The sequence below is a fragment of the Exiguobacterium sp. s57 genome (assembly GCF_018617685.1).
In the GTDB taxonomy this organism is placed as follows: domain Bacteria; phylum Bacillota; class Bacilli; order Exiguobacteriales; family Exiguobacteriaceae; genus Exiguobacterium; species Exiguobacterium marinum.
The window spans coordinates 115343-173013 of record NZ_JACSKR010000004.1; the positions used below are offsets into that span (position 1 = coordinate 115343).

At 47.3% G+C, this 57671-nt stretch carries 58 protein-coding genes (2 of these 58 running past the window's edge); 34 read left to right on the forward strand and 24 right to left on the reverse strand.

Going from position 1 to position 57671, the window contains the following annotated elements; all coding sequences use genetic code 11:
• On the forward strand, positions 1–1186 hold the 3' portion of the coding sequence (locus KNO98_RS10750) for an HD-GYP domain-containing protein (protein WP_214700851.1). Its footprint begins 293 nt before the window's first position; only the last 1186 of its 1479 coding nucleotides appear in the window; the start codon falls outside the window, past its left edge; the stop codon is at positions 1184–1186.
• 298 nt (positions 1187–1484) lie between these two features.
• Positions 1485–2186 carry a CBS domain-containing protein gene (locus tag KNO98_RS10755; protein ID WP_214700853.1) on the forward strand — a complete coding sequence of 234 codons (702 nt, stop codon included), beginning with the start codon at positions 1485–1487 and terminating at the stop codon, positions 2184–2186.
• Here KNO98_RS10755 and KNO98_RS10760 read toward each other — a convergent pair.
• Both KNO98_RS10760 and KNO98_RS10765 read right to left on the reverse strand, forming a co-directional pair.
• Complete coding sequence (locus tag KNO98_RS10760) at positions 2166–2504, reverse strand: antibiotic biosynthesis monooxygenase (protein WP_214700854.1); 339 nt, start codon at positions 2502–2504, stop codon at positions 2166–2168. The two genes, KNO98_RS10755 and KNO98_RS10760, sit on opposite strands and share 21 nt — an antisense overlap.
• Positions 2505–2580: 76 nt before the next feature.
• Positions 2581–3420 (reverse strand): M15 family metallopeptidase, encoded by an 840-nt coding sequence (locus KNO98_RS10765; RefSeq protein ID WP_214700855.1) that lies wholly within the window; start codon positions 3418–3420, stop codon positions 2581–2583.
• 174 nt (positions 3421–3594) lie between these two features.
• Between KNO98_RS10765 and KNO98_RS10770 the strand changes: the two genes are divergently transcribed.
• Complete coding sequence (locus KNO98_RS10770; protein ID WP_026824640.1) at positions 3595–3813, forward strand: hypothetical protein; 219 nt, start codon at positions 3595–3597, stop codon at positions 3811–3813.
• Between the two features lie 55 nt (positions 3814–3868).
• Entirely contained in the window at positions 3869–4336 is a 468-nt protein-coding gene (locus KNO98_RS10775; RefSeq protein ID WP_026824639.1) for a hypothetical protein, read from the forward strand.
• A 17-nt stretch (positions 4337–4353) separates the two neighbouring features.
• On the opposite strand, the gene KNO98_RS10780 is transcribed toward KNO98_RS10775, so the two are convergent.
• The gene (locus KNO98_RS10780) at positions 4354–5457 is read right to left on the reverse strand and encodes a glycerol dehydrogenase (protein ID WP_026824638.1); all 1104 of its coding nucleotides are present in this window, start codon (positions 5455–5457) and stop codon (positions 4354–4356) included.
• 375 nt (positions 5458–5832) lie between these two features.
• Here KNO98_RS10780 and KNO98_RS10785 point away from each other — a divergent pair, with 375 nt between their 5' ends.
• The 5 genes from KNO98_RS10785 (at position 5833) to KNO98_RS10805 (ending at position 9622) form a co-directional block, all read left to right on the forward strand.
• Positions 5833–6492, forward strand: a complete 660-nt coding sequence (locus KNO98_RS10785; protein ID WP_214700856.1) for a type 1 glutamine amidotransferase domain-containing protein — start codon at positions 5833–5835, stop codon at positions 6490–6492.
• A gap of 110 nt (positions 6493–6602) precedes the next feature.
• Complete coding sequence (locus KNO98_RS10790) at positions 6603–7028, forward strand: DMT family transporter (protein ID WP_214700857.1); 426 nt, start codon at positions 6603–6605, stop codon at positions 7026–7028.
• 14 nt (positions 7029–7042) lie between these two features.
• On the forward strand, positions 7043–7717 hold the full coding sequence (locus tag KNO98_RS10795; RefSeq protein WP_214700858.1) for a Crp/Fnr family transcriptional regulator: 675 nt from the start codon (positions 7043–7045) through the stop codon (positions 7715–7717).
• Positions 7718–7728: 11 nt separating this feature from the next.
• A complete protein-coding gene (locus tag KNO98_RS10800; protein ID WP_026824634.1) occupies positions 7729–8202 on the forward strand; it encodes a DMT family transporter in 474 nt (157 codons plus the stop codon).
• Positions 8203–8293: 91 nt separating this feature from the next.
• Positions 8294–9622, forward strand: a complete 1329-nt coding sequence (locus tag KNO98_RS10805) for a hemolysin family protein (protein ID WP_034770728.1) — start codon at positions 8294–8296, stop codon at positions 9620–9622.
• Positions 9623–9632: 10 nt separating this feature from the next.
• Here the strand turns inward: KNO98_RS10805 and KNO98_RS10810 are convergent, their stop codons facing one another.
• A complete protein-coding gene (locus tag KNO98_RS10810; RefSeq protein ID WP_051545925.1) occupies positions 9633–10817 on the reverse strand; it encodes an amidohydrolase in 1185 nt (394 codons plus the stop codon).
• A 128-nt stretch (positions 10818–10945) separates the two neighbouring features.
• Between KNO98_RS10810 and KNO98_RS10815 the strand changes: the two genes are divergently transcribed.
• Both KNO98_RS10815 and htpX read left to right on the forward strand, forming a co-directional pair.
• Positions 10946–11494 (forward strand): LemA family protein, encoded by a 549-nt coding sequence (locus tag KNO98_RS10815; protein WP_015880351.1) that lies wholly within the window; start codon positions 10946–10948, stop codon positions 11492–11494.
• An 18-nt stretch (positions 11495–11512) separates the two neighbouring features.
• Positions 11513–12400 (forward strand): zinc metalloprotease HtpX, encoded by an 888-nt coding sequence (gene htpX, locus KNO98_RS10820; protein WP_214700860.1) that lies wholly within the window; start codon positions 11513–11515, stop codon positions 12398–12400.
• 285 nt (positions 12401–12685) lie between these two features.
• Here the strand turns inward: htpX and nagE are convergent, their stop codons facing one another.
• Genes nagE through KNO98_RS10835 form a run of 3 tightly spaced genes read right to left on the reverse strand, consistent with a single transcriptional unit; the run spans position 12686 to position 15530 of the window.
• Positions 12686–14176, reverse strand: coding sequence for an N-acetylglucosamine-specific PTS transporter subunit IIBC (gene nagE, locus KNO98_RS10825; protein WP_214700861.1), 1491 nt, complete (start codon positions 14174–14176; stop codon positions 12686–12688).
• A gap of 2 nt (positions 14177–14178) precedes the next feature.
• The gene (locus KNO98_RS10830; RefSeq protein WP_251129486.1) at positions 14179–15021 is read right to left on the reverse strand and encodes a PRD domain-containing protein; all 843 of its coding nucleotides are present in this window, start codon (positions 15019–15021) and stop codon (positions 14179–14181) included.
• 20 nt (positions 15022–15041) lie between these two features.
• Positions 15042–15530, reverse strand: coding sequence for a PTS sugar transporter subunit IIA (locus KNO98_RS10835; RefSeq protein WP_051545924.1), 489 nt, complete (start codon positions 15528–15530; stop codon positions 15042–15044).
• Positions 15531–15987: 457 nt separating this feature from the next.
• Between KNO98_RS10835 and KNO98_RS10840 the strand changes: the two genes are divergently transcribed.
• Together KNO98_RS10840 and KNO98_RS10845 are read left to right on the forward strand one after the other, a co-directional pair.
• Positions 15988–17904, forward strand: a complete 1917-nt coding sequence (locus KNO98_RS10840) for an endonuclease MutS2 (RefSeq protein ID WP_214700863.1) — start codon at positions 15988–15990, stop codon at positions 17902–17904.
• A gap of 63 nt (positions 17905–17967) precedes the next feature.
• Positions 17968–18675 carry a hypothetical protein gene (locus tag KNO98_RS10845; RefSeq protein WP_026824625.1) on the forward strand — a complete coding sequence of 236 codons (708 nt, stop codon included), beginning with the start codon at positions 17968–17970 and terminating at the stop codon, positions 18673–18675.
• 33 nt (positions 18676–18708) lie between these two features.
• Here KNO98_RS10845 and KNO98_RS10850 read toward each other — a convergent pair whose 3' ends face one another.
• Complete coding sequence (locus tag KNO98_RS10850) at positions 18709–19260, reverse strand: hypothetical protein (protein WP_214700864.1); 552 nt, start codon at positions 19258–19260, stop codon at positions 18709–18711.
• A 144-nt stretch (positions 19261–19404) separates the two neighbouring features.
• Here KNO98_RS10850 and KNO98_RS10855 point away from each other — a divergent pair, with 144 nt between their 5' ends.
• The 3 genes from KNO98_RS10855 to KNO98_RS10865 are packed head-to-tail and all read left to right on the forward strand — an operon-like array spanning position 19405 to position 22051.
• Positions 19405–20055 (forward strand): response regulator transcription factor, encoded by a 651-nt coding sequence (locus KNO98_RS10855; protein WP_214700866.1) that lies wholly within the window; start codon positions 19405–19407, stop codon positions 20053–20055.
• Positions 20052–21320, forward strand: a complete 1269-nt coding sequence (locus KNO98_RS10860) for a HAMP domain-containing sensor histidine kinase (protein WP_214700867.1) — start codon at positions 20052–20054, stop codon at positions 21318–21320. The genes KNO98_RS10855 and KNO98_RS10860 overlap by 4 nt, the downstream gene beginning before the upstream one ends.
• Positions 21311–22051, forward strand: a complete 741-nt coding sequence (locus KNO98_RS10865) for an AAA family ATPase (RefSeq protein ID WP_214700994.1) — start codon at positions 21311–21313, stop codon at positions 22049–22051. Before KNO98_RS10860 ends, KNO98_RS10865 begins: the two co-directional genes overlap by 10 nt.
• A gap of 111 nt (positions 22052–22162) precedes the next feature.
• On the opposite strand, the gene KNO98_RS10870 is transcribed toward KNO98_RS10865, so the two are convergent.
• Positions 22163–22600, reverse strand: coding sequence for a hypothetical protein (locus tag KNO98_RS10870; RefSeq protein WP_214700869.1), 438 nt, complete (start codon positions 22598–22600; stop codon positions 22163–22165).
• A 126-nt stretch (positions 22601–22726) separates the two neighbouring features.
• Positions 22727–24514 carry a type I phosphomannose isomerase catalytic subunit gene (locus tag KNO98_RS10875; protein WP_214700871.1) on the reverse strand — a complete coding sequence of 596 codons (1788 nt, stop codon included), beginning with the start codon at positions 24512–24514 and terminating at the stop codon, positions 22727–22729.
• Positions 24515–24647: 133 nt separating this feature from the next.
• On the opposite strand from KNO98_RS10875, the gene KNO98_RS10880 reads away from it, so the two are divergent.
• From KNO98_RS10880 to KNO98_RS10915, 8 genes are all read left to right on the forward strand, one after another.
• Positions 24648–24944, forward strand: a complete 297-nt coding sequence (locus tag KNO98_RS10880) for a PTS sugar transporter subunit IIB (protein WP_026824620.1) — start codon at positions 24648–24650, stop codon at positions 24942–24944.
• 5 nt (positions 24945–24949) lie between these two features.
• Positions 24950–25294, forward strand: a complete 345-nt coding sequence (locus tag KNO98_RS10885) for a PTS sugar transporter subunit IIA (RefSeq protein ID WP_026824619.1) — start codon at positions 24950–24952, stop codon at positions 25292–25294.
• A gap of 23 nt (positions 25295–25317) precedes the next feature.
• Positions 25318–26625 carry a PTS cellobiose transporter subunit IIC gene (gene celB, locus KNO98_RS10890; protein ID WP_026824618.1) on the forward strand — a complete coding sequence of 436 codons (1308 nt, stop codon included), beginning with the start codon at positions 25318–25320 and terminating at the stop codon, positions 26623–26625.
• Between the two features lie 38 nt (positions 26626–26663).
• Entirely contained in the window at positions 26664–28088 is a 1425-nt protein-coding gene (locus KNO98_RS10895) for a glycoside hydrolase family 1 protein (protein ID WP_026824617.1), read from the forward strand.
• Positions 28089–28167: 79 nt separating this feature from the next.
• Positions 28168–28896, forward strand: coding sequence for a GntR family transcriptional regulator (locus KNO98_RS10900; protein WP_214700872.1), 729 nt, complete (start codon positions 28168–28170; stop codon positions 28894–28896).
• 134 nt (positions 28897–29030) lie between these two features.
• Positions 29031–29165 carry an ATP-binding cassette domain-containing protein gene (locus KNO98_RS10905; RefSeq protein ID WP_214700873.1) on the forward strand — a complete coding sequence of 45 codons (135 nt, stop codon included), beginning with the start codon at positions 29031–29033 and terminating at the stop codon, positions 29163–29165.
• The gene (locus KNO98_RS10910) at positions 29162–29773 is read left to right on the forward strand and encodes an SAM-dependent methyltransferase (RefSeq protein WP_214700874.1); all 612 of its coding nucleotides are present in this window, start codon (positions 29162–29164) and stop codon (positions 29771–29773) included. The genes KNO98_RS10905 and KNO98_RS10910 overlap by 4 nt, the downstream gene beginning before the upstream one ends.
• 16 nt (positions 29774–29789) lie before the next feature.
• Complete coding sequence (locus tag KNO98_RS10915; protein WP_214700875.1) at positions 29790–30452, forward strand: NAD(P)H-dependent oxidoreductase; 663 nt, start codon at positions 29790–29792, stop codon at positions 30450–30452.
• A gap of 38 nt (positions 30453–30490) precedes the next feature.
• Here the strand turns inward: KNO98_RS10915 and KNO98_RS10920 are convergent, their stop codons facing one another.
• Both KNO98_RS10920 and KNO98_RS10925 read right to left on the reverse strand, forming a co-directional pair.
• A complete protein-coding gene (locus KNO98_RS10920; RefSeq protein WP_214700876.1) occupies positions 30491–31126 on the reverse strand; it encodes a nitroreductase family protein in 636 nt (211 codons plus the stop codon).
• Positions 31123–31569, reverse strand: coding sequence for a MarR family winged helix-turn-helix transcriptional regulator (locus tag KNO98_RS10925; RefSeq protein WP_026824611.1), 447 nt, complete (start codon positions 31567–31569; stop codon positions 31123–31125). Before KNO98_RS10925 ends, KNO98_RS10920 begins: the two co-directional genes overlap by 4 nt.
• 181 nt (positions 31570–31750) lie before the next feature.
• On the opposite strand from KNO98_RS10925, the gene KNO98_RS10930 reads away from it, so the two are divergent.
• The 3 genes from KNO98_RS10930 (at position 31751) to aceA (ending at position 35571) form a co-directional block, all read left to right on the forward strand.
• On the forward strand, positions 31751–33934 hold the full coding sequence (locus KNO98_RS10930) for a malate synthase G (protein ID WP_214700878.1): 2184 nt from the start codon (positions 31751–31753) through the stop codon (positions 33932–33934).
• Positions 33931–34227, forward strand: a complete 297-nt coding sequence (locus KNO98_RS10935) for a hypothetical protein (RefSeq protein ID WP_214700880.1) — start codon at positions 33931–33933, stop codon at positions 34225–34227. The genes KNO98_RS10930 and KNO98_RS10935 overlap by 4 nt, the downstream gene beginning before the upstream one ends.
• 75 nt (positions 34228–34302) lie before the next feature.
• The gene (gene aceA / locus KNO98_RS10940; RefSeq protein ID WP_214700882.1) at positions 34303–35571 is read left to right on the forward strand and encodes an isocitrate lyase; all 1269 of its coding nucleotides are present in this window, start codon (positions 34303–34305) and stop codon (positions 35569–35571) included.
• Between the two features lie 52 nt (positions 35572–35623).
• Here aceA and KNO98_RS10945 read toward each other — a convergent pair whose 3' ends face one another.
• The gene (locus KNO98_RS10945; RefSeq protein WP_214700884.1) at positions 35624–36820 is read right to left on the reverse strand and encodes a LysM peptidoglycan-binding domain-containing protein; all 1197 of its coding nucleotides are present in this window, start codon (positions 36818–36820) and stop codon (positions 35624–35626) included.
• A gap of 264 nt (positions 36821–37084) precedes the next feature.
• On the opposite strand from KNO98_RS10945, the gene KNO98_RS10950 reads away from it, so the two are divergent.
• Complete coding sequence (locus KNO98_RS10950; RefSeq protein WP_214700885.1) at positions 37085–37834, forward strand: FixH family protein; 750 nt, start codon at positions 37085–37087, stop codon at positions 37832–37834.
• Positions 37835–37865: 31 nt separating this feature from the next.
• On the opposite strand, the gene KNO98_RS10955 is transcribed toward KNO98_RS10950, so the two are convergent.
• The 5 genes from KNO98_RS10955 to KNO98_RS10975 form a co-directional block, all read right to left on the reverse strand.
• Positions 37866–39491, reverse strand: a complete 1626-nt coding sequence (locus tag KNO98_RS10955; protein WP_026824605.1) for an ABC-F family ATP-binding cassette domain-containing protein — start codon at positions 39489–39491, stop codon at positions 37866–37868.
• A 134-nt stretch (positions 39492–39625) separates the two neighbouring features.
• On the reverse strand, positions 39626–40075 hold the full coding sequence (locus KNO98_RS10960; protein ID WP_026824604.1) for an SACOL1771 family peroxiredoxin: 450 nt from the start codon (positions 40073–40075) through the stop codon (positions 39626–39628).
• A gap of 51 nt (positions 40076–40126) precedes the next feature.
• Positions 40127–41365, reverse strand: a complete 1239-nt coding sequence (gene pepT, locus KNO98_RS10965; RefSeq protein ID WP_214700886.1) for a peptidase T — start codon at positions 41363–41365, stop codon at positions 40127–40129.
• 102 nt (positions 41366–41467) lie between these two features.
• The gene (locus KNO98_RS10970) at positions 41468–42142 is read right to left on the reverse strand and encodes an LrgB family protein (protein ID WP_026824602.1); all 675 of its coding nucleotides are present in this window, start codon (positions 42140–42142) and stop codon (positions 41468–41470) included.
• The gene (locus KNO98_RS10975; protein ID WP_214700887.1) at positions 42139–42492 is read right to left on the reverse strand and encodes a CidA/LrgA family protein; all 354 of its coding nucleotides are present in this window, start codon (positions 42490–42492) and stop codon (positions 42139–42141) included. The genes KNO98_RS10970 and KNO98_RS10975 overlap by 4 nt, the downstream gene beginning before the upstream one ends.
• Positions 42493–42611: 119 nt before the next feature.
• Here KNO98_RS10975 and KNO98_RS10980 point away from each other — a divergent pair, with 119 nt between their 5' ends.
• A complete protein-coding gene (locus tag KNO98_RS10980; protein ID WP_214700888.1) occupies positions 42612–43097 on the forward strand; it encodes a P-loop nucleotide/nucleoside kinase family protein in 486 nt (161 codons plus the stop codon).
• A 40-nt stretch (positions 43098–43137) separates the two neighbouring features.
• Here KNO98_RS10980 and KNO98_RS10985 read toward each other — a convergent pair whose 3' ends face one another.
• A complete protein-coding gene (locus tag KNO98_RS10985; RefSeq protein WP_214700890.1) occupies positions 43138–46278 on the reverse strand; it encodes an efflux RND transporter permease subunit in 3141 nt (1046 codons plus the stop codon).
• Between the two features lie 27 nt (positions 46279–46305).
• On the reverse strand, positions 46306–46872 hold the full coding sequence (locus tag KNO98_RS10990) for a TetR/AcrR family transcriptional regulator (protein WP_214700892.1): 567 nt from the start codon (positions 46870–46872) through the stop codon (positions 46306–46308).
• Positions 46873–47098: 226 nt separating this feature from the next.
• Here KNO98_RS10990 and KNO98_RS10995 point away from each other — a divergent pair, with 226 nt between their 5' ends.
• From KNO98_RS10995 to KNO98_RS11005, 3 genes are all read left to right on the forward strand, one after another.
• Complete coding sequence (locus KNO98_RS10995; protein ID WP_214700893.1) at positions 47099–48160, forward strand: Fe(3+) ABC transporter substrate-binding protein; 1062 nt, start codon at positions 47099–47101, stop codon at positions 48158–48160.
• 133 nt (positions 48161–48293) lie between these two features.
• Positions 48294–49931 carry an ABC transporter permease gene (locus tag KNO98_RS11000; protein ID WP_026824596.1) on the forward strand — a complete coding sequence of 546 codons (1638 nt, stop codon included), beginning with the start codon at positions 48294–48296 and terminating at the stop codon, positions 49929–49931.
• Positions 49931–50638 carry an ABC transporter ATP-binding protein gene (locus KNO98_RS11005; RefSeq protein ID WP_026824595.1) on the forward strand — a complete coding sequence of 236 codons (708 nt, stop codon included), beginning with the start codon at positions 49931–49933 and terminating at the stop codon, positions 50636–50638. The genes KNO98_RS11000 and KNO98_RS11005 overlap by 1 nt, the downstream gene beginning before the upstream one ends.
• A gap of 47 nt (positions 50639–50685) precedes the next feature.
• Here KNO98_RS11005 and KNO98_RS11010 read toward each other — a convergent pair whose 3' ends face one another.
• From KNO98_RS11010 to KNO98_RS11020, 3 genes are all read right to left on the reverse strand, one after another.
• Positions 50686–51585: a class F sortase gene (locus tag KNO98_RS11010; protein ID WP_214700894.1), complete on the reverse strand. Its 900-nt coding sequence runs from the start codon at positions 51583–51585 to the stop codon at positions 50686–50688.
• Positions 51586–51604: 19 nt separating this feature from the next.
• Entirely contained in the window at positions 51605–52945 is a 1341-nt protein-coding gene (locus KNO98_RS11015; protein ID WP_026824593.1) for a globin family protein, read from the reverse strand.
• 85 nt (positions 52946–53030) lie between these two features.
• Positions 53031–53810 (reverse strand): helix-turn-helix domain-containing protein, encoded by a 780-nt coding sequence (locus tag KNO98_RS11020; RefSeq protein ID WP_214700895.1) that lies wholly within the window; start codon positions 53808–53810, stop codon positions 53031–53033.
• 124 nt (positions 53811–53934) lie between these two features.
• On the opposite strand from KNO98_RS11020, the gene KNO98_RS11025 reads away from it, so the two are divergent.
• Together KNO98_RS11025 and KNO98_RS11030 are read left to right on the forward strand one after the other, a co-directional pair.
• Positions 53935–55584, forward strand: a complete 1650-nt coding sequence (locus KNO98_RS11025; RefSeq protein ID WP_214700896.1) for a glycoside hydrolase family 13 protein — start codon at positions 53935–53937, stop codon at positions 55582–55584.
• A gap of 103 nt (positions 55585–55687) precedes the next feature.
• Positions 55688–56194, forward strand: a complete 507-nt coding sequence (locus KNO98_RS11030; protein WP_214700897.1) for a flavodoxin domain-containing protein — start codon at positions 55688–55690, stop codon at positions 56192–56194.
• Here the strand turns inward: KNO98_RS11030 and KNO98_RS11035 are convergent.
• Positions 56158–57671 carry the 3' portion of a glycoside hydrolase family 55 protein gene (locus KNO98_RS11035; protein ID WP_214700898.1) on the reverse strand. 85 nt of this gene lie beyond the right edge of the window, so only the last 1514 of its 1599 coding nucleotides appear in the window; the start codon falls outside the window, past its right edge; its stop codon occupies positions 56158–56160. The genes KNO98_RS11030 and KNO98_RS11035 overlap by 37 nt on opposite strands.

The window sequence follows — 57671 nt, forward strand, 5'->3', positions numbered from 1 at the left end:
ACAGCGGATTCTCGGTCCTCATTTGTTTGGACTATCCATCCCGGCTATCGGCGTAACGACTGTTTGCATCTATAATGATTGGATTAATTTACCCTATCGTTTGATTGGTTTAGCCGCAATCGGTGCCGTGATGATTGCCGTGCTCCATGCGTTGATTGAATATTTTTTAACGGTTCGGTCAGTCGAGCCATTACTTGTGTATATGAAAGAGAGACACTATGAGTTGTATCGCCAACCGGTCCAAACAACATATCAGTCGTTCAGTGTGCGAACAAAATTATTGATTAGCATGCTCATTACGGGTGTCTTTCCCATCCTATTATTTATGTTGGCTTCAAGTGTACAACTTTCGACATCGACACGGATAGATACGTACTGGAATTGGGCATTCATTATTCTCATAATCATCATTGGAATTGCAGTTTTGTGCAGTTTCTTGTTGTATGACAATATCAAACGCCCCATCGGATTTTTGACATCAGGTATCGAACAAATGGAGTCGGGACAACTTCAAAAAATCGAGAATCCGTACTTAGATGAGTTCGCCCGATTGATTGGTGGATTCAATCAAATGGTAGAGACAGTAAATAAGCGGGAACAGGAAAACGCGCAACTTTTAGATAGTCTCTTCATTTTATTTGCGGCAACACTCGATGCACGTGACCCTTACACAGCAGGACACTCGGAGCGTGTAGCGATGTACTCGGTCGAGCTTGCCCGTGCACTTAGTTTGTCGAGTACCCAAATCGATTTACTCAATAAGTCGGCACTTCTTCATGATATCGGGAAAATCGGGATTCGCGATGATGTATTGTTGAAGGAAGGGAAATTGACAGACGAAGAGTTTTCAATAATTCAGGAACATCCGATAATCGGGATTCATATTTTGAGTCAAATTCATTTACCCACATCACTTCAGCCAATTTTGGCCGGCGTTCGGTCACATCATGAGCGAATCGACGGGAAAGGGTATCCGGATCGCTTAAGCGAAGAGAATATTCCGCTGTTTGGAAGAATCATGGCCATTGCCGATGCGTATGACGCGATGACGTCAGACCGCCCATATCGTTCAGGCATGCCGATTGAAAAGGCGCTCTCAATTTTAGAGAGTGGGCGTGGAACGCAATGGGACGCAGAATTTGTAGATCTGTTCGTACAGCTTCGTAGGGAAGCCATCTCGGCATAAAAAAGGAGCAGCACCTTATGTGCCGCTCCTTTATAGTATGGTTTGAAAGGCGTATACCCCGAATACAGCACCAAAGGCGACGGCAAACGGGATTATCCAATTGCGACGGGGATCCCTCCCGTCACCCCGCCGGAAACGTGGGTGGTGGTGAAACTTTAGGTGTTGATGGTACAGAAGTAGCCATGACAGATCACCTCAATAATCAAGATAATCTTAAAGTCATTCGGAGTGAATCGACGGTTTCCTGCTCAAATGATGAAAAAGAGGGTATACATGTATCGTTAAGGAGGTTGATTACATGAGTCGTGCTGAAGACTTTTTAGCGTCTTACCACCGTATTGAAGACTACTTGAGTCGAGAAATGGGAAATGGTAAGCATTTTAGTTTTAGCAATATGGTGAATCGTCTTGCGAAACAAAATCCAATCATCGACCGCTATAAAGAAGATTTACATCAAATGAGTCAACTGCGAAATGCCATCGTCCATGAGCGGCGGGAACCTGATTTTATTATCGCAGAGCCACATGAGTCGCTCGTTGAATTGATTTTAGAAGTGGAGCGGGAGCTGCTTCATCCCCGTCTCGTCATTCCTTTATTTGCGAAATCGGTGGTGACGTTTCAGTCCGAAGATTTTTTGACGGAAGTGCTCCGAGAAATTCGTGATAAGAATTACTCACAGTTCCCTGTATATCACGCCAACGGCTCTTGGCGTGGTTTGTTGACGAAAAAAGGAGTGACCAGTTGGCTAGCCGAAACCATCGACGGAACCAACTTATCACTCAAAGGAGTTCGCGTGAAACATGTGCTTCATCACGACCCGCATATGCATCGGTATCGATTCATTCAAAAAGACACGACGGTCATCGAGGCGCAACACAGCTTCACTCAAATGAAAGAAGGTGCGCGCTACGACGCACTTCTTATTACGAAGACGGGTAGTCCGGATGAACCGCTACTCGGCATCATTCGTCCTCAAGACTTATTGAACGCTCTCCGTTGATGCGAGATGCTCGATGGCGACATCATATTGAGTCACAGTATTGCCGAGGACGATTGGTTTTACTTCCGACGTCCCGTCATCTCGTTTCTTATGGGCGTGCTTGTAGGCATTGCTGTCGCGCCAGTTCTCAAAGCTTGCCGCATCACGCCATGTGGTCATGATGACGACATGATCCATCGCCACATCGGACGTATCCGTCAACACTTGCATCCGGACAAAGCCATCCATCGCTTCGATTCCTTTTGTCGTTTCGAAGCGTGCTTTGACCGCATCGGCTTTTCCTTTTTCAACATCTAGTTTGTTCATCACAATCCACATCACACATTTCCCCCTATACGAATAAGATGACTCCATTATAACTTGAATGGGGAAATGCTTGAAAAAGGATGCTCACTCAACGTTTGTTCCACCATTCTTCAAACGTCCAGTTCTTCTGCTTCATCATCGTCGCTTCATTGACCCCGACATAACGCAAATGCCAAGGCTCGTAATTGTATCCGGTAATTTTTTCTTTTCCTTTCGGATAGCGGACAATGAATCCATATCGATGGGCGTTTTGAATCATCCACTTTCCTTCAGGCGATTGGTCAAAGGAAGCATATAACCCTAGACGCATCCGTTGACTCGTCATATCAACCGCTAGACCGGTTTGATGTTCACTGTGACCGGGACGTGCCACATATTTTGAAGCGTATGCGACTCCGCGGGTATTGATATAATAGGCATAGAGCGATTTTTGGGTCGAGTAAGATCGGTAGGCGCTAAGGGCGTATAACGTATGACCTTGCTTTCGACCTGCGTAATACAGTTTCGCTAGCGCGTAAGCGGCTTCCGCTGTCATCAATGTACGTTCGCTTCCTTTTTGATAAACAGTTGGGACGGTTAAGGTGACAAGTTGTGGGGAACGATAAGTGGACGGGAGACCATATTTTTTGTTGACGAGTCGTAAACGATCGGCAGAAGGCATTTTAGGTATACCGGCTCTTAAGTTGGCAGATGGAGTGAAGTATTTCGTATTTCCGATGTAGACGTTCGACCAGCTTCGGTTATAAGTGGTGTAACGAACAGGGACATTCGTTCGTAACGTCTTTAGTACGGGAGAAGATTGCATCGCCCGACCGTATAAATAGGTTGTTTTGATTGTATAGCCTGGTTGTGGGGACGATGATGCCGCTGTCACCGGCGACGTCTGAAACAGGAGCAGACAAATGATCAAAATACGCAGGGACTTCATGGCGAAACGCCTCCTCATGAGTTAGATGATGTTCCTTTTCCCGTTTTCTTGATGGACTGAGCATCTTTTATCCATCTTTAGGTCGGATAAGGATACAGCTTGGGTCCGATGAAACGAGGTACCAAATCAGATACAATAAACATAACGAATGAAATCGTAGAAAGGAGTGAGCGAATGGAAGTCTTATTTGGATTACCACTGTTATTGCTCGTCCTGTTCTTTGCCTTTTTATACTTTAATATTAAAGGGCTATCGAATATGTGGAAGGACTACAATCGAACGAAATCGATGATTCCGTTAGGTTTTTTCATCATCGGAATTATCGGGATTTTCACAGGAGTTTGGACGTGGCTTGTCATCTTGATTTATTATGCCATCCGACCGAAAGACTAAACACTGTATGCAGACGCATACGGTGTTTTTGCTATACTAAGGACGAGGTGTTGAGATGGAAAAGTTAATAAAGGCATGGTTTATCGTGACGTTGATCACGTTTGGAATCTTTAAGCTCGGCGAAGTGATGACGACCCCTTATTCGGAGACACCGAGTGAAGGGAACCTGTACTGGATTGCTCTCTTGATCGGATGGCCGTTTCTTTTATTGTTCATCTGGGTCACCATCCGTTTGACGCATCGAGTCGTCGCATCCGTCCGACCGATTGGAAAGATTGGGTTAGCAATCGGAAGTTTCATCATGGCCGCCATCGCTTGGATGACGAATCACTCTCAGGCGGTGTCTCTTCGAGAAGGGATTCGTTTGTCAGCCAATGAGTCGTACGCAGAAGGATGGAATCAATTCACAAATATCATTTACATGAACCAGCTGACGTTCTTTTTTCTGACAGTCGGCTGTATGGGAGTCGGAATTCTCTTATCATTCTTCCTAAACAAAAAACAGCGAGAAGAAGCCGTGTGAGCTTCCTCTCGCTGTTTTCATAAACGCTCTTGATAAAGACGGGCGTAGCGATCAGCCGCGATGATCGCGTCTGCAACTTCTTCAGGCGTGACATCGAAACCGCTATGAATCGTTTCGCCTTCTGCCGTGGCGGCCTTCCCGACTTTCAAGATATCTTCTCGAGAGGCATCCTTTAATTTAATATCTTCGAGTGTGACCGGTAAGTCGAGCGCCATATAAAAGGCAACATATTGCTCGAATTCTTCTTGAGGACGCCCTTCGAGTGCGAGTTGTACGAGTGTTCCGAAAGCAACTTTTTCACCGTGCGTCAAATGGTGGATGTCTCCTTCTAACGCGGTGAATCCATTGTGAATAGCGTGGGCCGCAGCCAAGCCACCGCTTTCAAAGCCGAGACCGCTTAATAGTGTATTGGCTTCAACGATGGCTTCGAGCGCAGGCGTCACAACTTTTGCCTTGACGGCCTCATACGCCTGAATGCCGTACGTGAACAGAACTTCTTCACATCGTTCAGCAATCGCTTCCGCTGCAAGCGTCGGGACACCACCGGCCATCGTCTTGCCTCCAAATGTAAGGACGCTTCGCACTTCGACCCACGTAGCCAATGCATCGGCAATACCTGACGCTAAGAAGCGAGGCGGCGCCTGTGCGATCAATTCGGTATCCACTAAAACGAGATCTGGATTCTTTTTATAAAAACGATAGCTTTCGAAATTACCTTCATCTGTATAAATGACCGACAATGCGCTTGTCGGCGCATCTGTAGAGGCGATGGTCGGTACAATGACGATGCGGGCATCCAATTCATCTGCGACCGCTTTTGCCGTATCGAGCGTCTTGCCGCCACCAAGGCCGATAACGAACGCTGTACCGTTCTCTTTAGCGTCTGTGGCGATGCGAGTAATCTCATGCTTTGATGCTTCTCCGACAAAATCTGCTTTTGTCGCCTTGATATCACTCGACTGCAGAGACTGTGTCACGCGTTCGCCTACTAAATCCCACACGATATCATCCGCTATGAGTAAAGCGTTTGAACCGAAGTGAGTGACAAACTCTCCGATGCGATCGATCGTTTGTTTCCCTTGCACATACTTAGCCGGACTGATGAAAATACGTTCTGACATAGTGAACTTCATCCTTTCCTATCAGTTTTAGTGTAAGTGCTTACAACGTCATCATACTACAGTTTGTGAAGGAATGTCCGTGAAGATTAGATGAAAATCTGCAACTGACCGAGCACAAGCAACAGGATGATGATGGCGACGACAATGAGAAACCCCCAATCATTTATTCGTTTCGTCATAGCGGATGTCTCCTTCATAGGGCGAAATAGCAACTCACCTTCAGTATAGAAGATTAAAGGAAAAAGGCAGGATGAATAAATCACCAGGTTAAAAAAAGAACTACCTTATGACATCGAAGCAGCTCACCGGGTTTAACAGATGATGAATCGGGAACATTAGAGTCGTATGTTGATTTTTTTGAAGGAGGAATTGAGTATGTCGAAACATGTACTGATTGTCACAACGTCAGCGAATCAATTATCAAATGGTCATGCAACGGGACTTTGGCTTGAAGAGTTTGCCGTTCCTTACTTATTGTTTGAAAAAGAAGGATATAAAGTGACGGTCGCAAGTATCGAAGGTGGAGACGTGCCAATCGATGCGAATAGTTTAGAGGATGGCTTGTCAGAAGATATATTAAATACGCGTGAATTGCTCAAAGATACGGCTCCCCTCGATCAAGTGGCAGACGAACCATACGATGCCGTTTATTTACCAGGAGGTCACGGGACGGTCGTTGATTTCCCAGGAAATGAAATGTTACAACGCGTTGTCCGCAACGTATACGAAAATGGCAATATTGTCGGGGCGGTTTGCCACGGACCCATTGGATTGGTCAATGTGAAGCTCAGCAACGATGAGCCGCTCGTTAAAGACAAACAAGTGACAGGATTCACTGACGCTGAAGAAAAAGAAATGCAACTTGATTCTGCTGTTCCGTTCTTACTCGAGACGGGATTACGTAATGAAGGTGGACAGTTCAAGGGAGCTGACAATTGGGCGGTGAACGTGGTTGTTGACGATCGACTCGTTACTGGTCAAAACCCTCAATCTTCTGAAGCGGTCGGGAAAGAGCTTGTCAAATTACTCGGATAATATATCAAGCAACTTCGATGATTCGAAGTTGCTTTTTTTAATATTGGACATATGTCCTATTCAAGTCATCTTTCTTTTCGTAAAGTCATACGGAGAGAAAGGGGGATGACATGGGAATTCTATTCGCTATATTATCTGGGACATTTATCGCCCTACAAGGAATCTTCAACGCGAAATTGGGAGATGCGGTAGGGGCGTGGATGTCTGTCACGATCGTCCACTTTGTCGGACTTCTGTTAGCGCTCGCCATCTATTTTTTTAATCGAGACGCAGATTTAACTGCCTTTAAACGCGTACCTTGGTATTATAGTTTGGGTGGACTATTCGGTGTATTCGTTGTATTCGGCGAATTGACGGCGATTCAACAGTTAGGTGTGACGTGGGCAATATGTGTATTGCTTGTGGCACAATTAGTAGGAGCCTTTATCATCGATTTGAACGGTTGGTTTGGTGTCAAACGGAAGCCGGTCAACACGGGACAGGTCATGGGACTCGTCTTGATGATCGTTGGCATCGGGATTTATACATTTGCGTAAGGAGTTCAATTTTAATGATGAATATTATGGATGCACTGACACGATTGCAGTGGAATCATCTTTTTTCGACCGAAACGCTCGAGGCATCGTCGGTGGTCACGTATGCATCCGGAACGATGCTCTGTTCAAACGATCAACAGATTGAATCCTTGTTCGTCGTACTCGAAGGACGCGTCAAAATTTATACGCTCAGTGAAGAAGGGAAGTTGCGTCTGCTACGTTTGAAGGCTGCCCCGACGCTCATTGGAGATATCGAGTATGCGAGTGGACGTAACGTCTTGCATACGGTTGAAGCGGTCGGTCCGGTGACGTGTTTGCGAATCCCGTTTGAGACACTTCGACGTCATAACCGAACGGTCGAATTCACGGAACATCTGTTACAAGGTGTGTCGGAAAAGCTATTCATCGAGGCGAACGCCTCATCCAACCACCTCATGTCGACACTAGAAGAACGATTGGCCGGTTATTTGATTTCTCTTAGTGAATCCGAGAACGAACTGTTTCAAGCCGAGATGAGTCAATTGAAGCGCAAAGAAGTTGCGGAATGGCTTGGGACGAGCTATCGTCACTTGAACCGGACGCTACAAGCATTTGTCGATGAGGGATTAGTGAAACGAACGAGAAAAGAAGTCATCATTTTAAATAGTAAGCGATTGAAAGAACGTGCGAACGGCATGTTTTATGAGTGAGGAGAGGTCATATGCTATTTGGTATTATCTGTTCGGCTGTAGCTGGGGCATTTATTAGTGTACAGGCGGCGGTCAACGCGAAAATGAATACAAATTTAGGGGCGTGGGCCACCACGGTATTAGTCTTTATCGTCGGTCTGGTCGGATCCATCATCCCATTGTTATTATTTGGAGGAAATCTTGCCGGATTACGTGAGCTATCTCCAATCTATTGGCTCGGTGGATTGCTTGGGGTCGGTGTCGTTTATTGTGTCATGCGAAGTATCCAGTTACTTGGACCAACGTTGTCGGTGTCGCTCATTCTCGTGTCACAACTCATTTGGGCGTTACTCGTCGATTTGTATGGAGCCTTCGGGATGCCTCAAATCACGTTATCGGCTGGACAAATTGTAGGTCTCACCATCCTTCTTGTCGGGGTCATTCTCTTTAAACAGTCTCAGACAGCGGCCATCGCCAAACAAGCGGTCAACGAAGCTACTTCATGAGGAGTGGCTATTTTTTTGAGTAAAACGGGTACAGTTTGGTAACGATTTTTTGATAAAATGAAGCGGTATGGTTTAAAAATTAACTGAGGTGATGAAAAAAGTGGATTCTTCCATAGTGATTGATTTGTTGATTGTTTTGTTTTTGATTGTGTTGAACGGGATTTTTGCGATGACAGAAATTGCGCTCATCTCATCGAAACCTGCAAAACTTGAGGTTGAAGCAAATCGAGGGAAACGAAGTGCAAAGATTGCACTCCATTATTCGAAAGACCCGACAGATTTGTTGTCGACCGTTCAAGTCGGAATCACATTAATTGGGATTATTAACGGGGCCTACGGGGGTGCGCGCTTCTCGGCACCACTCGCCTCTGCGTTTGAACAAGCCGGAATGAGTGCACAGTATGCCGGAACGATTGCTTATGTGGTCGTTGTAACGATTATTACGTATCTGTCCTTAATCATCGGTGAATTGGTGCCAAAGCGAATTGCGCTTGTGTCTCCTGAAAAAGTCACGATGGCAATCATCCCTTCACTTGATTTATTCAGTAAAGTGATGAAGCCATTCATTTGGATTTTATCGAAATCGACACTCTTTTTGTTCAAGCTGCTTGGCTTGAAAGCAGAACAAACGAGCGGTGAGACAGAGCTTGAGATTAAACAGCTTCTCTTTGAGGGGGCACAGCAAGGCCAGTTCGCCCATGAAGAAGTTCAGCAAGTCGAACGCGTCTTTGCGTTTCACGATCAATTGATTTATGAACTCATGCAACCTCGGACGACGCTTGAGTGGGTCGATTTAGAAGATGATATGGATGATATCAAGAAGTCGATCTATGAAAGTAAACATAACAAGTTACCGGTCGGTCGCGACTCGCTCGACGATTTTGTCGGATATATCGATGTCCGTGACATTTTGACGTTACCGACATTACGTGAGCCATCACAGATTTTGAAGCGCATCAAACAACCGCTCATCGTTCCGAAACAACGAGAGGCGAGCCAAGTACTTCAGATGATGCAGAAAAATGGTGTCGAGATTGCCTTCGTCTTAGATGAATACGGTGGATTCCTTGGCATGGTCACCTTGTTCGATATTTTGGAAGAAATCGTCGGAGAAGTCATGATTGAAGAGGATACACCGGAAGTGGTACGTCGCGAAGATGGGTCATATTTAGCGGACGGTTTGCTTGGAATCGAAGATTTGAAACGAACGTTTGAGATTCGGGATAACCGATTCGACGAAGGGCGCAACTCGTATCACACACTTGCCGGACTCGTCATTTATGCACTCGGCGATTTCCCGAAACGGGGCGATGTGGTCGAAGCGTATGGACTTCGCTTTGAAGTCGTAGATATGGACGGAAAGCGTGTCGACCAAGTGCTTGTCTCAGAACTACAAGAACCAATCACAGAAGAGGACTGATGCGGTCGCATCAGTCCTCTTTTTCATGTGTCATCCATGTGCGTTGTAAAGCGCCTAACAAGACGTGAGCCGTGTGCAACATCGCCCGTTCATCCACATCGAAGCGAGGATGATGATGAGGGAAGATTGCTGAGAGCCCGGGATTCCCTGCCCCTGTGAAGAAAAAGCTACCGGGGACATGCTCGACATAGTAAGCGAAGTCTTCCCCGACCATGAGCGGGGACATTTCGATGACACCGTCTGCCCCGACGACATCCATCGCGCTCAAGCGGACGAGTTCTGTTTCGGTCACATGATTCACGACAGCAGGATACCCTTTTATATACTCCAATTCGTAATCGGCATCACTCGCCTCACAGACAGAACGGATGATTCGTTCCATATCGGAGATGATTTTTTCTTGCGTCTCCCGAGTGAATGTCCGCACGGTACCAGATAACTTCGCTTCTTCGGCAATGACGTTGAACGCTTGCCCGGAGTGGAGCGTCCCGATAGTCAACACGGCAGGTTCGAGTGGGTCGATACGTCGACTGACAACTTGTTGGAGATGATTTGCTACGTTCACGGAGACCATGAGGGCATCGACCGTATGTTGTGGAATTGCACCGTGCCCACCTGTTCCTTTAATCGTCAATTCAAATCGATCGGCAGCGGCCATGACAGGACCTGTTTTGACACCAACTGTTCCAAAAGGGAGCGGTGTCCAAATGTGCGCACCATAAATATAGTCCACATTGTTGAGGCATCCGTCTTCAATCATCGGTTTGGCACCACCTGGAGATAATTCTTCGGCAAATTGGTGAATCAATACGACGTCTCCAGGAAGTGACACCTCGGTTAATACTTTCGCGAGGACGAGAAGTGTCGCTGTATGGGCATCGTGTCCACAAGCATGCATGACGCCATTTACTTTTGAACGATATGGAACGTCTTTCACATCTTGAATGGGAAGAGCATCAAAGTCAGCGCGTAACGCGATGGTCGGACCGTCACCGCCTTTGATTCGACCGACGACACCGTTTCCGCCAACATGTTCACGTACTTCGATCCCAAGTTCACGGAGATACGAGGCGATCTTTTTTGGTGTTTCGACTTCTTGAAAAGACAGTTCCGGATATTGATGAAAATGACGTCGCAGGGACACCATTTCTTCAAATAACTCCGTCAAGCGTATTTCAGCATTCGTGACAGTCATTGCGTACACTCCTTTGTGATCAACGCATCAAGAATTGCAACCATTTGCAGATTTTTTTGAAAGTTAAGCTTATCTTATATGAGTAAAGGGAATTAATACAGGAGAAACTGAAGAAATGAGGTGCCAACATGGGGTGGATTATTGCGATTGTAGCAGTTGTCGTGCTCGTACTCATCTATTTTTCGATGTACAACGGGCTCGTCAAATATCGAAATTGGGTCGACGAGGCGTGGGCTCAAATCGATGTGCAATTAAAACGGCGTTATGACTTGATTCCAAATTTGGTCGAAACGGTGAAGGGCTATGCAAAACACGAGCAAGAAACGCTTGCGAAGGTCGTTGAGCTGAGAAACCAGCTCGGAGAAAAGTCGAATCGCCAAGACCAGATGGCGGTGAACGATCAGCTGAGCGGGGCGCTGAAAAACTTGTTTGCGCTTCGTGAGGCGTACCCGGACTTGAAAGCGAATGAGAACTTCAAGATGTTGCAGGAAGAATTGACACAGACGGAAAACAAGGTCGCATACTCCCGTCAACTTTATAACAATACGGTCATGAAATATAACACAAAAATCGAATCGGTACCGACGAATATCATCGCGTCCGTCCATCATTTTGAAAAGCGCGATATGCTCGAGGCACGTGCTGAAGAGCGCGAAAACGTTCGCGTCTCATTTTAATGAATCGAGGTGGCACGTATGCTCCTCTATGAACAAATTCGAAAAAATAAAGTGAAGACGGTGTTCATCGTGACAGGGTTCGTTTTATTCGTCCTTCTCGTCGGAGCAGCCATCTCCTACGTCAATTATGGGGATGCGATTCCAGGGTTGATCTTCACACCCGTCTTTTCCTTGTTTTATGTCGGTATCGTCATCATGTCGAGCACGAACATCGTCATGAGAATGAACCGGGCGCAAGAAGTGACTTCGGTAGAAGAGCATCGCTTTTTATGGCATACGGTCGAAAACATGGCGATGGTCGCGCGAGTACCGATGCCTCGCATCTTTATCATCAACGATTCGTCACCGAACGCATTTGCGACCGGACTGAAACCAGAAAAGGCGGCCGTCGCCGTCACGACCGGGCTGTTGGATCAACTGTCGCGTGAAGAAGTGGAAGGTGTGATTGCGCATGAGGTCGCACACATTAAAAATTATGACGTGCGACTCTCGACGGTCACGCTCGCACTCGTGTCAGTGATCGCCATCATGAGTGATATCGGGTCACGCATGTTATTTTTCCGGAGTATCAGTGGAGGACGACGTGACCAAAATCAAAACCCGATTTTCCTCATCATCGGACTCGTTTTGTTGGTGTTGGCTCCGCTTATTGCGATGCTCATCAATATGGCGATTTCACGTAATCGTGAATTCCTGGCAGATGCGAGTGGTGCGGAACTGACCCGTAACCCGGATGCGCTCGCCTCGGCACTTGAGAAAATTGCCAATGTGGACACACCGGTCGAACAAGCGTCGAGTGCCTCGGCACCGCTTTACTTCTCCGATCCACTTAAGAAAAAAGTGAGCGGTTTGTTTTCGACGCACCCCGACCCGGTCGAGCGCATTTCTCGACTTCGTCAAATGTGATGAGAGCCTGTCCGATTGCGGCAGGCTCTTTGTGTTACACTGAACTGGGAAAATAAGGGGGTGGATGAGTTGAGTAAAAAGATATACATAGGTTTAGGAGTTGCTTTACTAGTCGTATTGTTTTTATTAGGACTGGGACCATATGTTGTGCATACAGTACTTAAGGTTTTCACATGGCTTACACAATACATCTTGCCATGGATTTTCCTCTACTATTTCATTCAATTCTATAAACAATATGCACTAAAACAAGAAAAGCCACCTGAATGAGGTGGCTTTCGACGTTTATCCGGCGCGGTGGCTACGAATTTTTTCAATCTCATCGAGGACGAACTGGACGTTTGTACCGACGATGACTTGAATATGGTTTGGACTGACGACTTTAATTCCCGGGATACCGGCTTTTTTGATTTGATCTTGGTTGACCGTATCCATGTCTTTGACATCGACGCGTAGGCGAGTGATGCAAGACTCGATGCCCGTGACGTTGCGGTCACCGCCAAGACCGTCGTAAATCATATTTGCCATCGCGGAGTATTCGCTACCTGAAGCTGATGCAACCGGCGCGACTTTCGTTTCGCCGTCTGCTGTCTCACTTGCAACCGCGTCAACGACTTCATCTGACTCGCGACCTGGTGTTGCCAAGTTGAGCTTCACAATCATGAAGCGGAAGATTGCGTAGTAGATGACTGCAAACACGAGACCTTGAACGAGTAACATGTACGGTTGGTTCGCGAGCGGTAGGCGTGAACTCAACACGAAGTCAACCAATCCTGCGCTGAATCCGAACCCGGCTGTCCATTGGAACGTTGCCGCGATGAAAAGCGAGATTCCTGTAAGGACTGCGTGTACAAGGTAAAGAACAGGTGCGAGGAACATGAATGAGAACTCGAGTGGTTCAGTCACACCAGTAAAGAATGAAGCGAATGCGGCTGCGAGAAGAAGCGAGGCCGCTTGTTTCTTACGCTTTGTCTTCGCTGTGTGGTACATCGCAAGTGCTGCGGCCGGAAGACCGAACATCATGATTGGGAAGTAACCCGCTTGATACATCCCCGTCACACCTTTTTCACCTTCACCTGACCAGAACTTTCCGATGTCGTTAATGTCGGCAACATCGAACCAGAAGACCGAGTTGAGGGCGTGGTGGAGACCCGTTGGAATTAAGAGACGGTTAAAGAAGCCGTAGAGTCCGGCACCGAATGCACCAAGTTTTGAAATCGATTCCCCGAATCCGACGAGACCTGTATAGACGAACGGCCAGATGAAGTAAAGCGCGACCGAGACAAGAATCATCGAGAAGGCTGTCATGATTGGAACGAGACGCTTTCCACTAAAGAAGGCGAGAGCATCAGGTAGTTTGACTTGACTGAAGCGGTTATACATGGAAGCGGCGACGAGACCGGATAGAATCCCGACGAAAGCATTCCCGATTTTACCGAATGCCGGGTTGACGGCTTCTACGTCAATTCCTTGGAACAACGCAACCGTTCCCGCAGAGAGAAGCGTGGTGACAGTCAAGAAGGCAACGAGTCCGCTAAGTGCTGCTGAACCGTCACGGTTTTTGGCCATCCCGAGGGCGACCCCGACTGCGAAAAGAATTGGAATGTTATCGATAATGGCGGCACCCGCTTTAATTAAAAATGCAGCGGCAATGTTTTCAGATCCCCAGCCGACTGGGTCAATCCAATAACCAATCCCCATGAGAATGGCGGCAGCCGGAAGTACGGCGACCGGTAACATGAGAGAACGTCCGAGACGTTGGAAAAAGTTCATCATTGTTAATGTCCTCCTTTTTGATGGTGTTGATCTTGTAGACGTTGGATGTGAAGCGTAATATAACCAAGTTCTGACTCGGGCAAGACGACGCCATATGTCTCTTCCATTTTTTTCGCGACATCAGATGCACACGCATAAGCAGACGTAAATTTCGTCTGAATCATGCGGAGCATGTCTTCATCAATCGTGTGATGATCGTAATGGTTGACCCGATCCATGACGAACCGTAAATGGGTTAATAATCGTTGGTAGGATAAGTCATCTTCTTCAATGGATACATCGAGTCGTCTTGAAATCGATTGAATCATGTCGCGGACAATCGTTGTCTGTTTGACCGTCTTGCGTAAATCACCTCCTTTCACTTTCATCGTATGGATATGAAGCGCGATGAACGCGGCTTCGTCTTTCGGCATTTTCACGTTGAGCTTTTCAGCGATATGTTCAATCGCCCACAGTCCAATCTCGTACTCATTCCGATAGAGGATTTTAATCTCATTCAACAGTTTGTTGCGTAATAAGATGCCATCCATCTCCCGTTCGATGGCGAACGAAATGTGGTCGGTCAAGACGATGTGGATATGTTCGTTGAACGATGTCTCGAGACGCTTCTCTGCATAGGAGATAATATCCTCGGAAACGGTGAAGTGCTCAACCGGGATCCGGCTCAATAACTGTTGGAACTTGTCATTCTCTGGCATGATGAACAACTTTTCGATTTTATGTGGATTGACGATGTCGTTCTTCGTTTTTTTAAACGCGACGCCTGGACCAATCGCAATCTTTTCTTCACCTTCGTCCGAGACGATGACCGCATTGTTGTTTAGAATCTTTTTGATTTTAATCATGTGTCCTCCTTGTTCCGGAGTCACGCTTCCACTCGGGCGACAACCGTCTTGCCTGGGACGGCTTCCTTCGTGAATGTGAAGGCGTAATGATGAGCAAGCGCGCCCCCATTCGTCACGACCATTGGCGTGACCGTGTCCTTACCGGCTTGATGGATTTGTGCTAAGTCCGCTGTCAGTAACAGCTGTCCCGTCTTAACGTGGTCGCCCACATCTACTTGAAGATCAAACGGTCGACCTTCGAGTTCGACGGTATCGAGACCGACGTGAATCAAAATCTCAGCCCCATCCTCGGTCCGAATGCCGATGGCGTGCTTTGTCGGAGCGATTTGTATGATTTCGCCGTCAGCCGGTGAGACGACGGCGCCATCCGTTGGTGTGATGGCAATACCGTCGCCCATCATTTTTTCGCTGAAGACCGAGTCCGCTACTTGTTCGAGTGGAATGACGTCTCCTTCCATTGGTGAGTGCAGTGTGGGTTTGTGTCGATTCATTAACTTATTCCATAGCATATCTACTACATCCTTTCTGGAAACAAAACGCCGAAAAACAAAACAGGCATGGAGTATAGACGGGTGGCATGCACCGTACGTCTTACCCCATGCCTGATCGAATCAGTCACATGTGATCGCTATTCGTTTCTTCACGTTCAACATAACATGTGTGGATTTAAGACACAAGACTTTTTTGAAAGCGTTCTCTAAAATTTTACAAGGCAGAGAATCTGTTATATAGTAAGAGCGAATCTAAGTGAGAAAGGTGTTGCATGTTGATGAGTGAGGTTGTATCTGCCTAACGAACTGAAAAATGTCGGATGACACGTCTATTTGTCATGCCGTCATGTTCCGTTACAGATACCGCCCATCAAAAACTGCCAGACACCGGTCTGTCTTTTTGCGTTGGTCGTCATCGACCGACGCTTTTTTGTTTGCGTGGTATCTCGATTCTATCATTTGAGGAGAGAGACACATGAACGAACAAACATTTGAAAAATTACAATACAACGAATTGATGACGAGAGTAGAGCGCTTCTGCATCAGCGGATTCGGGAGAAGGTTACTCAGACAACAACGTCCGACGAGCCACATCGCGACGGTGAAGAAACGTCTGCAGGAAACATCCGAAGCCCGAGCGATTTTAGATGCGACGTCACACGTCCCATTTATCGGCGTGTCTGACATGGAGACGATTATGGGGAAACTGCAACGAGGCATCCAACTCGAAGCAACAGAACTTGAAGCGGTCGCCGAGTTTTTACGGGGAGCGCGCAAACTGAAACGATTCATGCTCGAACATGAATTTTTTGCACCGCTTCTTTCGGCTTATGCTGTCGGGATGGGCGAATGGCGGACGCTAGAAGAGGACATCACACAAGCGATTCGAGCTGGTCAGGTCGTCGACGAGGCGTCGAAAGAGTTGAAGCGGATTCGCAAGCAAGTCGACATTTTGGAAGGACGAATCGAGGAACGATTGAACAAATTCTTAAAGAGCGCTGCCAATCGCGAGATGATTCAAGACGGATTTGTCACGAAAAAACAGGACCGCTTCACGATCCCAATCAAAGCTTCATACAAGCACAAAGTAGCGGGTACGATTGTAGACACATCGAATCGCGGGACGACGGTCTTTATCGAACCGGAAGCCATATCAAAATTGAACGCCGAGCTCGTCGTCAAGCGTACGGAAGAAGCGGTGGAAGTGTATCAAGTGTTGGCGACATTGACGGGAGCAGTGACTGAAGTCCTTCCTGAAATTGAATCGACACTCGATGTCATCGCCCAGTACGATATGGTTTTCGCCAAAGGGAAGTATAGTCAATCGATTGATGGCGTGACACCACACGTGAATGCGACTGGTCGAATTCAATTGAAACAAGTACGTCATCCACTCTTAGAAAGTGCCGTTCCACTCGATTTTGCCATCGGTACGGACTATCGCGGCTTAATTATCACCGGACCGAACGCCGGCGGAAAGACGGTCGTATTGAAAACGATTGGACTTCTCAGTCTCATGACCATGACAGGATTGCATATCCCGGCACACACCGACACGGTCATCTCTACATTCGATGAGGTGTTCGTCGATATCGGAGATAATCAAGATTTGGAGTCGGCACTCAGTACGTTCTCGGCGCACATGCACAATGTGGCGAATATTATGCAAACCGCTGGAAAACGGTCACTCTTGTTATTCGACGAAATCGGAAGCGGTACGGAACCGAACGAAGGAGCCGCTCTTGCAATTGCCATCTTAGAAGCGGCATATAAACGAGGGGCGATTGTCGTGGCTTCGACCCATTACGGAGAAATCAAATCGTATTCTGAATCCCACCCAGATTTCATGAACGCTGCGATGCAGTTTGACCCGGAAACGCTCGAACCGAAATATCGATTGCTCATGGGGCAGTCTGGTGACAGCAACGCCCTCTTTATCGCCCGCAAGATGAAGTTGCCGGAAGCGATTTTGAAACAGGCATCTCGTTACATGAACGAGAAAACGTATGACACTACGAAAGTTGATGATGCTAAAATCACACGCGAAACCGAAGCGGCACCGCTTGAAGAGGCGGAACGCTTTGAAAAAGGTGACCGTGTCCGGTTGTTAGAGACGAATCAAGTCGGGCTTGTCCACGCGTTCGATGCATCTCGTCGGCATGTCCGGGTGTTCGTGAATGACGATTACGTAGAGTTACCGAGTCGTCGTGTCCGGTTAGAAGCACGAGCAACGGAACTTTATCCGGCTGACTATGATTTGGAAACACTATTCACGACGTATCAGGAACGAAAGGAAGCGCACGACTTCGAACGAGGATCGAAAAAAGCGCTACGGCGAGTGGAGAAAGAGATTCGGGAAAGAAAGAAACAAGAGCGATCTAACCGAAAATGAATGTGACATACAGCGAAAGGGTAAAAGCACATAGGGAGAAGTCTTAATGCGGGAGGGGCTTATGTGTTCGAGTTAAGTTTTTGGTTTGCACTCGGTTTTGCGATGATTCACTTTTTTTCAGGAAAGCTCATTCATGTGCGTGAAGTGCCGAGGAGCCGTTTTTTATCAGTGGCGGGCGGGATTGCCGTTGCTTATGTATTCCTTCATCTATTGCCAGAGTTAAATGAGTACCAACGTGAACTAGAAGGGGAGATTGGAAACAACGTCTTCGCCTCCCTCGAGAACCATATCTTGATCATCAGTATGTTAGGACTGGCTGTCTTTTACGGGCTCGAGCGATTCGCAACGGCCAACAAACGTAAACAAAAACCGTATGTGTTTTGGATTCACATAGGTTCATTCACGCTCTATACGTTTAGCATCGGATATGTGCTCGCAGAAAGTGAATTTCAGTCAAATGGGACGATGTTTCTTTACTTCATAGCGCTTGGCATTCACTTTGTTACGGTCGATCAAGGATTGCGTCAGCATCATCAACAACTTTATGATCGACAGGGACGCGTCTTGTTAGCGCTTGCTGTACTTGTAGGGTGGGCGGTCGGTTCGTTTGGAGAAGTGAATGGACTCGGTCTATCTATCGTTGTCGCCTTTTTGGCAGGTGGCGTCATCTTGAACGTCATGAAAGAAGAGTTACCTGCTGAGCGAGAGAGTAGTTTTGGTGCATTTTTGATTGGTCTATTAGGATATGCGTTTTTATTACTCGTCATATAAAAAGGCAGCCACCGCGTGTGGCTGCCTTTTGACTTACAAGCTGTTGCTTTGATTCTCTACATTGCTATCGTTCTCTGTTGAAGCGTCGTCATGATGTGGTCCGTGACCATGGCCATGGCGACCACCTTCTCGTCCACCGCGCATACCGCGAGCATCTTCTAAATCATCGTAACTCGTCACGTCAGCAAAGCGCTCTTCGTGATCTGCAAGGATTTGATCGGCCTCTTCTTGAGTCAATTTCCCGTCTTCCACAGCGGTCGTAAGTTTTTCTTCGTGTGACGTCATGATCGCGTCGATGAATGCATCAATTGAAATGCCTTTTTCTTCTGCGAGCTCATGAATCGACTGTCTATTTTCACGGGCTGCATCCACTTCTTCTTCTGTCAATCCGAGCGCCTCGATAAGCGCTGTATGACCCGCTTCTCGGTCACCAGCCATGCCAGGACCTCTTTCTCCACGCTCGCATTGTGTCGATTCCGTCGTTGTCGATTCATCTGTCGTCGTGTCATTCGTCGCGGCATATACGCCAGTGCCTGAGACAGCCAATAGACCGGCCAAGGCGATTGCTAATTTTGTTGATTTCATGTATATCTCCTCCTTTTGATACTTCAAGTGTAGAACTTGAGAGAACTGAAGTTGTGAGAGAGTTGCAAGATTTCTGCAAATTGTCTTTGGGAAACGGTGGGGCACTCCATGTGTACGATATAATGGATGTGGAGGCGATAGAAGATGAACGTACTCGTAGTGGAAGATGAACAAAAACTTGCGGACGGCATGTCTCGCTTTTTAGTATATGCAGGGTTTAATGTGACAGTGGCGATGACCCTCAGCGAAGCGAAGCAACAGCTACATCAACAATTTGATGCGATCTTATTGGACGTTCGCTTACCGGACGGGGAAGGGTGGACGTTAATCCCGACATTAAAAGCGCAACAGCCATCGCCTGCCATCATCTTGACGACAGCACGTGGCGAGGCGGATGATCGCGTATTCGGATTAGAACTTGGGGCGGACGATTATTTGGTCAAACCCATCGTTTTGAAAGAATTGGAGATTCGCCTGAAGCGTCTCGTGAAACAGGCCGATTTGATTCGGTTCGGTGCGCTCACCATCGACATCAAATCGAGGATGGTACAAGAGAACGGAAGAACGCTCCGGCTGACGAACAAAGAATATGAACTGCTCTTGTATTTATGGAAGCACGTCGGCGAGGCATTGGACCGGAATCGCCTACTCGACGATGTATGGGATTATGCGTTCGTCGGAGATACACGTACGGTCGACACCCATATTAAACAATTACGTGATAAATCACCTACACTAAAAGAACAGCTGAAGACCGTCCATCGGGTCGGTTATCGATTAGAGGGACTGTCATGAATCGCTTAATGAAGAAATTATTGTGGACAGCTATCTTGCCCCTTGCTGTGATGGCGCTTTTAACATTTGGTCTCACGTCACTTTTAATCGGACGGTTCGCAGAAGAGGAGACGTATACACAATTGGAGCGCGAGGCGGCGATCGTGTATGAAGCCATCCAAGAAGGACGAGGAATTCCAGGTCAATTAGACGTACTCCTATTTCAGGACGGGCAACGTATCGAGCTAGAACGTGGTGGACGGATGCATCGCATGATGCCGATCAGCCTCGACCCGGATGACTTAACAGTTCAGGACGAGGTGAGTGTGAACGGGACTCGTTTCTTGACGTATTTGCAAGAAGAAGGGAACGTTCAAATTGTGACGTACAGTCCTGTGCCATTCTCAAATCCGCAGTTTCAGCAAATCTATCTTATCTTAGCGGGTGGATTTATTTTGGCACTGATGGTTGCCATCGGTGTCACGTTTTGGATGAGTCGACGGCTCACGCAACCGCTCGTCGAGTTGAAGCAAGCGACCGCATCGATTATGGAAGGACAACATCACATTACTCTTCCGAATGTGACGAACGATGAGATTGGGGATTTGACCGTCACGATCGGACAAATGAACGCCTCCCTTCAAGAAAAAGAGGCACTTCAAAAATCGTTCATCTCTGGAGTGACCCATGATGTGCGTACACCGCTCGCTATTGTCCGGAATGAGGCGGAAATGTTGGAGCTCGGTGTCGTTAATGAGATGGAGGTGGCTATTACGGGCAAAAGCATTACGGAGGAAGTAGACCGAATCGACCGGCTCGTCAATCAGATGCTCGAATACTCAAAGTTGTCCTCTGGGACGATTCCACTTGAAATGGAATCGCTTCAACTAGATGACTTAGTTCGCCGATTAACGTCACGCATGTCCGAGTGGTTCCGACAAAAAGACGTGACGCTCGATCTGCAACTCGAAACGGTATCGATTCAAGCCGATCGATTGGCGATGGAACGGGTTCTCTCGAACTTTTTAAGAAATGCGTATGAAGCGAGCCCTATCGGCGGACGTATCACAATCAAACTGACACCTAATCGACTAGAAGTGACAGACGAAGGGAACGGGATTGACCCTGCCGTCCAACCTTCGATTTGGGATATGTATGTGAAAGGAGACCGCTCAAACGGACATGGTCTAGGTCTCGCTATCACGAAATTACTTCTTGAAGCACAAGGACTTTCTTATGGGGTCGAGTCAGAGAAGGGGGCGACGTTTTGGATCGAATGGACATGACTTTATTTTTACGTGGGGTACGGTTAGAGAAGGAACGCATCCATTCGACGGGCTATCCGTACTCATTACCCATCTTTCAGACACTCGATGAACTGACGTTTCATCATCCGGTCACATTTCTTGTCGGAGAAAATGGAAGCGGGAAGTCGACATTGATTGAAGGGATGGCCGTAGCGGCAGGATTCAACCCGGAAGGTGGGGCACCATCCTTCCAATTCGAAACGGAGTCGACACATAGCTCATTGTATGAGGCGTTACGTCCGATTCGAGGACCATATCGTCCGAAGGATGGCTTTTTCTTACGTGCCGAGACAGCATACCAGCTATCGAGTTATGTGGATGAGATGGCGAAATCAGGGCGTGACCCTGAACGGTTTTATGAGTCATACGGCGGACGTTCCCTTCATGAGCAGTCGCACGGGGAAGCGTTCCTCTCCCTCATGTTGCATCGATTCCGTGGCGATGGCCTCTATATTTTGGATGAGCCCGAGGCCGCATTGTCACCGATGCGGCAACTGACGATGCTTGCTCGGATGCATGAACTTGTACAATCCGGCAGTCAATTTATCATCGCCAGTCACTCGCCCATCTTGATGTCGTATCCGGGTGCGATGATCTTACAAGTGGAGACGGGACTTTCCCCGACGCCGTTTGACGACCTCGAGCATGTACGGGTCATGCGCGACTATTTACAAGCGCCGGAGCGGATGCAGCGGATTTTATTCGACTAAAAAACGGCCTCGGCCGTTTTTTTCATGCTTTCGTAATCTTTCGCAATAAGATGATCGCGAGACTAACGCCTCCGGCAATCAACATATACGTAACAATATCCATCCACGTGCTCATTCGTCGTCTCCTTCCGCAAATAAAGCGAGTTCTCCTTGAGGCATCGCGACCAATAGATAGTCGTCTCCGCCAAGTGGTCTCGCGTCCCCTGCTTGCCAGCACTCAAAGTGCTCTTGGTATCCGTTGATGAAGAGAAGAGAGCCGGATTCAAATTCCAGTTCGAGATGCGGGTGATCGTCTCCGAGCCGTACGTGATGGATGCGCTCTCGTCTTAAGCGCATGAGCTGTTCGAGTTGTTCACCTTCGTCAAACGTGTTTTGTGTGGCGTGTACATGCCACGGTCCCTCGATAGAGATCCAAGATTCCAGTCCTTGGCGACTGAAATAGAGGAGATGATGGTTCGGGCCGGAACCGAAGTCGATTCCGACAAAGGAAGAGGCGATAAAGAGGTGATGCAAAATAGATGTCGCTTTTTCGTACTCTGTGGTAGACACACCGGCACCTCACTTTAACAAGTTACTATGATTATCATTTCACGTTACCATGCTAAAGTAAATGAATCTAACTCAGTCTAGGAAAGAAAGTGTAATTTCGGTTTGTTTCTCGTTTTTCAAATCTTATTACGCGTCGACAAAGGCAGCGCCGATCACGCCCGCATCTCCTGACAATTGAGTGAGGCATAGACGCGTTTTTCCACTAGCATGTGGATACATTTTATTCGAGACTGCTTGTTGTAATTCGTTCCAGAAGAATGAGGACGACATCATGACACCACCACCCAATACAATCACATCCGGATCGACGGTATGAATGATGTTGGCTAGTCCACTGGCGAGTTCTTCGACAAAGTGATGGCGGTCTTCGGCATCCAATAATAGCGAAGGCACATTTGTGTATCCTTTATCGTTAGCTCGCTTTATGAGTGCTGTACCACTCGCTAGTGATTCGAGAGACCCTTTGTTGAGAACAGGGTGAGAAGGACCGTCCAAGCGGATGATCATATTCCCGATTTCACCTGCACTTCCGTTTGCCCCTCGAATGATTTGATGTTTATACACGTAACCGCCACCAATTCCCGTGCTGACTGTTACATAAAAAACGGAATCGCACCCTTTTCCAGCTCCGAATTTCGCTTCTGCGAGTGCAGCAGCGTTCGCATCGTTTTCAAGCGAGACAGAAAGATTTAAGCGTTGTTTTAAAGGTTCAATGATTTTTTGATTATGCCAATTCGGAAGGTTCGGAGGAGTTAAAAACATCCCTCTCTTTAAATCGAGAGGCCCGGGTGCCACGATGCCGACATGCTGGATGTCGAACTCGACACCGAATTGATGGATCGCCATCTCAATAGATTGTAGTGTCTCCTCGAAAGGTAATTGCGGTTGTGTTCTAAACGTGTATTGTTTTAATACATCTCCCTTTAATGACACAGCGGCAATCCGAGTGTTGGTTCCTCCTAAGTCGATACCGATTCGAATGGTTTGTTTCTCATCGGAAGGAACACCAGCTACAAGACAAGTCGCTTCTCCCTCAATCAAGAATGACTCATTGGCAGGAAGGAGGAGTGTGCCGCCGGTATGGACTTCCATATCGTCAATAATTAATGTTCCTTGAACGACAGATAGTAACCGAAACGTGTCAGTAGTGATCCTTTCTTTCGCGGCAACATTCCATTTTTCAACAAAGAAAAACAAATTTTTCGTCAAACTTGTTCGAAAATGATCCAGTTGACGCATTGGTTCGCTGTATTCAAGATGAGGGACGAAAGAAGCGGTTGTCCCCTTTTCCACATGAAGTTCACGAGGACAACCGGTCGTCAAATCCAGCCGATTGTAATCGTATAGACGATAGGTTGTGTCTGAACTTTGTTGAATTTCGAGTACGCATACTCCTCTTGTCAATGCATGGATTGTTCCAGCCGGGACATAGAAAAAATCACCGGGACGAATCGATTTTCGTATCAAACCGTTTTCCAAATCTCCTGTTTCAAGCGCTTTATTGAATTCTTCCGAGGTGGTATAGGAGTGACCGTAAATGAGTGTCGCATCTGCCGGAGCATCTAAAATGTACCAACATTCATTTTTTCCATAAGGTTCATTTTCAAGTCGGTTCGCTAATGAATCATCTGGATGAACTTGTACAGACAAATCGTCGTTTGCGTCAATCCATTTAATCAGTAGAGGAAACTCGTCCGAGCTAATTTGAAACAACTCTGGATGTTGTTGATAGAGCTCACGTAAAGACAGACCGAAGTAAGGTTCAGACGCAACAGAAGTTCCTCCTTTTTCTAATGCAGAAGCTGTCCAGGCTTCACCAATCGAATGTTCATTGAATTCAAAACCAAATTGCTTCAGACGTTCTCCACCCCAAAGTCGATGTTGATAGTGTGGCTGTAAAAGAATAGTGCTCATATCCGTCCTCCTTCGAAATTAATATACACTTATAAATTTAAAAACTAAATAAAGTTTAAATCAAGTATAGACATGGAATTAATCATGTGTATAATAAAAGTTGTAAACGATTTCAAATAAGGAGTGAAGACGCATGAAGAAAATCTTATTAGCGTGTAGTTCTGGTATGTCGACGAGTTTGCTCGTGACGAAAATGAAAGACCATGCCACATCAATCGGGGATGAGGCAAAAATTTGGGCAGTCGGACAAGACCAAGTCGTAACCGAGATGGACGAGGCGGATGTGATTTTGATCGGTCCACAAATGCGATTTTTATTAGACAAATTGAAAGCGCAAACATCAACACCGATTGAAGTAATCGATATGATGGCATACGGCACGGCGAATGGCAAAGCTGCGTACGAACAAGCGTTGAAATTAATGGGGTGAACGAGATGGAAAATGTCGATGAATTAACATTGGAGCAAATGGCATTCATGATGATTCTGCACAGTGGCAATGCGAGAAGTACGATTCAGGAAGCGATTCAACTGTACAAAACGAGTTCTTATGAAACGTTTGAAGAAAAGATTGTTGAGGCACGTGAACAACTGAAAGAAGCACATCAAACACATTTCTCACAAATTCAGCGAGAAGCAAATGGAGAAAAAACAGATGTATCATTATTGCTTCTTCATGCAGAAGACCATTTAATGTCTACGCAAACGATGCTCGATTTGACAGCTAGTTTGGTCGAAATGGTCGAACAAAAGATTGTAAATCCTAATAAAGAAGGGTGAATCATATGTCACAGGACAATAAAATGTTCAACATGATCAGTAAACTGCTCATGCCGATGGCGACCTATTTAAATAACAGTCGCTATTTACAAGTATTGCGAGATGCCTTCATGCTTGCTTTCCCAATTACCATGTTTGGGTCAATCATCGTTGTTATTGCCAACCTGCCATTTCTCGATCGCTTTATGTCCGAGAGTACATTAAATATCTTTAAATCATCATTAGGCATTGCACCTTCAGCAACAATGGGAATCATGTCCTTATTCGTTGTGTTTGGGATTGGATATTATCTTTCAAAAAGCTATGAAGTTGAAGCTGTATTTGGCGGAGTAATTTCTTTGGTTTCATTCCTTTTGGTCACTCCATTTGTAATTGAGATTGAAGGAATGAGTGAAGCCGTAGGTAATGTCCTTCCGTTAGATCGTCTTGGAGCAAAAGGGATGTTCCTTGCGATGATTACTGGATTTCTTTCTGCTGAGATGTATCGTTTTGTCGTTCAAAAAAATTGGACTATTAAAATGCCTGATGGAGTACCGCCGGCAGTGGCAAAGTCTTTCTCGGCCTTAGTACCGGCACTCCTCACGCTTTCAGTTTTCTTATCAATCAATATTATTGTCACTAATATTTTCGAGATGAACTTGCATGACATTATTTTCGATGTCGTTCAGCAACCCCTCGTGAAGTTAGGGAATGGTCTCATTCCAACGTTAATTGCAATCTTCTTCGTTCAGCTATTTTGGTTCTTCGGACTCCATGGTCAAGTTATCGTCAACTCGGTAATGGACCCGATTTGGAACACGCTATCCGTTGAAAACTTGACAGCTTATACATCGACTGGGGAAGTACCAAACATCATCAGTAAGCAATTCATTGAAATCTACACGGTTGGGCTTGGTGGTTCAGGATCAACACTCGCTGTCGTTGTTGCCATTTTATTGTTCTTAAAATCAAAACAGTTGAAACAAATCGGAAAACTTTCCATTGGACCTGGACTATTCAACGTAAACGAACCGGTCATCTTCGGACTTCCAATCGTCATGAACCCGCTCATCATGATTCCTTGGATTGTCGCACCACTCGTGACGGTAACGGTCACGTATTTCGCGATGTCGACAGGTTTAGTGCCACCGCCGACGGGTGTAGCCGTTCCATGGACCGTCCCTATGTTCTTAAGTGGAATTATGGCCACGAATTCGCTCGCGGGAGGTCTTCTTCAAATCGTGAACTTCTTTATCATTTTGACGATTTGGTTCCCATTCTTGAAATTTATTGATCGAATGAACTTGAAGAAAGAATTAGAAGAATCAACAGATAAACAGGAAGCAGTGTAAACAAATAGAGAAAAATAGAAACAAGGGAGAGATAAATGATGACGAACCCGACACAAACACGTACGAAAGAGCAAAAGACGTATCAATTTCCGACAGACTTTTGGTGGGGAACGGCTTCTTCTGCTACACAGATGGAAGGTGCTGCTTTTGAAGGTGGAAAAGGATTGAACATTTGGGATTACTGGTACATGCAAGAGCCGAACCGCTTTTTCAATGGTGTGAGCGCGACAGAAGCCTCAAACTTCTATCATTTGTATGAAGAAGACATCGCATTGATGAAAGAACTCGGGCATAACACGTTCCGTTTCTCCATTTCGTGGTCACGTCTTTTTCCGCAAGGTGTCGGGGAAGTAAATGAAGAGGCGGTCACATTTTATAACAATGTCATCAATTGCTTGATTGATCATGGTATCGAACCGTTCATCAATCTGTATCATTTTGATATGCCGATGGCGCTTCAGGAGCAAGGTGGTTGGGAGTCACGAGAAGTCGTTGAAGCATATGTCATCTTTGCGAAGACATGCTTTGAGTTGTTTGATGATCGCGTCAAGAAATGGTTCACGCATAACGAACCGATCGTACCGGTAGAAGGTGGATATTTATATGATTTCCATTATCCGAATGTTGTCGATTTCAAGCGAGCTGTCCAAGTGGCGTACCACTCTATTTTATCGAGTGCAATGGCAATCAAAGCGTATCGTGACATGGAACTATCTGGGGAGATCGGAATCATCTTAAATTTGACGCCCTCATATCCGAGAAGTCAGCACCCAGCTGATTTGAAAGCAGCGCGTATTGCCGATGCGATGTTCAATCGTTCGTTCCTCGACCCATCTGTTTTAGGGACGTTCCCTCAAGAATTAGTAGATGTGCTGAAGTCGGAAGATGCGATGCCACTTATCGAGAACGGGGATCTTGAAATCATTCGAGAACATACAGTCGACCTTCTCGGTATCAACTATTATCAGCCACGTCGCGTGAAAGCAAAAGCATCGCTTCCTAATCCGGACGCGCCATTCTTGCCAGAAAACTTATTTGACTACTATGAGATGCCTGGACGGAAAATGAATCCGTATCGTGGATGGGAAATTTACGAAAAAGGAGTCTATGATATATTAATCAATCTAAAAGAAAACTATGGTAATATCCCGTGCTTTATTTCAGAGAACGGAATGGGTGTCGAAGGTGAAGAACGTTATCGTGATGAAAACGGGAGTGTCCAAGACGATTATCGGATTGACTTCATTCGCGAACATCTGAAATGGATGCATCAAGCGATTGAAGAAGGGTCGAACGTGAAAGGCTATCATCTTTGGACATTTATGGACAACTGGTCATGGAGCAATGCTTATAAAAATCGCTATGGATTTGTTGGCATTGACTTGGAAACACAACAACGAACTGTAAAAAAATCAGGGAACTGGTTTAAACAGTTGATTGATGCTAAAGGTTTTACAGAATAATAAGACAAGCTGACAAAGACTACTCTTTGTCAGCTTTTTTTGATATATTGTACATATATGTCTATACATGAGGTGCTATATGTCTAATAAGAAAAAACCGAAATATGAAACCATTGCTGATGAGATGCGTAAAAGAATTATTGAACACGTTTACCCGCTAGAAAACGCACTACCTGATGAAATTCACCTGGCCCAAGAATTTGGCGTGAGTCGTATGACCATGAAGCGGGCACTTGAGATTCTTGTCATGGAAGGGTTGATTTATCGTAAACGTGGTAAAGGAACATTCATTTTACAGTCTAGCTTCCAAAAAGGTCGCATCAACGTGATTAGTAAAGAAACGAGAGGATTGACTCAAGTGATTGGGGATCGTTCGTTACGAAGTGAAGTCCTCAATTTTGAGGTGAAGTTTCCGAGTCAGGAAGCCGCCGATCATCTCATGATTGAGCTGACAGAACCGGTCTATGAAATACGTCGCGTTCGTTATGTAGACGACGAGCCGTATGTCATCGAATTGACGTACATGGTTGCTAACCTCATTACAGGAATCACACGTGAGATTTTAGAAAAGTCCGTGTACGCTTATATTCAAGAAGATCTTGGCTATACGATTACAAGCTCACATAAAGTGATTCGAGCAGATAAGCCGGATGAGTACGATCAAGCTTACTTGAAGAATGATATCACTGAACCGATTATTGAAGTCGAGCAAGTCGTCTATTTAAGTAACGGGAAACCGTTCGAGTATTCGTTTGCCCGTCACCGATACGATAAATTTGTGTTTTCATCGGTCAATATTGTGAAGTGAAAGTCGCCACGATGGCGACTTTTTCGTAAGGGGAATCTATCGTGGATGTGAAAATTGACCAAGCAGGATACGAAATGAACGAATCCGTCATTCAAGACATCGTGATTGATGTTCGGGCAGGTGAAATTTGAGGGATGATTGGGTTGAACGGTGCTGGTAAGACGACGACGATTGCGTGTCTCACGGGAACGATTCCCTGGATGAAGGGAACCATCGAGATGAAGCGGCATCCATTCTTCCAATCCATTCAAGAAAGAGGTTCTTTATGAACGAACAGCAATATGAGCAACTCCTACATATCCAGACCGCCAAACCTCAGCAAGGATTCCCGTCCTCGGTGGAATACCATCGTTATGAACCGACCCCTTACGAGGCACTCGATTTGCTTCGGGATGCCTATCCGTTAGAGTCGACGGACACCATCGTTGATTTTGGTTCAGGCAAGGGGCGTCTCCCGTTCTATTTGGCGTACACGTTTCATGTTCGGGCAATCGGTGTCGAGATGGATGGTGGGTTTCACGAAGAGTCGCTCCAAAATTTGGCGAGCTATACGAAGAAGCATCGGACTCGAGGAAGCGTTCAATTGGTGCAGGAATTTGCAGAACAGTTTTCCATCCCGTCAGAGGCGAACCGATTCTACTTTTTTAATCCGTTCTCGGTCAACATCTTTCGGCAAGTGATTGCTCACATCATCGAATCCGTTGAAGCGAATCCCCGTCCGGTCGATGTGATTTTGTATTATCCGGCGGATGCATATCTACACTATTTGAATGATGAGACCCCCTTTCAATGTGTACAGACGGTTCGACTGCCGCTGAAGAATCTTCATGAGCGATTTTTGATTTACCGGTTTGATATGATGGAGTCATCTTGGTAATGGAGGAGTGAGTACGATGAAAAAGAAAGACATTCTAGAAGCGTATCGTTGGCGTCAAGCGACGAAAGAATTTGATGCGGATCGTAAAATCAAAGAAGATGACATGGAATTCATTTTAGAGACAGGACGTCTTTCACCGAGTTCGTTCGGGTTTGAACCATGGCAATTCGTTGTGGTCCGTCGGGAAGATTTGCTCAAAAAAATTAAAGATCACGCATGGGGAGCGCAAGGGCAGGCTTTGACCGCGAGCCATTTCGTATTGATTCTCGCAAGAACACCGAAAGCCATGCGTTACGATGCGGACTATATTCGGAACATCGTGACGAGTGTGCAAGGCCGGACGGAAGAAGAGTACGCACAGCGCGTGAAGCGGGTCCAAGAGTTCCAGGAGAACGACTATCGTCTCTTGGACGATGAACGCGTCTTCCAAGAGTGGATCAAGCGTCAGACATATATCCCACTTGGGAACATGATGACGGCGGCCGCACAAATCGAGATCGATTCTTGTCCGATTGAAGGGTTCAATCAAGAGGAAATTGATGAGCTGCTTATCTCAGAAGGTGTCATGGAGCGAGGCGAATGGTCGCTTTCGGTCATGGTCGCATTTGGGTATCGGTCGCGCGATTTCGCACCGAAAACACGTCGTGACTTTAACGAAGTCGTCAAATATATCGGATGAAAAAAGGTTCAATCGCTGAGGCGATTGAACCTTTTGAATTATTTCCAGTCTGTGATGCGGTCGACTGGGAAGCGTACTGATGGGTAACCTTCTTCTGCTGCTTTCCCGATTGAGAGAAGCATGACTGGAAGGTAACGTTCTTTGTCGAGACCGAACGCTTCAGCGATGTTCGCTTTGTCGTATCCACCGATTGGGTTTGTGTCATAACCATGTGCCCGTGCGACGAGCATGAGTTGCATCGCAACGAGACCTGAATCGAGCATGATGCTATCTTTAATCATTTCTTTCGGTGCATCTTTGAAGATGCCTTTGATCATGTCGACTTGGCGGTCGCGGACTTCAGCGGGCATTATGCCACGTTCTACAGCTGTATTGAAAATCTCTTCTGTGTAGTCTGCCATTTGGTAGTCAGCGAAGAGCGCGATGACAGCTGAAGACGTTTCTACTTGGCGTTTATTGAAGCTTGAGAGTGGAAGGAGCGTCTCTTTTCCTTCTGTGCTATCGATGACGACAAAACGCCATGGCTGTAAGTTAAGTGATGAAGGCGCCGTTGTCGCTTCTTCAAGAATTTGTGTCATTTCTTCTTTTGAGATTTTGACGTTCTCATCGTATACACGAATCGAGCGGCGTCCTTTGACAATCTCCATAAAGTCTTTTTGTGTAGCAGTGTTCATATTGTAGTCTTCCTTTCATGGTCAATAGTATCTTGTAACATCGTCAGGGATGCTAATAACTGTTGTTGATCCTCTACCTTCATGTTGACAAAAAGTCGGTCCGTTAAGCACTGTTTTTGCTCAGTCCAATGTGCAATTTGTTCACGGCCGTGGTCTGTCAACTCGACATAGATGACACGGTTGTCTTCTTCACATCGTCTCCGCGTGATGAGTCCTTGTGTCTCTAATTGTTTCAAGTGTCGAGTGATAGCTGCGTGATCGACATCGACGCGTTGTTGCAATTCACGTTGACGCAATGGGCCGACATGATACAAATTGCTTAAAATGTCATAGCGACTTAAGCTGAGTCCGTCCATTTCAGAGTCGAATAATTGCCCCATTTCTTTTTGTACGGTGATGATGTGATAGAGAATTTGATCGCGAAGCGAGCAAGAATCTCGCATGCATATCGCCTCCTCGAATCATTGATAACTCAATTATTGATGGGTCACACAATGTATAGTAAACCCATCCTGACAATATTTCAAATAAAAAGTTTTAACAAATGGGTTGTCAAACTGTTGTATAATAGTCTATATTTTAATAAACTGATATATAACAACGACTAAGGGAGGATGTGAGCGCTTGGAACACTATGAACGACTAAATACGTATCATGTTCATGAGAAGCTGTTCGAATTTGTGAATGAAAGTATACTAGAACCTCATGAAATCAACAATTTTTGGGAAGGTGTCGAATCGCTTCTAGAGCGTTTCATTCCAGTCAATCAGACGCTTCTAGAGCAGCGAACGACATACGAACGACTATTACAGGATTGGTACAGTCGACAAGATGAAGTCGATCCCATCAAATACGAGACGTTTTTAACTTCAATCGGCTATATCGAACCGGTCGTCAAAGATTTCAACATCGATGTGTCGGATGTCGACCGTGAAATCGCCCATCAAGCTGGACCGCAACTCGTCGTACCATTAGACAATGCCAGATACGCACTCAATGCCGCCAATGCCAGATGGGGAAGTCTCTACGACGCCCTTTATGGAACAGATATGATTGAAGAGGCAGACGGTATGGAAAAAGGACGAGAATATAATCCCGTTCGCGGTAATGAGGTCATCCGCATCGCTAAACAGTTTCTCGATGATTCGTTCCCGCTACCATCAGAATCTCACGAGAAAGTGACACGTTACTTCGTTCGTGACGATGTCGCCTATGCGGTGGCTGGGGAAGACGAGTATTCGTTCGCTCATGATTCATTCGTCGGCTACACCGGGGAACCGAACAAGTTACGCACATTGATGCTTCAGCACCATGTCTTACACGTCGAACTTCAATTTGACCGCGAGCACCCGATCGGCAAAATCGATCCTGCTGGACTGATGGACATTGAGCTCGAATCAGCCCTCTCCGCGATTGTGGACTGCGAGGACTCGGTCGCAGCCGTTTGTGCGGAAGACAAAGTTCATCTGTATCGTAATTGGCTCGGCTTGATGGACGGGACGCTTGAAGCCTCGTTCCAAAAGAATGGGAAGCGACTCTCTCGGCGTTTAAACGAAGATAAGCGTTTGATTGGAAAAGATGGAGCGGAAGTTGTCCTCCCAGGACGTGCACTCTTATTCATTCGAAATGTCGGACACTTGATGACGACCGACTTGATCCTTGATGCGGAAGGTCGTGAGGTACCAGAGGGGATCGTTGATGCCATCTTCACTTCATTGATCGCGAGTCGCCATCTACATCGGCGCCTCAACTCTCGGGAAGGATCAATCTATATCGTCAAACCGAAAATGCATGGGTCTGAAGAAGTAGCATTCACCAATGACTTGTTTGACGCCGTGGAAGATTTGTTAGAACTTCCGCGCTATACGTTAAAAGTCGGCGTGATGGATGAAGAGAGACGAACGTCGCTCAACTTAAAAAATTGTATCGCTCAAGTAAAAGAGCGGGTCGTTTTCATTAACACGGGCTTCCTCGACCGGACGGGGGACGAGATTCATTCCTCGATGACACTCGGACCGATGCGTCGAAAAGGAGAAATGAAGACGTCACCTTGGCTCGCTGCATATGAACGGTTGAATGTATCAACCGGTCTCGAGAGCGGGTTCCATCATCAAGCACAAATCGGAAAAGGGATGTGGGCGATGCCCGACCGGATGCGGGACATGATGCGTGAAAAAATTGCACACGTACGCTCCGGGGCAACGACGGCATGGGTGCCTTCGCCGACAGCGGCGACGCTCCATGCGATGCACTATCATCAATTCGATGCTTTTGATATACAGCGAGAATTGATGCAACAGCCTGGTTTGAATCATGAACGACAACAGCTCCTCGATATCCCGCTCGCGACACGCATCTATTCGCAAGACGAGATTAAAGAGGAACTCGAGAACAACTTGCAAGGGTTGCTCGGATACGTCGTTCGTTGGGTCGAACAAGGCGTGGGTTGCTCGAAAGTGCCAGACATTCATCACATCGGCCTCATGGAAGACCGGGCAACACTTCGTATTTCGAGCCAACACGTGGCCAACTGGTTGTATCACGGCATCTGTTCAGCCGATCAAGTGGAAGTCACGCTTTATCGGATGGCGCAAGTCGTCGATGAACAAAACGAACAAGATCCGAATTATCGGCCGATGACACCAAACGTCGATCAATCGATCGCCTATCAAGCCGCACACGAACTCGTGTTTCATGGATTGAAGCAACCGAACGGGTACACAGAACCGATCTTACACCGCCGCCGCCGTGAATTTATGAAACGCCAAACCGTAGAGTTAAACCTTAAAGGAGGAACCTCATCATGAATACAAAAAAAATGGAAAGCGAACAGTTGATTGAACGTTGGGTCGTCCGTCGCATCGTATCTGGAGAATCGACAGCTTCTCTTGCGAATACAGCATTCGTATATGGGAATGACTTGATGCGTCTCGTCTTGGATCGAACGGACGGTTCGCTCCAAATCATGAAGGAATCGATTGATGAGGTCGTCGTCTTCCGTAAACCTGAAGATCCCGATGAAGAAAATGTATGTCGTTGCTGCGGGATGGAACATTCATCGTTTAAAGCGGCGCTGGAGTGCTGTGCTTACCTCGACTAAATCGTTTAGTTTGCACTATCTGTTATATAACAAATTAATTTTGTTAAAACTAATATAATACAGGAGGGTTTATAGATGAAACAACGCGAAGAATTGGTGAACAGCTGGAAGTCAGAACGATTTGAAGGGGTAGAACGTCCATACTCTGTAGAGGATGTCATGAAATTACGGGGGTCTATCGTGATTGAACAGACGCTTGCGACAAAGGGAGCGGAACGCTTGTGGCAATTGATGCACGATCGTGACTACGTTCATGCACTCGGTGCGTTGACTGGAAACCAAGCCATCCAACAAGTGAAGGCAGGACTTGAAGCCATCTATTTGAGCGGATGGCAAGTAGCGGCGGATGCTAACCTTTCGGGTCAGATGTATCCGGACCAAAGTCTGTATCCGGCCAACTCAGTGCCAAGTGTCGTTAAACGAATCAACCAGGCACTTCAACGTGCAGATCAAATTCAAACGGCAGAAGGAAAAGGCGATACACATTGGTTCGCACCGATTGTCGCAGATATGGAAGCAGGATTCGGTGGGGTACTCAACGTATTCGAATTGACGAAGGCGATGATCGAAGCGGGGGCTGCTGGCGTTCACCTCGAAGACCAGCTTTCGTCTGAGAAGAAATGTGGTCACCTCGGTGGAAAGGTATTGCTCCCGACACAGACGGCTGTGAAAAACTTGATCTCGGCGCGACTCGCGGCAGACGTCATGGGCGTCCCGACGATTATCGTAGCGCGTACAGATGCGCACGCGGCGAACTTGATCACGAGCGATATCGACCCAATCGATCATCCGTTCATCATTGGAGAACGTACACCGGAAGGCTTCTATCGCACGGAAGCCGGTATCGAGCAAGCGATCGCTCGTGGTCTCGCGTATGCACCATATGCAGACCTCGTATGGTGTGAGACGTCTGAACCAGATTTGGCAGAAGCCCGTCAATTTGCCGAAGCGATTCATGCGAAGTATCCTGGCAAACTTCTCGCTTACAACTGTTCACCATCGTTCAACTGGAAGAAGAAGTTGTCAGACGAAGAGATTGCAACGTTTCAACAAGAGATCGGTGCGATGGGGTACAAGTTCCAGTTCGTCACGCTCGCTGGATTCCACGCGCTCAACTTCGGGATGTTCGAACTTGCACGCGGGTACAAAGACCGTGGCATGGCGGCATATTCAGAGTTACAACAAGCAGAATTTGCGGCTGAAGTACATGGTTACACGGCGACACGTCACCAACGTGAAGTCGGAACGGGTTATTTCGACGAAGTGTCGCTCGTCATCTCAGGCGGACAATCGTCCACGACAGCACTGGCTGGATCAACAGAAGCGGAGCAGTTCACAAATTAATGAGAAGCAAATAACCGCTGCACGTGCAGCGGTTATTTTTGTTTGGGGCGTGTCATTTCGGAATGGTCAACACCTGACCGACACTGATGAGATTGACGTTCGTGATGTTATTGGCGGCAGCGATTTTTGCGACAGTCGTATTGTACATGGTCGCAATCTTATAGAGCGTATCGCCCGACTTCACGGTATACTTTACGGTCGTTGCAGGTGGTGGTGTGACGGTTGTTCCAGGAATGATGAGCACCTGACCGACACTGATGAGATTGACGTTCGTGATGTTATTGGCGGCAGCGATTTTCGCGACAGTCGTATTGTACATGGTCGCAATCTTATAGAGTGTATCGCTCGACTTCACCGTATACTTCACGGTCGTTGCAGGTGGTGGTGTGACGGTCGTTCCTGGAATGATGAGCACTTGTCCGACGTAGATTAAGCTATAGTTCGTGATGTTGTTGGCAGCCGCAAGCGCCGAGACGGTGACACCGTATGTCCGTGCGATACCGTATAACGTATCACCTGACTTCACGGTATACGTTTTGTTCGTCGACGTGTTTTGATATGCAAGTAATTGCGAGACCGTGACGAATTGGTACCCTTTTGCTTTGAGTTGTGAAATCATCGTTGGGAGTGCGAGCGGTGTACCCGGGGCCCCGGCTCCAGTATGCATCAAGACGATTGAACCCGGTTTAATATTGGTTTGTACTTTCGTGTTGATTTGGCTCGCGGTCAGTCCTTTCCAGTCAATCGTGTCGATGTTCCATTGAATCGTATATCCGTATCCGGCAGCACCGACACCGTTCAATACGGCACTATTGACGGCACCAAATGGAGCTCTAAAAATCGGCTTTGTCGTTTTTCCGGTAAACGATGTAATCAAGGCTTCTGTGCGGTCGAGTTCGGATTTCATTTGAGTAGCATTCAGTTTCGTGAAATCAGGGTGTGTATATGAGTGGTTACCGAGCTGATGTCCTTTTGCGGCGATATTTTTAATGTATTGTGGATGGTTGTTCGCACCCGAACCTGTCAAAAAGAAAGTAGCTTTGACGTTGTTTTTTGCCAAAATGTCTAAAATTTTGTTCGTGTTTGCGCCGTCTGCCCCGTCATCGAACGTCAACGCGACGACTTTACTCGTCGTGTTCACGCTCGTAATAAATTTTGAAGCGGCGGCACTTACGGAAATCGATTGTGTGATCACCATCGCCAATAAGATGAAGAGTGCCATCGCCCCACGAATGACCTTACGTTTCATCTGAATTCGCCTCCATTCATGATGTCATCTTCTTGATGTTAAGAATTTCCGAATGCACGATACATATATTTTATATACCCGTTTTTTGAAATGAAGGACTAAAATACGGAAATGGGTTTATAACGAATTTGTATCGACTAGATGTGTGAAATTTGTGAGAATGTATCGTGGGATATATCACAGAATGCTCACACTATTTTTGGGAAGAGATGGTATCATGAACAATGTGTGAAAGATGTAAGCGATTTATGAGGAGGATTCATGATGAAAAAGATGATGACACGGTTTGGGGTCGTGTTTGGGCTTTTCGGGTTGTTTATACTCGGAGCGTGCGGTACGGAGAAAGAAGCAGAAAGCGCGGCTGTTCCACAATCGATGGAACCGGTAGAGGCAGAGTTGACGGTTGCCGCAACAGCGGAAAAAGGAGAAACAGTGCCATTGTCGGTCCATGTCACGCAAGAAGGTCAACCTGTAGACGACGCAGATGAAATCAAGTTTGAAGTATGGAAGAATGATGCGAAAGAAGAGAGCGATATGATTAAGGCGACGCTCACGAAAGATGGCGTCTATGAAGCGGAGACGACGTTCGCTGAAGAAGCTGTTTACACGGTCCAAGTTCACGTTACGGCTCGTTCGATGCACACGATGCCAACGACAAAAGTAACAGTCGGACACCCAGAAACAGCTGCCGAAGAAACAGAGGATAGTGAGCATCATCACCACGCTGGAGCAGACATCACACTTGATCCAAAAGAGGCGACAGCAGGTGAAGAACAGCCGTTCATGGTGCACGTCATGATTGAAGAGGAGATGCTCGCGGGGGCAGACGTACAACTCGAAATCTTCCAAGACGGGGCAGACAAACATGAGTGGGTGAAGTTAGATGAAGCAGATGCTGGGATGTATAAAGGTGCACACACCTTTACTGAATCTGGCGCATACAACGTTCAAGTCCATGTCACAAAAGGTCATGATATTCATGAGCACGTGATGGAGACGGTAGACGTTAAATAAAAAATCGGCTCGCGTTGAGCCGATTTTTTTATTATGCATTTTGATAGAGGGATTCAACTTGTTGTTGAAGCGTTTCATTCTCGAGGAACTCATCGTACGATGCTTCTTTGTCCACGATGCCGTTTGGTGTCACTTCGATGATGCGTGTCGCAATCGTCGAGATGAGCTGATGGTCATGTGAGCTGAAGAGGAGTACGCCTTTGAACGTCTCGAGACCATTGTTGAGAGCTGTGATCGATTCAAGATCCAAGTGGTTCGTCGGATCGTCGAGGACAAGCACGTTCGAGTTCGAGAGCATCATCTTCGAGAGCATGCAGCGTACTTTTTCTCCCCCTGAGAGGACAGACGCCTTCTTCATGACTTCTTCACCTGAAAAGAGCATGCGACCGAGGAATCCACGAAGGAACGTATCTGACTCATCGGCAGGTGAGAATTGACGCAACCAGTCCAAAATACTCTTTTCTGAGCCTTCGAAGTACTCCGAGTTGTCTTTCGGGAAGTATGACTGAGTCGTCGTCACGCCCCATTTGACCGAACCTGTATCTGGCTCCATCTCACCCATAAGAATTTTAAAGAGTGTTGTGATGGCAACGTCCGAACGACCGACGAATGCGACTTTGTCCGTCTTGTTGAGTGAAAACGTGACGTTGTCGAGTACTTTTACGCCATCGATCGTCTTCGATACGTTGTCGACATAGAGAACATCGTTCCCGATCTCGCGCTCCATCGTGAATCCGACGAACGGGTAACGACGTGACGACGGACGAATGTCATCGAGTGTGATCTTATCGAGCAACTTCTTACGTGACGTCGCTTGACGGGCCTTTGAGGCGTTCGAGCTGAAACGCGCGATGAAGTTTTGAAGTTCTTTGATTTTCTCTTCTTTTTTCTTGTTCTGGTCTGAAGCCATACGTGTAGCAAGTTGGCTTGACTCATACCAGAAGTCGTAGTTCCCGACATACAATTGGATTTTTCCAAAGTCGAGGTCTGCCATGTGCGTACAGACTTTGTTCAAGAAGTGACGGTCGTGGGAAACGACGATAACTGTGTTTTCAAAGTTGATCAAGAACTCTTCCAACCATTGAATCGCTTTTAGGTCAAGTCCGTTGGTCGGCTCGTCTAAGAGGAGGATATCTGGCTTACCGAAGAGCGCTTGGGCAAGAAGGACTTTGACTTTCTCCCCACCTGTGAGTTCGCTCATTTGTTTCTGGTGGAGCGCTTCTGTGATGCCGAGACCTTGAAGGACCATCGAGGCTTCTGACTCTGCTTCCCAACCGTTCAACTCAGCGAATTCGCCTTCGAGTTCAGCTGCGCGCATCCCGTCTTCATCTGAGAAATCTTCTTTCATGTAGATGGCGTCTTTTTCTTTCATTACTTTGTAGAGACGCTCGTGACCCATGATGACGGTCTCGAGAACCGCACTGTCCTCATACGCGTAATGGTCCTGTTTGAGGACGGCGAGACGCTCACCCGGTGTGATGCTGACATCACCTGTCGACGTATCTTGCTCACCTGATAAAATCTTTAAGAATGTTGATTTACCGGCACCGTTCGCACCGATCAATCCGTAACAGTTGCCTGGCGTGAACTTGATGTTCACCTCTTCGAACAACTTGCGGCCGCCAAATTGTAGGCTGACGTTATTTACTGTAATCATGTATGGTATCCCTCGTTTTTCTGATTAGTTTACGACGTGTATTGTATCACGTTTTTGAAAATCGCGCAGTGTCGCATAAGAACTATAATGATGACATAGGCAAAGTCACAGAAAAAGCCATCATCATGACGGCTTTAGTCGACTCGTATAACAGTCGTATCGAGTTCAAACGCCACATTTCCTGCGAGCGCGCGTGAAATCATACATTGATCTTTCGCTTTTTTCGCAATGCGCTCGACCAACGTGATCTCTCGATCCGTCATCTCTGACGGGACTTGAATCGTTGTCGCATAGCAAATCGTCTCGTAAGTGAAGATGCCGTTCGTCACATCGACGATTCCTTCCGCGTCAATCGTGATGCCACGGTGAGTCAGATCACTTCGTCCGAGTACGGCTGCGAGTGTGATGATATAACACGTGGCCGCTGCCCCGAGTAACATCTCATCCGGATTTGTGCCGACTCCAGGACCGTCCATTTCGGGTGGAATCGAAATCTGTGTCTTTAATCGCTCGGCCTCGAGGGTACCGACGTCATTTCGTCCGCCATCCCAGCCGAGGTTCATGCTAAATGTATGTTTCATCAAAATCGCCTCCAATGTCTCTAGTGTAAAAGAGAACGATTGGAGGCGCATTTGTTATGCTTGTGCACGCTTCGCGAATGTGCGAAGTGTTTCGATGATGACCGTTGTTGCTTTTTCCATGTTGTTCACAGAGATGTATTCGAACTTCCCGTGATAGTTTTCGCCACCCGTGAAAATGTTCGGTGTCGGAAGACCCATGTAAGAAAGTTGCGATCCGTCTGTCCCGCCACGAATCGGTTCAATCTTCGGTTCGATGTCAAGGCCGCGCATGACGTCAGCGACGGTATCGACGATGTGTTTCACCGGTTCGATTTTCTCGGCCATGTTGTAATACTGGTCTTCCATCTGGAGCTCAATCCGCTCTTCCCCGTATTTTTGTTTCCATTCGAGGACAAGTTTCTCCATCAATGCTTTACGCGCTTCAAACTTCTGTTTGTCGTGATCGCGGATGATGTATTGAAGCGTCGTCTTCTCCACATCCCCATTGAAGCCGTTCAAATGGAAGAATCCTTCGTAGTTGCTCGTACGTTCTGGTGCCTCATCAGCCGGTAAACGGTTTTGGAACGCCATAGCGAGTTTCATCGAGTTCACCATCTTATTTTTCGCGCTACCTGGGTGCACGTTCGTCCCGTGGAAGGTGACGGTCGCACCGGCTGCGTTAAAGCTCTCATACTGTAACTCTCCGAGCGGGCCACCATCCATCGTGTAAGCGAAATCTGCATTGAATCGGGCGACATCGAATTTATGTGGTCCACGTCCAATCTCTTCGTCCGGTGTGAAAGCAATGCGGACCGGTCCGTGTGGAATCTCAGGGTGAGCCAATAAGTATTCGACGGCTGTGACGATTTCAGCAATCCCTGCCTTATCATCCGCACCGAGGAGTGTCGTCCCATCGGTTGTCATGAGCGTATGCCCGACATACCCGTCCAGTTCTGGGAAGTCTTTTGGTGATAAGACGACATTAAGCGACTCATTCAAGACGATGTCGCCACCTTCATAATGCTCGACGAGTTGAGGGGAGACGTTCGTTCCTGTGAAGTCGGTCGCTGTATCCACGTGAGCGAGGAATCCGATTGTCGGGACGTCATGATCGACGTTACTCGGAAGTGTGGCGAATAGGTAGCCGTATTCGTCCGTCTCGACGTCTGTCAGTCCAAGTTCTTTCAATTCCTTTTCCAAATGACGAATCAAATCCCATTGTTTGGCCGTCGATGGTGTTGTCGTACTCGTGAAGTCAGACTGTGTATCGATCTTTGCATAAGTCATTAAGCGTTCAATTAATTTTGCTTGCATGGATTGCCCTCCTCTAATAAGTTTCATCTTCATTAGTTTATCACGCGCGCTCGAAGTCGAAACAAAAAAGTCACGCCCATCGATGAAATGGGTGTGACCTGTTCAAAAGAGAAACGGATATAAAATGGGCAAGATAAACGATGTGAAGATGGCTGTCAATCCCATCGCGGCACCACCTGTAGCGCCAGACAGTGGATGTTCAGTTGCCGCCTGAGCGGTCCCGATTCCGTGACTGATGGTCCCGAGCGCAATGCCACGCGTGAACGGGTCGTCCATATGGATCGATGTCAATAATACCGGTCCGAGCATCGCACCTAAAATACCGCAGGCGACGGCAATCGAGGCCGCAAGTGTCGCATCCCCTTCTAGTTGTCGAGCCAATTCAAGGGCAATCGGGGACGTAGCAGACTTGACCGATAGCGCAATCAACACGTTTTCGGTAAACGAAAGCAATTTCCCGAAAAGCACAGCGACAAAAATTGTGGAGAGGGACCCGATGACAATCGCACTCAAGGCTCGCTTTGCCCGGGCGAGTAACACGGGTAAGTTGCGATAGAGTGGCAATCCGAGAGCGACCGTCGCTGGCCCGAGTAAGATCGTGATGATATCGGTAGCCGGTTTATACGTATCATAGGACTGTCCTGTCACGAGTAATAGGAGAATCAAAATCGCTGTACTTAAGAAGACGACATTGGTGAATGGAGAAGCCCACTTCATGGAGAGTCGACGACTAAGGGAATATACGAGAATCGTCAATCCGATCCAGACGTATGTCATGACGTCTCACCTTCTTTCCCGGAAACGAGCGCCGTCACAATCATTCCGACCGCCATGCTAACGAGTAACGTGATGAGGAGTGGGATGCCGGCAGCTTTTAACAACGTACCGTATGCCATGAGACCGACGGCAATCGGGATGAAGAAGAAGGCGAGATGCTTCGTCAAATATCCGGCACTGTCTTCAATCCATTCCACGCGAATGACTTTTGTCAGTAAGAGGACGAGCAAGAGCACCATACCGATGACGCTGCCTGGTACTTTCCAAGAGAATGTTTCGACAATCCAGTTGCCGAGTGTACTCAACCCGAACAAGAGCGTGAGTCCAATCACCCATTTTAATAATTTCATTTACATGACTTCCTTTCGCATCAATCAAAACGTATGAATCTTCTCAAATTCAACGGGATAGGTCAAGAGAAGGGTATAATACGTTTATTCTACTCGATGAAGAGGAGGAAGATAGAGCGATGGAAGAGAAGGGAACACTTTATTTCTTATGTGGAAAAATGGGGGCTGGAAAATCAACGAAGGCCAAACAACTGGCTACTGAAAAACAAGCCGTTCTTTTGTCCGAAGATGAATGGTTATCTACCCTATATCCTAATCAAATTCATACGTTTGAGGACTACAGAAAACATGCTACTCTGCTGAAGCCACTTCTTGAATCTCATGTGAAACAATTGTTAAAACTAGGGATGAATGTCGTGATGGATTTTCCGGCAAATACGAAGTCGTCTCGAGCCTGGTTTCTAAAACTTGCACAGGACGTGGGAGCGGATCACTGCTTGGTTTATCTAAATCGAAGTGACGAACAATGTCTTCGACAGATTCATAAACGTCGCATCATGGAACCGGAACGAGCGGCATTTGATACGGAAGAGGTCTTTCATCATGTGACATCATTCTTTGAAGTTCCGGATTGTGCGGAACAGCTATATATCATTGAAATATAAAACATGCGCAGCGGAATAAACCGCTGCGCATGTTTTAGGTTTATGCTTGTTTTTTCTTACGGAATCGTGTGAAGAACTCATAGACGATCGGCACGATGAGCAACGTGAGGAGCGTCGAACTTGTAAGTCCGCCGATTACGGTGACACCGAGACCTTTCGAGATGAGAGCCCCACCCTCGAGACCGAGTGCGAGCGGTGCGAGTGCACCGATAGTCGCAAGTGCGGTCATCAAGATTGGGCGAAGGCGTGTACCTGCTGCCTCCAGTAACGCTTCACGTGTTGATAAACCAGCTTCTTCTTTATGGATGACGCGGTCAATCAAGACGATGGCGTTCGTGACGACAATCCCGATCAACATGAGTGCCCCGATCAAGGCAGATACCGAAATCGTTTCACCTGTGATGAGAAGGGCGACGAGTCCACCGATAATCGCGTACGGAAGTGAGAACAACACGACGAATGGCGTGAGAGCTCCACCGAATGTGATGACGAGGACCAAGTAGACGATGGCGATCGCAGCAAGCATCGCAAGACCGAGCTGTGTGAACGATTCTTGGATCTGTTCCGTTACCCCACCGACATCGTACGTTACGCCAGATGGGAGTTCGATGTCTGATACGCGTTCTTCAATCGCAGCAGACGCTTCTGTCGCTTTATCTGTGCTGAGTTCAACACTTACTTGGGCGAGCAGTTTTCCGTCGCGCTCGACGAGTGTGTCTGGTGTCGTGCCTTCTTCGATTTCAATAAAGTCTGAGATCGGGCGTGGACCGAACGGTGTCGTGATTTCTTGTGCTTGTAAGTCATCGACACTGTCATACGTCACTTGCTCGTTCGGGATGATGACGTCTAATTGTTTGTCATCTACCGTCACGCTCGCAAGTGGGCTTTCGGGTGCCTGGAATTGGCTGATGACTTGTGCGATTTGACCTGCAGACACACCGGCTTCTGCTGCAGCCTGTTGATCGACGTTGAACGTATATTGTACATATGACTCACGTAAGTCAGATGTCGCTTGACGGACATAGTCTGTTTCTTCTTCAATCGTTTCGATGAACGTCGGCACGATGGCTTCTAAATCTTCAAGTGAGTTGGCATACACGTTATACGTGACGCCACTCGTCGCACCGCCACCAGAGAAGTCTTGTTCTTTCCACTCCCCACTTGAGGCGAGTTCATTTAACTTCTCGATGTCTGCCAGTTTCACATCAGCAAAATCTTCTGTGTCCGGATCGTATTGAACGATGAAAATCCCTTGTTTGTTGTTCCCAGGGTTCAGTGGGTTCTCTCCACCGACCGTGAACTGAACGTCCGTTGCGTTCGGTTGTTCTTCCATGAAGTATTCTTCTGCCACTTCTGCCGCAGCAATCGAGTCTTCAAGCGTTTGACCCGGTTCTGGGTCGAACGTGACGAACAACGTCTTCTCCGAATCCTGATTCAAGAAGTTGACTCCAATCGCCGGAACAAGAGCGAAGCTTCCGATAAGAAGAGCGGTCGCGAGTCCGAAGACGACGAGTTTATGGTTCAGTGACCAGTTCAAGACGCCGCGATACGATTCCGCGAGCTTACCTGGACCTTCTTCTGGCTTCAACTTGTCACGGTTTTTAAAGAACGAGTCGGCCATCATCGGAACGACCGTAATCGCCACGAGCAACGAAGCGAGAAGGGCAAATACGACAGTCAATGCGAACGGCAAGAACAACTCACCGACAAATCCTGTGACAAAACCGAGCGGTAAGAATACTGCAATGGTGACGACGGTTGAAGAAGCGATTGGAATAAATACTTCTTTCGTCGCAGCAATAATCAACTCTTTTCCACGAAGTGGTTCATTCGATCTAGTGAGGCGACGGTAAATATTCTCGATGACGACGATGGAGTCATCGACGACACGCCCAATAGCGACGGTCATTGCTCCGAGTGTCATGATATTCAGTGTGATCCCTAATTGTTTCAACACGATGAGTGCCATGAGAAGTGACAATGGGATCGAGATGACAGCGATAATCGTCGATCGGAAGTTACGCAAGAACACTAAGATGATCAAGATGGCGAATAAACCACCGAGCAATGCTTTTGATAACATCGTTTCGACCGATTCTTCAATTGGTTGTCCTTGGTCGAGTGTGATGGACACGTTCGCTGTATCATATTCTGCCTCGAAGTCATTCAATACTTCTTTGACGGCGTTGACGACATCAACCGTGTTCGCATCTTGTGTTTTCGTCACTTGTACGCCGATTGAACGTTCACCGTTCGAGCGAGAAATCGATTCTTCGATTCCTTTGTCTTCGATCGTTGCAAGCTCACTCAACGCAACGGTCGGAACCGCAGTCGGGACGTTCGGTGGTAATGCCGATGGCGTTTCCGTCGGGACGTCTGGCGTTTGACCAGTTGGCAATTCCGTCGGAGCAGACGGTGTCGCCGGTGTAGACTGGGCTGGTGAGTACGGGATTTGAAGGTCGCGGAACGCTTCGAGCGTCTCTGATTTTCCGTCGATGACGACCGCTTGCTCTGTGTCGCCTAATTCATATAACCCGAGGGCGATACGGGCATCGTTCGCTTGAATCAATTGTTTGACCGTATCTTCCGTCAAATTGTATTCAGCGAGCGCTTCCTGGTCGAATTGGAGTTCGACGCGGCGAATCTCTTGTCCGGCAATTTGGACGGTTTGTGCGCCTTCTACCCCTTCAAGGGCAGGTTGCACTTCTTCTTCAACGAGCTTTGTCAATTCGGCCAAATCAAGACTTTCATCCGAGATGGCAGCTCCGACTACTGGGAAAGCGTCGAAGCTGAGACGCGACACTTGAGGCTCTTGTGCCGACTCGGGCAACTCGACGTTACTTAACGCGTCTTTCACTTGCTGTTCGGCTTCATCCATGTCTGTACTGAAGTCATAGTCGATTTGAATGTTTGATGCGTTTTGGAACGATGAAGAACGAACTTGCTCAACGCCATTTAGACTTTGAAGGCGCTCTTCGAGGACGCTACTGACTTCTTCAAGTACTTGCTCAGGTGAAGCACCAGGATAAATGGTTGTGACTGAGACGGTCGGTGTCGTAATGTCCGGTAATGTCTCAAGCTTCATCGTCAAACCGGCGAAAAGACCGGCGGCCGTCAAAATGATTGTCATCAACCAGACGGCGAACTTGTTGTTGACGGAGAAGGACGTGATTTTCTGCATGTGTTTTAATCTCCTCTAATGTTGTTTTTATGAATGGTTGTCGATTTTATGTGCCCGATCAATCAAGCGTTCGATGATTGATTGTTTGAGTTCGGTAGGGGGAACACCGACACCGAAGTGTTCGGACATCATCATGCCTTCGAGTGCATAACGAATGATCATCGTTTCCACTGGGTCAGCCGTTTGTTGGAACTGTGCGAAGAACGTATCCAAATCATGTTTCCAACGATCCGCATACTCTTGGTCGACAGCGAACAACGTAAGAAATGCAATCATTTTCTCGACGTCGATTTGAATGGTTGCTCGCTCAGGATGTAACTTCGTCTCGTCAAACAGACGAACGAATGCTTCGACTGGTCCGTGACCTTCTTGTTGCAACGAAACATATAACTCGTTTTGTTCTTGTTGTAATCGTTCAACCATCGCAGTCATCAATGCTTCCTTTGAAGGGTAGTGATAAAGGAGACCACCTTTTGAAATCCCTGCAGTTTTGGCGACCTCGTCCAACGTGAGTTGGTGAACTCCATGATTCATAATGATGTCCGTTGCCGCATCCAATAGCTTTTGTTTTGTGATGTTCGATCGGTTTGTCATACATTCACCTCTTTCTGTACCGACCAGACGGTTTGTTTGGTCTTACTATATCGTCCGCAATCTTTTGAAGTCAAGAAATGATACCTTCAAAACTGTCATAAAGCGTACATTCAAACGGATAGCGATTGCAGAAAATCCTTGACGTGAGAATGATTATCAGTAATGATAGGTATTGAGAGTAATTATCATTACCAGAGAGAAATAACCGAATGTGGGGGAATGACAGATGAACAAAAAATATGCAGCTTTAGGAATTTCGGCAGCGTTAACGACATCACTCCTTGCCGCTTGTGCAAGCACAGAAGAGACAACTTCAAATGAAGGCTCAGACGATTCGAACGTCGTCAATGTTTACTCGAGTCGCCACTACGATGTCGATCAACAATTATACAAGCAGTTTGAAGAAGAAACAGGCATCAAAGTCAACGTGGTGGAAGGAAAGAGTGACGAACTCCTCGAGCGTTTGAACACTGAAGGTGAGAGTACTGAGGCGGACCTCTTCATTACGGCAGATGCTGGGAACTTGTATCAGGCAAAAGAAGCGGGGCACCTCCAAGCGGTCGATAGCGATGAGCTTGAGTCAAACATCCCTGCGAAATATCGTGACACGGACAACGAATGGTTCGGTTTGACGAAACGTGCGCGTGTCATCGTGTATTCAAAAGATCGCGTGAAGCCAGAAGAGTTGTCGACGTATGAAGCGTTGACGGAAGAACAGTGGAGCGACAAAGTACTCGTCCGTCCGTCTGAAAACATGTACAACATCTCACTCCTCGCGTCATTCATCGAAGTAAACGGTGTCGATGAGGCGAAAGAGTGGGCGAAGGGCTTAGTGAATAACATGGCACGTGACCCACAAGGGAACGACCGTGACCAAGCAAAAGCAGTCGTCGCCGGTGAAGGGGACGTCGCCATCATGAACACGTACTATATGGGTCTCATGTTGAATTCTGAAGACGAAGAAGAGAAGAAAGTCGCTGAAGAGCTCGGTGTCTTCTTCCCGAACCAAGATACAACAGGCACACACGTGAACATTTCTGGTATCGCGATGACGAAAGCATCGAAAAACACAGAAAATGCTCAGAAATTGATGGAGTTCATGTCAGAACCGTCAGCTCAAGAGAAGTTTGCGAGTGTAAACTACGAATACCCAGTCAACGAGTCGGTTGAGCCGAACGAGCTTCTTCAATCATGGGGCGAGTTCAAGGAACAAGACATCAACCTCTCAGTACTTGGTGAAAACCAACAAGAAGCAATTCGCATCTTTAACGAAGTAGGTTGGAAGTAAGATGACTTCGGCTTGAACGAGAGTTCAGGCCGGAGATTTTTGCGTTTCTCACACCCTAGGCGCTACACGGGATGCCTAGAAACTGATATGATGGGACAGGAATTGATAGTTTACAGAACGGGAGCGGTACGACATGAACTGGCACGCAGTAAAACGACAACTGAATGGATGGGCGATTCTCAGCTTTCTTGCGATTTTATTGATCGTCCTACCGGGAATTGTCGTACTCGTCGAATTGTTTGCGCCGGTCAATGACAATTGGCAGCACATCCAAGAGTACTTGCTTCCCCGTTACGTACGAAACACGCTATTCATCATGTTAGCCACAGGTGTACTGACGACCGTGATTGGGACGAGCCTCGCTTGGTTCGTGACCGTCTATGATTTCCCGTTCCGTCGTTTCTTTAAATGGGCACTCATCTTGCCGCTCGCGATTCCGCCTTATATCGGGGCGTACACGTATCATGGCATTTTAAATTACACCGGAGTGATTCAAACGACGTTACGAAATGAATTTGGTATCACCGTCGATCAATCGTACTTCAATATCATGTCGATTCAAGGGACGGTGTTCATCTTCACATTGTTTCTCTACCCATACATCTATACGATCACGCGGGCGTTCCTCCATAACCAGTCGTCCTCAATGATTGAGAACGCGCGGATTCTCGGTCGCGGGTCGTGGGATATTTTCTTCACCGTCGTCATTCCGATTTCTCGCGTTGCCATCATCGGCGGTGTCAGTCTCGTTTTGATGGAAGTGCTGAACGACTATGGGGTCGTGAAATATTTTGGGATTCAGACGTTCAGTACGGCCATTTTTAGCACATGGTTCGGGATGAAAGACACGTCGTCCGCATTGAAGCTAGCAGGTACCCTTATGATTCTCGTCATCGCCATCTTGACGATGGAGCGACTCGTACGAGGACGGAAACAATTCAGTTACGCTTCGACAAAAGTGAAACCGCTCAAACCGAGACCGCTTCAAGGCTGGCATCGCTATGCGGTATTCGCTTATGTCTCGATCGTCTTTGCGATTGCATTCGTCATCCCGTTCACGCAGCTGACGGCATGGACGTTCCTGACGTTCGATACGGTCTTTACGGAAGAATTTTGGCAACTCGTTTGGAATACGGTACGGGTCGCCTTTACCGCGACCGTGATTATCCTACTGTTCGCACTCATCATTGCGAACTATACGCGACTATTCCCGTCGAACATGACACGCGTCATTTCAAAAGTGACGACGCTTGGGTATTCGATTCCGGGAGCAGCGATCGCCATCGCGGTCATCACGCTCTTCTTATGGCTCGATGACAAAGTGCTTAATCTGGCACGTGCGCTCGACTTGAGTCAGACGTTCGTATTCCGAACGACGCTCATCATGCTCATCTTTGCTTACGTCATCCGCTTCCTCGCGATCGGTTACAACTCGATTGAGAGCGGATTCGAGAAGGTCGGGAAGTCGTTCACGGAAGCGTCCCGCATGTTGGGATGGAATACCGTCCAAACGTTCTTCCGCGTCGATATTCCGATGATCAAAGGTGCCATCATGAGCGCGTTCATCCTCGTCTTTATTGATATTATGAAAGAGTTGCCGCTGACGCTCTTTTTACAACCATTTAACTTTTCGACGCTTGCGACACAGGCGTTCAAATACGTGAGTGATGAGAAGATTCACGAAGCGGCACTCGCTTCCATCGTCATCGTCCTCATGAGTGGACTGTTGATATTCGTTTCCCACAAGGTGCTTGATAAGGAGGCCGACTAATGTTCGTTCAAATCAACGATTTACATTTTAGCTATAAAGGTGCAAATGAAGAAACCATCAAAGGGTTTTCGATTTCAATCACAAAAGGTGAAATCGTCTCGCTTCTTGGGGACAGCGGTTCTGGGAAAAGTACGATTCTCCGTTTGATCGCGGGACTCGAGATGCCGAACCAGGGCGTCGTCGTCGTGAACGACTGTGTCTGTTGCGACGATTGTCAGTTCATGCCGCCAGAAGATCGTGGCGTCGGGATGGTCTTCCAAGACTACGCACTCTTTCCGCACATGACCGTTGAAAAGAACATTCGGTTCGGTCTTCATAAACTGAACCGCAAGGAACGGAATGCGCGTGTTGAAGAGATGCTCGAACTCGTCAACTTGACGGAATTTCGCCACCGCTACCCTTATGAGCTCAGTGGGGGACAACAGCAGCGTGTCGCGCTCGCACGTGCGCTCGCACCGAAGCCAGCGCTCTTGATTCTAGACGAACCGTTCAGTAACTTGGATACGTCACTTCAACACCGGATTCGCGACGACCTTCGCCGTCTCTTGAAGCAGACGGGCACGACGACAATCTTTGTGACGCACGACGAGGAAGATGCCGAGGCGCTTGCCGATCGCATCGTCTACCTCGGAGAAGGCAAAATTAAAAAGCAGGTCATGACGGAGAACAACAAGACGTTCAACCCGCAAATTCCTTGCTTCGTATAATTGAGAAGACCCCTTATTCACATTGAAGTGAGTAAGGGGTCTTCTTGTCATTTTGTCATCTGAGACGGTTTTGACTCATTTCCAAGCTTGTCAATCGCAGTCACGTAATAGGATGCGTTGTTCTCACTTGTGACCTCGATACTTTTTCGTGCATGGGATGGGATACTATCGATATGAGTCGCTTTTCCGTCGATGACTTCATAGATCCGATATCCAATCACGCTCTCTTGACGAACGGCGTGCCATGTCAATAAGTTACCTTTCAGCTCGACTGCCGTCGGTGTCTCGAGATCGACAGTTTCGTTCAGTTCGGTATCCACCAGCTCTGTATAGACGACGAATCGTTCATCGTAGCCCCCGTCCCCGAACGTCCCCGAACAAGTAATCAAATTTAAGTTCCGATTTGATGTGGCACCGAAAATCTCTTCAATTGGCGCGGTTTTCGTATCATAGCGTTCTGTTTTCGTGACGCGGAATCGTAAGGTGTTTCCCGCCTCATCTTGAATCAGAACGTCATCGCCTTCTTTGAGTTGATCGAGTTGATAAAAGATAGCCGGGCCGGTCTTGCTATCCACATGACCAGCAATCACGGCGTTTCCTTTGCTACCTGGTGTGACACCGGGTTCGAACCACCCGACCTGGTTCTCATCTTCTGGTACGCCCATCTGTCCATTGTCCAGGACACCGACTTGTTCAATTGCCGTATCGACATCGATTTTAGGGATCTGGATTTGAACAGGGGTGACGGCCTTGGCGTTTTCTTCTTCCTCGGCTAAACGTAGCTTTTTCACCTCTTCCTGTAGAAGTGAGAATTCAGCCGTTAAATCCGGGCTCTCCTCTATTTGTTTTTCTTCTACAGGTGGTGACGACGATTCTTGGGCACTCGTCCACGTCCAGAAGCTAAAACAAAAGAGAGAGAGCGCCAGAAACAAAAGGCGCTTGTTCATGGGACTCCCTCCTTATTGATTATTGTTCAGACACTTTACGTTTGCGAAGCGTTACGAAGGCGAGTAAGATTCCGCCAAGTACAGCTAATCCAGCGTAGAGGCTGTTCATTGATTGTTCTTGTGCACCACCGAGACCTGTTTCAGGCATCTCTTCAGGCATCATTGTTTCTTCGAACTTGTCAGGCATTTGTGTCACGATCGCGTTACCGAGTGTTTCACCAACACCGAACATGAACGCATATCCTTCACGGAATGACATCCAAGCAGCTTCTGCATCGCCAGCGACATATTGATCGAACGTGTCGAGTACGAGCGCTTCGTGCTGTTTGATCGCTTCTTCACCGGCAGCTTGTGGTAAGTTACCTTCTGTTGCAGCATCGAGGAATGTGCTGAAGTCGACAGCGAATTGGTCGAGTTTCATACGTGCATCTTCAATCTTCGCTTCGTCACCTTCAAGTGTAGCAGCGACGATGTCACCTTGTGCCGTGATGTGATCTGAATTCCATACTTTTTCGAACTGTGCAGCACCTTCGTCACCATATACGGATGCGATGGCTGCTTTGAAGTCGAGTGTGTTTTGGTCTTCTGCCCATGTTACGTAGTCATAGTCCTCTGCTTGATCGTAGCCTTTTTGCATACCGATTGCTGCGAGGGCGAAGTGCTCACCTGCGAGACTGTTCAATGTTGAGCGGAGTTCAACAGCTGGTGTGTCGGCTCCAGTCGTGAATTTGTCAGGCATTTGTGTGACGATTGCACCTGAGAGGGCTTTACTGATGTTGAACATGTGCTTGTAGCCTTCACGGAACGTCATGTAAGCTTCTTCGTAATCTCCTTCGACGTAGTTATCGAATACAGAGAGGACTTGGTCTTCGTGAAGTTCAAGCGCGTCAGCTGCTGCGTCCTTCGGTAAGTTCCCTTCCGTCGCTGCGTCGAGGAATGTTGAGAATTCTTCTACGAACTCATCAACTTCAGCTTCCGCTTCCATCCGTAACTCTTTGTTTTCTGATTTTGCAGCTTCGACGAAGTCGGCTGAGTAGTCGTTGTGACCACGGAAGATTTCTTCAAATTTCATGCCACCTTCTTCTCCATAGATAGAAGAAATGGCTGGTGTCATATCGAGTGCGTTTTGATCGAGTGCTTGATCTGCGACCGCAGCATCTGCTGCCTCGTCATAACCTTTCATCATCGATGTGACGGCTAATACATAGTGCTCAGATAAGAGTTGGTCGAGTGTCGCGCGAAGGTCACCTGCTGGTGTGCTCGCTGTTGGCATGTGGTCCGCTGCTTGTGCGTTCACTGGTACGAGTAGTCCTAAGGCAAGCGCCGGGGCTACGATTTTGTTTAACGTCTTCTTCTTCATGTGTAATCGCTCCTTTTCGTAAGTGAGTGTTGTCGTTATTTACACCCATCTAACGGAGCGGTTCAAAAAATGGATCACTCTTTTTTTATTTTTTTTCGTTTTTTTGTTGAAGTGTCCGATAAACCCCTGGTGCGACGCCAAATTTTCGTTTGAAAATTCTGTGGAAATATGGATAACTTCGAAATCCAGATAGTTCCGCAATCGTTTCTAACGAATGCTTTGTATAGCGCATTTGCTCTTCGGCTAGCTGCAACCGAATCGATTGTGCATATTCGATGATGGTCATCCCGGTCCCTTCTTTAAAGAGGTGAACGGTCCGTGAAACACTGAGGTCGACCGCTGTGGCGACGTCTGATACTTTGAACTCACTCGTGACGTGCGCTTCGATAAAGCGCATCATACGAGAGACGACTGGAGGTCGCGTATGGGAATGCACATCTTGAATCGAACGATCGAGCATGAGTAGTAGGGCTTGGACGAGCGTTTCAATTAGTACAGCACTTTGTTCAGATGGTGGACGACGCACTTCCTCTGTAATGTGTTGCCATAGCGAAAGTAGGCGGGAATCGATGGTGATCGCATACAGTCGTTTCCGTGGAGTCGCATGCCACCATGTATCCATCGAATGTCCAGTGCAAAAGATATGATAATCTCCGCTCGCGGGTGTATCGACATGCATTTCATAGAAGTCACCCGGACGGACGATTAATAAGTCACCAGGTCGTGTGATCATCGTTTCCCCATTGACCACAATCCGAGCCGTCCCCTCTGTCTGTAAGCGAATCAGATACGTATCGAGTAAGTTTGCGAATGGAAAAGTATAAGTCGTTGTATGGTACGAATAGCCACAAAAGCCGATTTCCATAGTAGTCTCCTCTTTTTATAGCAAAATTGTGCATATCCTAATCATATCATGGATGGTCATGAATCCTTGAAGGCAGTACGATGAAAGCGTTGAAACGGAAAATGAACTTCAAGGAGGATGTAACATGAAACAATGGTGGAAAGAAGCGGTCGTATATCAAATTTATCCACGTAGCTTCAATGATTCGAACGGGGACGGAATTGGTGATATTCAAGGAATCACGGAGAAGATGTCTTACTTGGCAGAACTCGGGATCGATGTCATCTGGCTCTCGCCGGTATATGATTCACCGAACGATGACAATGGATACGATATTCGTGATTACCGTGCCATCATGGACGAGTTTGGTACGATGGATGACTTTGATGCGATGCTTGAGGAAGCGCACCGGCATGGTATTAAAATCATGATGGACCTCGTCGTCAACCACTCTTCTGACGAACACCAATGGTTCATGGAGTCACGTTCTTCAAAAGATAGTCCGTATCGTGACTATTATATTTGGAAAAAAGGAAAGGACGGTCAACCACCGACGAACTGGGGAGCTTTCTTCGGCGGTAGCGCTTGGCAGTATGATGAGGCGAGCGATGAGTACTACCTTCACCTCTTCAGTAAGAAGCAACCGGATTTGAACTGGGAAAGCGAGACGCTTCGCCGTGAAGTGTATGACCTCATGACGTATTGGCTCGATAAAGGGGTCGATGGGTTCCGAATGGACGTCATCAACATGATCTCAAAAGACCAAAGCTACCCAGACGGTCAAACACAAGGAACGGGATACGGTGACGGTACGCCATTCTTCTTTAACGGACCACGCATCCATGAATTCATGCAGGAGATGAATCAAGAAGTCTTATCGAAATACGATACGATCACGGTCGGGGAGATGCCAGGTGTCAGTGTAGAAGAAGCGAAGCTTTATACAGGGGAAGACCGCAAAGAATTGAACATGGTCTTTCACTTTGAGCACGTAGACGTCGGGAACGGGAGCTTCGGGAAGTGGAATCCGACGGACTGGAAGTTGACCGAACTGAAGACGATCTTCTCACGTTGGCAAGAAGGACTTGAAGAAGAAGGGTGGAACAGCTTGTACTGGAGTAACCATGACCAGCCTCGAGCTATCTCACGTTTTGGGAATGATTCACCGGAATACCGTGTCCGTTCTGGGAAGATGCTCGCGACACTCCTTCACCTATTAAAAGGAACACCATATATTTATCAAGGGGAAGAGTTCGGCATGACGAACGTCGCCTTTGATTCGATTGATCAATACCGAGATATTGAAACGTTGAATGCCTATCATGATTACACATCAAAAGGATTGTTGACACACGATGAGATCTTCCGTGGGATTCATGAGCGGGGACGTGACAATTCACGCACACCAGTTCAGTGGTCGGACGAAGCGCACGGCGGCTTCACGACTGGGACGCCATGGATCGGGGTCAACCCGAACTATGTCGACATCAATGCGGAAGCGGCACGGAAAGACCCGAATTCGCTCTTCCATTACTACCGTCAATTGATTGCGCTCCGTAAAGCCAATCCAATCGTTGTCTATGGAAAGTATGAGCTCTTGTTGCCGGAAGATGAAGCGGTCTATGCATTCACACGTTCGTTCGAAGGAGAAACTTGGCTCGTGCTCTGTAACTTCTCGGGCGAAACAAAACAACGTGATTTACCATATGACGTAAACGAACGCGTCATCGGCAACATGGAACCGATTGAACCGTTCACTCTTCGTCCGTACGAAGCGCAAGTGTACAAACTGTGACCAAAAGCTCGCCATTCGGCGAGCTTTTTTGAATGGTCACGTATCTTCTTTTCATGATTCGGGAATAGTGTAAGTAACGTCTGAAATGAAAAGAGGGAACGACATGGGTACTTTAATCGCTTACTCTTCCAGGTATGGGACGAGTGAAAAAGTAGCGGCTCTACTCGCTGAACGTCTGTCGGGTGACGTTCATGTCCAAAATATCGTAGAAGAGCCGAATGTGATGTGGGAGACGATCGATCACGTCATCGTCGGCAGTTCGATTCGGATGGGAACCATCCAGGACGAAATGAAGGAATGGTTGGCGCTTCACGAAGCACACTTACTTGAGCATCCCCTCGCTTTATATTTGTGTGCCGGGACACCGACAGAATCAGAGCGGATTCGTGAGTTAGAAGAGGCGTACCGTGAATCACTCTGCGAGCATGCCTACTTTGTCGAGGTCGTTGGCAGTGGTTATGACTTTGAACGAATGGGTTTTTTAGACAAAGCAATCGTCCGGATGATGGCAAAGCAGAAAGAAAGCTCGCTTGAACTCGATGACGATAAATTGGACCGGCTCGTGGAGGCGGCTCAAACGTCCGAACGTACCCGGTCTGAGAACCCGTAAGCGAGTATGTCCTGCACATCAATCGGACTTTTCGTGGAGATGAGAGCATCTCCACTTTTTTTCTGTCCTTCGATTTGATGAAGCGCAATTTGTTCTATCTGACGTCCGATTTTTAAGGCGATGGGTGCAGACTCCTTGCACTGTAAGGCGTTGATAGTCACTTCGTCGGTGCGGTTCTCCCCTCCAAACAGCTCGAGGTCGGCTCGGGCTGTGGTAAACCCGCGAACGGAAATTCGTTTCAACTGTACACGTCTTGACTTATATTGAATCGCAAGTGCTGGATGCTGTTCATAGTCGTAGGTCGGGTCGCCGATGGCAGTCAAACCATGGATGAAGACATCTTGATATGCGGAAACGACCAGACTCCGTGGCGAGGATTTTGCATAAAGCGGGCTTCGGACTGGCTCGATGGATACCAAATTTGTACCGGACAGGAAGCGTGCAGTCGCGGAATCCGGATCGTCTGCCAAATGATGACCGATATGGCGGAAGTTGAACGAACGATTGTCGTGAACGGAGAGATGTCCGAAGATGTGGACGTCGTGTGCGGCTGACGAGGTTCCATGCGCTTTTACTTCGATACCTCCAAAACAGCCTTCCGTTCTGTTGTGAACAAGCGTGACGTGACGCGAACCGTCATCAATTTCAATGCCGTTTGAGTTTGAGAATCCTAAAGCGTGCGTTCGGCCATGGGGGTGATGACAATAACAGTTAGTGATGTAGATGGCATCACTATGATGTGTTGTGATCCCATCGTCCCCATAATTCGTTGCTTCGAGTTGATTGAGATGGATATACCGACTTCCGTTTGCCGCACGAAGTCCGTCACCTAGGTAGTGATAGTGCGGGGACGTGATGTCAAACGCATGGAGCCCGGCATTTTTAGCCGTCACATGATGCACCCATCCATACGTCACGTGCGCGAATGTCAAAGCGCTCGATGTCGTGTCACCGCTTGTCGTTCGTTTCACGTCACCTAAACGATTAACGTTCCAATCAAGTGTAAGATGGGATACCTCGATATGATGATTGCCGGCGAATGGGGTCGTATTTCGTAAAAGACGGCGATGCTTCGGAGCCCGATCGGATAATTTGAGGATTGTGACGTCTTGTCCGGCACCTTCAAGTGCACAACTAGAAGGGAGGCGAATTCCTCGAACGATATATACACCTGGTGGCACATAGACACGGCGATTAGAGCGGAGGGCGAGACGAAAGGCGAGGGTGCAGTCCGTCTTGCCATCTCCAACAGCCCCATAGTTCGTCACATCGACACGTGATTTTGTCATATGCATCAGATTCAAATATTCCGCATCGAGTCGGCGCATCCAAACGGGACGAACCACTCCATCGATCTGTTCAAGCGGAAGAGACGTCCGGACAGGCGAAACTCTCTCCGTTAATGGGATTCGACAAGCGTATGTTTGGCTCATTGCTGGATAAGTTGTTTTACTCGTGGTATGATGCCACTTGAGTG

Bases quoted from the DNA above. Each gene is read 5' to 3' on its own strand.
- KNO98_RS10790 (WP_214700857.1), top strand. From the start codon at position 6,603: ATGGGAATTCTATTCGCTATATTATCTGGGACATTTATCGCCCTACAA.
- KNO98_RS10925 (WP_026824611.1), bottom strand. From the start codon at position 31,569: ATGCGAGATTCTTGCTCGCTTCGCGATCAAATTCTCTATCACATCATC.
- htpX (WP_214700860.1), top strand. From the start codon at position 11,513: ATGCTCCTCTATGAACAAATTCGAAAAAATAAAGTGAAGACGGTGTTC.
- KNO98_RS11005 (WP_026824595.1), top strand. From the start codon at position 49,931: ATGTTCGTTCAAATCAACGATTTACATTTTAGCTATAAAGGTGCAAAT.
- KNO98_RS10865 (WP_214700994.1), top strand. From the start codon at position 21,311: ATGGACATGACTTTATTTTTACGTGGGGTACGGTTAGAGAAGGAACGC.
- nagE (WP_214700861.1), bottom strand. From the start codon at position 14,176: ATGATGAACTTTTTCCAACGTCTCGGACGTTCTCTCATGTTACCGGTC.
- KNO98_RS10970 (WP_026824602.1), bottom strand. From the start codon at position 42,142: ATGACATACGTCTGGATCGGATTGACGATTCTCGTATATTCCCTTAGT.
- KNO98_RS10935 (WP_214700880.1), top strand. From the start codon at position 33,931: ATGAATACAAAAAAAATGGAAAGCGAACAGTTGATTGAACGTTGGGTC.
- KNO98_RS10855 (WP_214700866.1), top strand. From the start codon at position 19,405: ATGAACGTACTCGTAGTGGAAGATGAACAAAAACTTGCGGACGGCATG.
- KNO98_RS10980 (WP_214700888.1), top strand. From the start codon at position 42,612: ATGGAAGAGAAGGGAACACTTTATTTCTTATGTGGAAAAATGGGGGCT.
- KNO98_RS10795 (WP_214700858.1), top strand. From the start codon at position 7,043: ATGATGAATATTATGGATGCACTGACACGATTGCAGTGGAATCATCTT.
- KNO98_RS10880 (WP_026824620.1), top strand. From the start codon at position 24,648: ATGAAGAAAATCTTATTAGCGTGTAGTTCTGGTATGTCGACGAGTTTG.
- KNO98_RS10875 (WP_214700871.1), bottom strand. From the start codon at position 24,514: ATGAGCACTATTCTTTTACAGCCACACTATCAACATCGACTTTGGGGT.
- KNO98_RS10910 (WP_214700874.1), top strand. From the start codon at position 29,162: ATGAACGAACAGCAATATGAGCAACTCCTACATATCCAGACCGCCAAA.
- KNO98_RS10840 (WP_214700863.1), top strand. From the start codon at position 15,988: ATGAACGAACAAACATTTGAAAAATTACAATACAACGAATTGATGACG.
- KNO98_RS10985 (WP_214700890.1), bottom strand. From the start codon at position 46,278: ATGCAGAAAATCACGTCCTTCTCCGTCAACAACAAGTTCGCCGTCTGG.
- KNO98_RS11025 (WP_214700896.1), top strand. From the start codon at position 53,935: ATGAAACAATGGTGGAAAGAAGCGGTCGTATATCAAATTTATCCACGT.
- KNO98_RS10810 (WP_051545925.1), bottom strand. From the start codon at position 10,817: ATGACTGTCACGAATGCTGAAATACGCTTGACGGAGTTATTTGAAGAA.
- KNO98_RS10900 (WP_214700872.1), top strand. From the start codon at position 28,168: ATGTCTAATAAGAAAAAACCGAAATATGAAACCATTGCTGATGAGATG.
- KNO98_RS11020 (WP_214700895.1), bottom strand. From the start codon at position 53,810: ATGGAAATCGGCTTTTGTGGCTATTCGTACCATACAACGACTTATACT.
- KNO98_RS10905 (WP_214700873.1), top strand. From the start codon at position 29,031: ATGATTGGGTTGAACGGTGCTGGTAAGACGACGACGATTGCGTGTCTC.
- KNO98_RS10975 (WP_214700887.1), bottom strand. From the start codon at position 42,492: ATGAAATTATTAAAATGGGTGATTGGACTCACGCTCTTGTTCGGGTTG.
- KNO98_RS10995 (WP_214700893.1), top strand. From the start codon at position 47,099: ATGAACAAAAAATATGCAGCTTTAGGAATTTCGGCAGCGTTAACGACA.
- KNO98_RS10815 (WP_015880351.1), top strand. From the start codon at position 10,946: ATGGGGTGGATTATTGCGATTGTAGCAGTTGTCGTGCTCGTACTCATC.
- KNO98_RS10835 (WP_051545924.1), bottom strand. From the start codon at position 15,530: ATGCTATGGAATAAGTTAATGAATCGACACAAACCCACACTGCACTCA.
- KNO98_RS10920 (WP_214700876.1), bottom strand. From the start codon at position 31,126: ATGAACACTGCTACACAAAAAGACTTTATGGAGATTGTCAAAGGACGC.
- KNO98_RS11030 (WP_214700897.1), top strand. From the start codon at position 55,688: ATGGGTACTTTAATCGCTTACTCTTCCAGGTATGGGACGAGTGAAAAA.
- KNO98_RS10830 (WP_251129486.1), bottom strand. From the start codon at position 15,021: ATGATTAAAATCAAAAAGATTCTAAACAACAATGCGGTCATCGTCTCG.
- KNO98_RS10860 (WP_214700867.1), top strand. From the start codon at position 20,052: ATGAATCGCTTAATGAAGAAATTATTGTGGACAGCTATCTTGCCCCTT.
- KNO98_RS10775 (WP_026824639.1), top strand. From the start codon at position 3,869: ATGGAAAAGTTAATAAAGGCATGGTTTATCGTGACGTTGATCACGTTT.
- KNO98_RS10895 (WP_026824617.1), top strand. From the start codon at position 26,664: ATGACGAACCCGACACAAACACGTACGAAAGAGCAAAAGACGTATCAA.
- KNO98_RS10760 (WP_214700854.1), bottom strand. From the start codon at position 2,504: ATGTGGATTGTGATGAACAAACTAGATGTTGAAAAAGGAAAAGCCGAT.
- pepT (WP_214700886.1), bottom strand. From the start codon at position 41,365: ATGCAAGCAAAATTAATTGAACGCTTAATGACTTATGCAAAGATCGAT.
- KNO98_RS10990 (WP_214700892.1), bottom strand. From the start codon at position 46,872: ATGACAAACCGATCGAACATCACAAAACAAAAGCTATTGGATGCGGCA.
- KNO98_RS10770 (WP_026824640.1), top strand. From the start codon at position 3,595: ATGGAAGTCTTATTTGGATTACCACTGTTATTGCTCGTCCTGTTCTTT.
- KNO98_RS10955 (WP_026824605.1), bottom strand. From the start codon at position 39,491: ATGATTACAGTAAATAACGTCAGCCTACAATTTGGCGGCCGCAAGTTG.
- aceA (WP_214700882.1), top strand. From the start codon at position 34,303: ATGAAACAACGCGAAGAATTGGTGAACAGCTGGAAGTCAGAACGATTT.
- celB (WP_026824618.1), top strand. From the start codon at position 25,318: ATGTTCAACATGATCAGTAAACTGCTCATGCCGATGGCGACCTATTTA.
- KNO98_RS10885 (WP_026824619.1), top strand. From the start codon at position 24,950: ATGGAAAATGTCGATGAATTAACATTGGAGCAAATGGCATTCATGATG.
- KNO98_RS10800 (WP_026824634.1), top strand. From the start codon at position 7,729: ATGCTATTTGGTATTATCTGTTCGGCTGTAGCTGGGGCATTTATTAGT.
- KNO98_RS10765 (WP_214700855.1), bottom strand. From the start codon at position 3,420: ATGAAGTCCCTGCGTATTTTGATCATTTGTCTGCTCCTGTTTCAGACG.
- KNO98_RS10805 (WP_034770728.1), top strand. From the start codon at position 8,294: ATGAAAAAAGTGGATTCTTCCATAGTGATTGATTTGTTGATTGTTTTG.
- KNO98_RS10780 (WP_026824638.1), bottom strand. From the start codon at position 5,457: ATGTCAGAACGTATTTTCATCAGTCCGGCTAAGTATGTGCAAGGGAAA.
- KNO98_RS11000 (WP_026824596.1), top strand. From the start codon at position 48,294: ATGAACTGGCACGCAGTAAAACGACAACTGAATGGATGGGCGATTCTC.
- KNO98_RS11010 (WP_214700894.1), bottom strand. From the start codon at position 51,585: ATGAACAAGCGCCTTTTGTTTCTGGCGCTCTCTCTCTTTTGTTTTAGC.
- KNO98_RS11015 (WP_026824593.1), bottom strand. From the start codon at position 52,945: ATGAAGAAGAAGACGTTAAACAAAATCGTAGCCCCGGCGCTTGCCTTA.
- KNO98_RS10945 (WP_214700884.1), bottom strand. From the start codon at position 36,820: ATGAAACGTAAGGTCATTCGTGGGGCGATGGCACTCTTCATCTTATTG.
- KNO98_RS10785 (WP_214700856.1), top strand. From the start codon at position 5,833: ATGTCGAAACATGTACTGATTGTCACAACGTCAGCGAATCAATTATCA.
- KNO98_RS10950 (WP_214700885.1), top strand. From the start codon at position 37,085: ATGAAAAAGATGATGACACGGTTTGGGGTCGTGTTTGGGCTTTTCGGG.
- KNO98_RS10755 (WP_214700853.1), top strand. From the start codon at position 1,485: ATGAGTCGTGCTGAAGACTTTTTAGCGTCTTACCACCGTATTGAAGAC.
- KNO98_RS10915 (WP_214700875.1), top strand. From the start codon at position 29,790: ATGAAAAAGAAAGACATTCTAGAAGCGTATCGTTGGCGTCAAGCGACG.
- KNO98_RS10850 (WP_214700864.1), bottom strand. From the start codon at position 19,260: ATGAAATCAACAAAATTAGCAATCGCCTTGGCCGGTCTATTGGCTGTC.